The sequence below is a fragment of the Cytophagia bacterium CHB2 genome, from assembly GCA_030263535.1.
In the GTDB taxonomy this organism is placed as follows: domain Bacteria; phylum Zhuqueibacterota; class Zhuqueibacteria; order Zhuqueibacterales; family Zhuqueibacteraceae; genus Coneutiohabitans.
Map to the genome: position 1 here is coordinate 1 of SZPB01000004.1, position 57,671 is coordinate 57,671.

The 57,671-nt window shown below is 51.5% G+C and carries 45 protein-coding genes and 1 pseudogene (1 of these 46 running past the window's edge); 38 read left to right on the plus strand and 8 right to left on the minus strand.

The annotated features are described in order from the left end of the window. Window positions 1-1,160 (plus strand): hypothetical protein (locus FBQ85_01005; GenBank protein ID MDL1873743.1); only part of this gene is annotated, 1,160 nt, incomplete at its 5' end. A 9-nt stretch (window positions 1,161-1,169) separates the two neighbouring features. Here the strand turns inward: FBQ85_01005 and FBQ85_01010 are convergent. Both FBQ85_01010 and FBQ85_01015 read right to left on the minus strand, forming a co-directional pair. Further along, the gene (locus tag FBQ85_01010; protein MDL1873744.1) at window positions 1,170-1,598 is read right to left on the minus strand and encodes an HNH endonuclease; all 429 of its coding nucleotides are present in this window, start codon (window positions 1,596-1,598) and stop codon (window positions 1,170-1,172) included. A 3-nt stretch (window positions 1,599-1,601) separates the two neighbouring features. Further along, window positions 1,602-2,003: a hypothetical protein gene (locus FBQ85_01015; GenBank protein ID MDL1873745.1), complete on the minus strand. Its 402-nt coding sequence runs from the start codon at window positions 2,001-2,003 to the stop codon at window positions 1,602-1,604. 208 nt (window positions 2,004-2,211) lie between these two features. Here FBQ85_01015 and FBQ85_01020 point away from each other — a divergent pair, with 208 nt between their 5' ends. The 15 genes from FBQ85_01020 to FBQ85_01090 all read left to right on the plus strand — a co-directional run bounded on the left by FBQ85_01020 (window position 2,212) and on the right by FBQ85_01090 (window position 27,881). After that, complete coding sequence (locus FBQ85_01020) at window positions 2,212-6,927, plus strand: response regulator (protein ID MDL1873746.1); 4,716 nt, start codon at window positions 2,212-2,214, stop codon at window positions 6,925-6,927. A 318-nt stretch (window positions 6,928-7,245) separates the two neighbouring features. Then, complete coding sequence (locus FBQ85_01025) at window positions 7,246-8,751, plus strand: GAF domain-containing protein (GenBank protein MDL1873747.1); 1,506 nt, start codon at window positions 7,246-7,248, stop codon at window positions 8,749-8,751. Window positions 8,752-9,032: 281 nt separating this feature from the next. Further along, window positions 9,033-9,422: a hypothetical protein gene (locus FBQ85_01030; protein MDL1873748.1), complete on the plus strand. Its 390-nt coding sequence runs from the start codon at window positions 9,033-9,035 to the stop codon at window positions 9,420-9,422. 26 nt (window positions 9,423-9,448) lie between these two features. Continuing rightward, window positions 9,449-11,278 carry a T9SS type A sorting domain-containing protein gene (locus tag FBQ85_01035; GenBank protein MDL1873749.1) on the plus strand — a complete coding sequence of 610 codons (1,830 nt, stop codon included), beginning with the start codon at window positions 9,449-9,451 and terminating at the stop codon, window positions 11,276-11,278. A 47-nt stretch (window positions 11,279-11,325) separates the two neighbouring features. Then, window positions 11,326-12,741 carry a T9SS type A sorting domain-containing protein gene (locus FBQ85_01040; GenBank protein MDL1873750.1) on the plus strand — a complete coding sequence of 472 codons (1,416 nt, stop codon included), beginning with the start codon at window positions 11,326-11,328 and terminating at the stop codon, window positions 12,739-12,741. Between the two features lie 270 nt (window positions 12,742-13,011). Beyond that, window positions 13,012-14,019: a sigma-54-dependent Fis family transcriptional regulator gene (locus FBQ85_01045; protein ID MDL1873751.1), complete on the plus strand. Its 1,008-nt coding sequence runs from the start codon at window positions 13,012-13,014 to the stop codon at window positions 14,017-14,019. A gap of 468 nt (window positions 14,020-14,487) precedes the next feature. Then, entirely contained in the window at window positions 14,488-16,854 is a 2,367-nt protein-coding gene (locus FBQ85_01050) for a hypothetical protein (GenBank protein MDL1873752.1), read from the plus strand. Continuing rightward, the gene (locus FBQ85_01055; GenBank protein ID MDL1873753.1) at window positions 16,847-18,109 is read left to right on the plus strand and encodes a hypothetical protein; all 1,263 of its coding nucleotides are present in this window, start codon (window positions 16,847-16,849) and stop codon (window positions 18,107-18,109) included. The genes FBQ85_01050 and FBQ85_01055 overlap by 8 nt, the downstream gene beginning before the upstream one ends. Window positions 18,110-18,430: 321 nt before the next feature. Further along, window positions 18,431-19,570, plus strand: a complete 1,140-nt coding sequence (locus tag FBQ85_01060; protein ID MDL1873754.1) for a hypothetical protein — start codon at window positions 18,431-18,433, stop codon at window positions 19,568-19,570. Window positions 19,571-19,587: 17 nt separating this feature from the next. After that, window positions 19,588-22,647 carry a hypothetical protein gene (locus FBQ85_01065; GenBank protein ID MDL1873755.1) on the plus strand — a complete coding sequence of 1,020 codons (3,060 nt, stop codon included), beginning with the start codon at window positions 19,588-19,590 and terminating at the stop codon, window positions 22,645-22,647. A 62-nt stretch (window positions 22,648-22,709) separates the two neighbouring features. After that, complete coding sequence (locus FBQ85_01070; GenBank protein MDL1873756.1) at window positions 22,710-25,679, plus strand: hypothetical protein; 2,970 nt, start codon at window positions 22,710-22,712, stop codon at window positions 25,677-25,679. A 38-nt stretch (window positions 25,680-25,717) separates the two neighbouring features. After that, entirely contained in the window at window positions 25,718-26,218 is a 501-nt protein-coding gene (locus tag FBQ85_01075) for an endonuclease V (GenBank protein MDL1873757.1), read from the plus strand. Between the two features lie 56 nt (window positions 26,219-26,274). After that, window positions 26,275-26,703: a hypothetical protein gene (locus FBQ85_01080; protein ID MDL1873758.1), complete on the plus strand. Its 429-nt coding sequence runs from the start codon at window positions 26,275-26,277 to the stop codon at window positions 26,701-26,703. 35 nt (window positions 26,704-26,738) lie between these two features. Next, on the plus strand, window positions 26,739-27,281 hold the full coding sequence (locus FBQ85_01085; GenBank protein ID MDL1873759.1) for a hypothetical protein: 543 nt from the start codon (window positions 26,739-26,741) through the stop codon (window positions 27,279-27,281). Between the two features lie 27 nt (window positions 27,282-27,308). Continuing rightward, window positions 27,309-27,881, plus strand: a complete 573-nt coding sequence (locus FBQ85_01090) for a hypothetical protein (protein MDL1873760.1) — start codon at window positions 27,309-27,311, stop codon at window positions 27,879-27,881. Between the two features lie 3 nt (window positions 27,882-27,884). Here the strand turns inward: FBQ85_01090 and FBQ85_01095 are convergent, their stop codons facing one another. The 5 genes from FBQ85_01095 to FBQ85_01115 form a co-directional block, all read right to left on the minus strand. Further along, window positions 27,885-28,274 carry an STAS domain-containing protein gene (locus FBQ85_01095; GenBank protein ID MDL1873761.1) on the minus strand — a complete coding sequence of 130 codons (390 nt, stop codon included), beginning with the start codon at window positions 28,272-28,274 and terminating at the stop codon, window positions 27,885-27,887. Between the two features lie 272 nt (window positions 28,275-28,546). Further along, entirely contained in the window at window positions 28,547-29,317 is a 771-nt protein-coding gene (locus FBQ85_01100) for a hypothetical protein (GenBank protein MDL1873762.1), read from the minus strand. Window positions 29,318-29,331: 14 nt separating this feature from the next. After that, window positions 29,332-30,024, minus strand: coding sequence for a ribose-5-phosphate isomerase RpiA (rpiA, locus tag FBQ85_01105; GenBank protein ID MDL1873763.1), 693 nt, complete (start codon window positions 30,022-30,024; stop codon window positions 29,332-29,334). A gap of 123 nt (window positions 30,025-30,147) precedes the next feature. After that, window positions 30,148-30,903, minus strand: coding sequence for a hypothetical protein (locus FBQ85_01110; protein MDL1873764.1), 756 nt, complete (start codon window positions 30,901-30,903; stop codon window positions 30,148-30,150). Window positions 30,904-30,919: 16 nt separating this feature from the next. Beyond that, window positions 30,920-32,146, minus strand: coding sequence for an AI-2E family transporter (locus tag FBQ85_01115; protein ID MDL1873765.1), 1,227 nt, complete (start codon window positions 32,144-32,146; stop codon window positions 30,920-30,922). 226 nt (window positions 32,147-32,372) lie between these two features. On the opposite strand from FBQ85_01115, the gene FBQ85_01120 reads away from it, so the two are divergent. Continuing rightward, window positions 32,373-33,320, plus strand: a complete 948-nt coding sequence (locus FBQ85_01120) for a glycosyltransferase family 2 protein (protein MDL1873766.1) — start codon at window positions 32,373-32,375, stop codon at window positions 33,318-33,320. Window positions 33,321-33,336: 16 nt separating this feature from the next. On the opposite strand, the gene FBQ85_01125 is transcribed toward FBQ85_01120, so the two are convergent. Next, window positions 33,337-35,793 carry a hypothetical protein gene (locus FBQ85_01125; GenBank protein ID MDL1873767.1) on the minus strand — a complete coding sequence of 819 codons (2,457 nt, stop codon included), beginning with the start codon at window positions 35,791-35,793 and terminating at the stop codon, window positions 33,337-33,339. Between the two features lie 624 nt (window positions 35,794-36,417). Between FBQ85_01125 and FBQ85_01130 the strand changes: the two genes are divergently transcribed. The 21 genes and pseudogenes from FBQ85_01130 to FBQ85_01230 all read left to right on the plus strand — a co-directional run. Further along, window positions 36,418-38,106, plus strand: coding sequence for a serine hydrolase (locus tag FBQ85_01130; GenBank protein MDL1873768.1), 1,689 nt, complete (start codon window positions 36,418-36,420; stop codon window positions 38,104-38,106). A gap of 554 nt (window positions 38,107-38,660) precedes the next feature. After that, window positions 38,661-38,879: a hypothetical protein gene (locus tag FBQ85_01135; GenBank protein ID MDL1873769.1), complete on the plus strand. Its 219-nt coding sequence runs from the start codon at window positions 38,661-38,663 to the stop codon at window positions 38,877-38,879. A 257-nt stretch (window positions 38,880-39,136) separates the two neighbouring features. Further along, window positions 39,137-39,601, plus strand: coding sequence for a DUF4062 domain-containing protein (locus FBQ85_01140; GenBank protein MDL1873770.1), 465 nt, complete (start codon window positions 39,137-39,139; stop codon window positions 39,599-39,601). Continuing rightward, window positions 39,574-41,916 carry an NACHT domain-containing protein gene (locus FBQ85_01145; protein MDL1873771.1) on the plus strand — a complete coding sequence of 781 codons (2,343 nt, stop codon included), beginning with the start codon at window positions 39,574-39,576 and terminating at the stop codon, window positions 41,914-41,916. The genes FBQ85_01140 and FBQ85_01145 overlap by 28 nt, the downstream gene beginning before the upstream one ends. A 27-nt stretch (window positions 41,917-41,943) precedes the next feature. After that, window positions 41,944-42,204 carry a GIY-YIG nuclease family protein gene (locus FBQ85_01150; protein ID MDL1873772.1) on the plus strand — a complete coding sequence of 87 codons (261 nt, stop codon included), beginning with the start codon at window positions 41,944-41,946 and terminating at the stop codon, window positions 42,202-42,204. A gap of 210 nt (window positions 42,205-42,414) precedes the next feature. Then, on the plus strand, window positions 42,415-42,678 hold the full coding sequence (locus FBQ85_01155; protein MDL1873773.1) for a hypothetical protein: 264 nt from the start codon (window positions 42,415-42,417) through the stop codon (window positions 42,676-42,678). Window positions 42,679-42,818: 140 nt separating this feature from the next. Next, window positions 42,819-43,271 carry an IS200/IS605 family transposase gene (gene tnpA / locus FBQ85_01160; protein ID MDL1873774.1) on the plus strand — a complete coding sequence of 151 codons (453 nt, stop codon included), beginning with the start codon at window positions 42,819-42,821 and terminating at the stop codon, window positions 43,269-43,271. 183 nt (window positions 43,272-43,454) lie between these two features. Then, window positions 43,455-43,733 carry a hypothetical protein gene (locus FBQ85_01165; protein MDL1873775.1) on the plus strand — a complete coding sequence of 93 codons (279 nt, stop codon included), beginning with the start codon at window positions 43,455-43,457 and terminating at the stop codon, window positions 43,731-43,733. Window positions 43,734-43,940: 207 nt separating this feature from the next. After that, the gene (locus FBQ85_01170) at window positions 43,941-44,138 is read left to right on the plus strand and encodes a DNA-binding protein (GenBank protein MDL1873776.1); all 198 of its coding nucleotides are present in this window, start codon (window positions 43,941-43,943) and stop codon (window positions 44,136-44,138) included. Beyond that, window positions 44,138-44,526, plus strand: a pseudogene (locus FBQ85_01175) (type II toxin-antitoxin system death-on-curing family toxin). Before FBQ85_01170 ends, FBQ85_01175 begins: the two are co-directional and overlap by 1 nt. 453 nt (window positions 44,527-44,979) lie before the next feature. Beyond that, the gene (lexA, locus tag FBQ85_01180) at window positions 44,980-45,603 is read left to right on the plus strand and encodes a transcriptional repressor LexA (GenBank protein MDL1873777.1); all 624 of its coding nucleotides are present in this window, start codon (window positions 44,980-44,982) and stop codon (window positions 45,601-45,603) included. A gap of 671 nt (window positions 45,604-46,274) precedes the next feature. Further along, window positions 46,275-47,421 (plus strand): peptide chain release factor 2 gene (locus tag FBQ85_01185; GenBank protein ID MDL1873778.1). Its coding sequence is split into 2 segments (ribosomal slippage): window positions 46,275-46,343 and window positions 46,345-47,421, totalling 1,146 coding nucleotides; the frame shifts between segments, so codons are not numbered across the junction. Then, window positions 47,422-48,681, plus strand: a complete 1,260-nt coding sequence (locus FBQ85_01190; GenBank protein ID MDL1873779.1) for an alanine racemase — start codon at window positions 47,422-47,424, stop codon at window positions 48,679-48,681. A gap of 64 nt (window positions 48,682-48,745) precedes the next feature. Then, a complete protein-coding gene (locus tag FBQ85_01195; protein ID MDL1873780.1) occupies window positions 48,746-49,027 on the plus strand; it encodes a DUF2442 domain-containing protein in 282 nt (93 codons plus the stop codon). Between the two features lie 13 nt (window positions 49,028-49,040). Continuing rightward, window positions 49,041-50,582, plus strand: coding sequence for a lysine--tRNA ligase (gene lysS, locus FBQ85_01200; GenBank protein MDL1873781.1), 1,542 nt, complete (start codon window positions 49,041-49,043; stop codon window positions 50,580-50,582). 68 nt (window positions 50,583-50,650) lie between these two features. Further along, window positions 50,651-51,898: a lipoprotein-releasing ABC transporter permease subunit gene (locus FBQ85_01205; protein ID MDL1873782.1), complete on the plus strand. Its 1,248-nt coding sequence runs from the start codon at window positions 50,651-50,653 to the stop codon at window positions 51,896-51,898. 5 nt (window positions 51,899-51,903) lie between these two features. Beyond that, window positions 51,904-52,602 (plus strand): ABC transporter ATP-binding protein, encoded by a 699-nt coding sequence (locus tag FBQ85_01210; GenBank protein ID MDL1873783.1) that lies wholly within the window; start codon window positions 51,904-51,906, stop codon window positions 52,600-52,602. Window positions 52,603-52,617: 15 nt separating this feature from the next. Next, the gene (locus tag FBQ85_01215; protein MDL1873784.1) at window positions 52,618-53,154 is read left to right on the plus strand and encodes a hypothetical protein; all 537 of its coding nucleotides are present in this window, start codon (window positions 52,618-52,620) and stop codon (window positions 53,152-53,154) included. Continuing rightward, entirely contained in the window at window positions 53,151-54,272 is a 1,122-nt protein-coding gene (locus FBQ85_01220) for an ATP--guanido phosphotransferase (GenBank protein MDL1873785.1), read from the plus strand. The genes FBQ85_01215 and FBQ85_01220 overlap by 4 nt, the downstream gene beginning before the upstream one ends. Window positions 54,273-54,370: 98 nt before the next feature. Further along, window positions 54,371-56,878, plus strand: coding sequence for an ATP-dependent Clp protease ATP-binding subunit (locus FBQ85_01225; GenBank protein MDL1873786.1), 2,508 nt, complete (start codon window positions 54,371-54,373; stop codon window positions 56,876-56,878). A 95-nt stretch (window positions 56,879-56,973) separates the two neighbouring features. Beyond that, window positions 56,974-57,671, plus strand: the 5' portion of a protein-coding gene (locus FBQ85_01230; GenBank protein ID MDL1873787.1) for a hypothetical protein. 445 nt of this gene lie beyond the right edge of the window; 698 of the gene's 1,143 nt are visible here — the first part of the coding sequence; it begins with the start codon at window positions 56,974-56,976; the stop codon falls past the right edge of the window.

Sequence of the window (57,671 nt, forward strand, 5' to 3'; positions counted from 1 at the left end):
GCAAAGCGGGCAACCGGCTGCGTCTCTCCGCGCAGCTCACGAACGTCGAAGATGGCTTTCAGCTCTGGTCGGGGAAATATGATCGCGATCTGGGCGACGTGTTTGCAATTCAAGATGACATTGCCGCTGCGATTGTGGACAAGCTGAAAATGAAACTGGCCGGCGATCAACAAGCTCACCTCATCAAGCGCTATACGGAAAATCTCGCGGCGTATAATTTGTATTTGCAGGCGCGCTTTTATTTAAACAAGCGCACCGAGCCGGGTTTGCGCAAGAGCATCACGTTTTGCGAGCAGGCGATTGCGCTGGAGCCGGGCTATGCGCTGGCTTATGCCGGTTTGGCCGATAGTTATATCTTGCTCAGTTTTCAAGGCTTTTTGCCGCCGCAAGAAGCGATGTCAAAAGCCAAAGCCGCGGTGGAGCAGGCTCTGGCGATTGATGAAACCCTGGTCGAAGCGCACACTTCGCTCGGCTGCATTCACGCGATTTACGAGCACGACTGGCCGGGGTCCGCGCAAGAATTCCAGCGGGCGTTGGCGCTGAATCCGAATCATTCCATGACGCGCTATTGGCACGCGCTATGGTATTTGCTGCTCACCGGGCAATTCGAGCGCGCGTTGGCCGAAACCCAAAGGGCGCTGGAGTTCGATCCGCTCTCGCTGGTGATCAACACCGGGCTGAGTTGGCAATTCTATTTGGCGGGACAGAATGATCGAGCGTTGCAGAGGCTGGAGCAAACGCTGGAGATGGACAAGGATTATATTTTTGCGCGCGATCTTTTGGGCCAGGTTTACGCGCAGAAAGGCATGTTTGATGAAGCGATTGCCGAGCTGGAAAAAGTCGTCGCGCTTTCGAACCGCCGCACGCTGAGCCTTGCCGCATTGGGCCATGTCTATGCAGTCGCCGGCAGGAGGGATGAAGCGCAGCAGATACTCGCAGAATTGCTGGTGCTGGCACAACAAAAATATGTTTCGTCGTATGACGTCGCGCTCATCTATGCCGGCCTGGCGGAGAATGAGCAGGTATTGGAATGGCTGGAAAAAGCGTATGAGGAGCACAATTGCTGGCTGGGATTTCTCAATATCGAGCCGCGTTTTCAAACGCTGCGGGAAGACGCAAGGTTTGCTGCCCTGCTGAAGAAGGTGGGGTTGCAGAAGTAATAAAGAATCTCATTCTCGCGGCGGATGCCAACCGACACGAACCCAATGCTTGCGTGCTGGAACGATATAATCATTATTCAATTGCAGCGTGGCAACGGTTGCTCGTCCGCACGGCGTTTGGCCGATAATCAGCGAACCATCCTCACTCCAGGCAAAATGGTCAAACCAATTTTGCGTGCGGGGATTAAAAAGAGGAACAACTTCAGTGGTGATTGGATCGAGGCCATGGGTGCGTGCGCCTTTATAGCCGTTGCAGAGCGCACAAGCCAACCATAGATTTGACTCAGTTGTAAGGCCGCCTGCCGCGAGAGCAATGATGTGCTCAATGTGCAATTGCACGCCGCTATAGGTTTGCGCGGTCTGGCAATATCCACAACGATATCCGGCTTGCTCGGCAACGGCGCGGCGTAAAGAATCTGGAATGTGTGATCGGCTCATGGCTCATGGTTGAGGAACGGGATAGCCGCGTTGATGCAACAAGGCATACGCCTGCGATTTTAAAAGTGTAAGCCGGCCAGCTTGACGGTGCAATTCTTCCAAGTGGCGAACTTCATCCGGCATCAGTTGCCGTTCGGCTTGTGCGTCGAGCAAGTCGTGCAACAAACGCTCACGTTCCGCTTCCATTTGACGGCGCGCCACTTGCCATAAATCAGCATCAGGTAATGCCGATAATTTGGCCATTTCCGCCGCCAGATCTGCCGGCGCCTCATCCAATGCCGGCAGGGCGGTGTTGAGTGTGGCTTCCAAGACTTCCTCAATCGAGCGATTTAAGAGTGTGGCAGCGCGCCGCGCCCGTTGATAGGTGGTGTCGGGCAACGTGAGGGTAATGGAATTGGCTGACATGGAAGAAACCTCTATCTCAAATTGAAATGAAGTGGATTCGTATATCTTGTCTCATCTTGCTAAACAAAATTTAGCTGATTCAGATTCCAATCGCAAAGGAAATTTCGAGGAGGTACGATCATGGCAAGAACCTCCACGCCATTTCTACAAAGGTTCTCAAGTTTGCGACAAGGTTTGTTGCGCTGCTGAAGAAAGTGAGGTTATATCAATGAGAATTCAAATGACAGCGGTTTTTAATTGGATGGGCAGGTTTGCCGCCCCCGCTTGTAGGCGGCTGTCGAAGCCAATAAATACGAGATTGCAACGATGCCCCACAAGAAGTTTAAGGAGAATTTTCGCTATTGTTTTTTTCTTCGGCATTTTGCCATCTGCAGCTTCCTCGCAAAATGAAACTATCACCACGAAGTCGCCACGCGACATAAAGTTTGAACACCTCTCCATGGAAGAAGGGCTTTCTAATCCTAATGTTGTAAAGGTATTGCAAGATAGCAGGGGATTTTTATGGGTCGCCACGAGGCATGGCCTCAACAGATATGATGGATTTCGTTTTACCATTTATGAACATGATCCCGACACACCCAATAGTCTAAGCCACAATGACCTCACGACTCTCTATGAAGTTCGTCAGGGCACATTGTGGGTCGGCACTTGGCTGGGTGGACTGAACCGTTTAAACCGGGAAAGCGAAACCTTCGATCATTTCCGACACGACCCTAACGATTCTACGACCATCAGTCATAATGACATAAGGTGTATTTATGAAGACAGTGAAGGAATGCTCTGGGTTAGCACGCGAGGCGGTGGGCTAAATCTTTTTGATCGAGCGAATGAAACATTTCAACGCTTTCAGCACGAGCCCGATAATCCGCAAAGCATAAGCAGCAACTTTGTTGTAAATATTTATGAAGATAATCAAGGAGTGCTTTGGCTTGGAACGGGTAGCGGCCTAAACAGCTTTGACCGGAAGAGTAGAACATTTCGCCATTTCAAGCATGATCCTCAAAATCCTCAAAGTTTAAGCCACAGTGCAATTACGGCCATCCATGAAGATCGCCAAGGAATTTTTTGGATTGGAACGGTGAATGGATTGAACAGCTTTGATCGACAAAGCCAAACCTTTCTTCATTTCATGCATGATTCCCTAAATCATAACAGTCTGATCGATAACGCGGTTCGGGTTATCGAGGAAGATCACGAGGGAATGCTCTGGATCGGAACGAGTGATGGCGTAAGTCGCTATGACCCTAAAAGAGAAGTCTTTTGGCATTTCAGGTTTGATCCCCAAGATCCGACAAGCCTGCGCAGCAATGCCATTCGTGATATCTATTCAGATCGTTCTGGAATTTTGTGGGTGAGTTGCGAGAAAGGAGGCGGCCTTAATAAATACGATCGCAGCAATGAATTTTTCCAAAATTACGAACAGATTCCTCGCGATCACATGAGTTCGAAGGAAAATACTGTTTGGGCTATCCTCGAAGCTCGTTCAGGAGTCGTGTGGTTGGGTGGTCAGGGGGGGGTAAATAGATTTGACAGAACAACCAAAGCCTTTCGATATTATAAAACTGGTCCTAAGAATCCTTTAAATTCAAGCTTCAGTAATGTTTATGTCGAATCGATCTGTGAAGACCAACAGGGGAAATTATGGATTGGCATGCTTAACGGTGGTTTGAGTTACTTTGACGAAAAGAGAGACGCTTTTCAACTTTATGAAACCGCATTTCAAACTGGGGTAAATTTGAATCGTGCTTCGGTTATGACTCTTTACAAAGATCGTTCGGGCATTATATGGCTGGGCGTGTACAGCAGAGGCCTTTATCGTTTTGAGCCAGAAAATGGCAATCTTCTTCAATACAAACACGATCCTCGTGATTCAACCACGTTGAGTAATAATGACGTTAGGTGCATTTATGAGGATAATAAAGGAGCGCTTTGGGTGGGCACCAACGGCGGCGGATTAAACATACTTGATCGCAATACCAAAACTTTCCGTCATTACAAACATGATCCGCGGAATCGGGCAAGCATCAGCGGCAATTCTGTTATGATCATTCATGAAGATCAGAAGGGCAATTTTTGGTTAGGCACCTACGGCACGGGGTTGAATCGTTTTGACCGAGCCACTGAAACGTTTATCCGCTATGGAAAAAAAGATGGGCTATCTCATGAAACCATAAGCGGAATTTTAGAGGATGACCGGGGAAACCTTTGGCTTAGTACGTTTAGTGGTATTTCAAAATTTAGCCTGAAAGGCAACTCTTTTAAGAACTACGAGATTCGCGATGGGCTGAAGATCGCTGGATTTTTGCCGCGTGCTTATTGTAAAACCCGTAATGGAGAGATGCTCTTCGGGAGTGAAAATGGTTTTTATGTATTTCACCCTGACAGCGTAAAAGACAATCCTTATATACCATCGGTCGTCATTACGCAATTCAAACGATACAACACGGATGATGAAGAAGGAATAGCCATTGAAGCAGTGGGTATTTCTGAAAAAGAGCAAATCGAACTAACGTATAAAGACAATATTCTGACCTTCGAGTTTGCCGCATTGAATTTTATTCGTCCCGAAAAGAATCAATACGCCTACAAAATCGAAGGCTTCAACGACAATTGGATTCACCTCGGCACCAAGCGCGATGTCACTTTCACCAACCTCGATCCGGGCGAATACACCCTGCGCGTGAAAGGCTCCAACAACGACGGCGTTTGGAACGAGGAGGGTGCGTCACTGAAAATCACCATCACCCCGCCGTGGTGGAAGAGCTGGTGGGCGTACACGCTTTATGGGCTGATGTTTGCCGGTGCAATTGCCGGATACATTCGCTTCAGAACGCAGGCACAGGCCAAAGAGCTCGCGCGCGAGCGGCAGGTGTCCGATCGCTTGCGGCGGGTTGACAAGCTCAAAGACGAATTTCTTGCCAACACGTCGCATGAATTGCGCACGCCGCTCAATGGCATCATCGGCATCACCGAGTCGCTGCTCGACGGAGTGACAGGAAAATTGCCGGAAAAGACGCAAATCAATCTTTCCTTGGTGATCGCCAGCGGTAAACGTCTCGCGAGTCTGGTTGATGATCTGCTCGATTTCTCGCGACTGAAGCGACAGGATCTGCAACTGCAACGCCAGCCCATTGACCTGCGCGTGCTCGCCGAGGTGGTGTTGAAATTCAGCGAACCTTTGCTCGCCGGGAAAAAATTGGCGCTGCAAAACGACATTCCTGCAGACTTGCCTCCGATCGAAGGCGATGAAAACCGTTTGCAGCAAATTCTGCATAATCTCATCGGCAATGCCATCAAGTTTACCGAGTCCGGCAGCGTGCGGGTTTTTGCCGAACAACAGAACGGCATGGTCGCGGTTTCGATTCGCGATACCGGCATCGGCATTCCAGCGGATAAATTCGAGTCCATCTTTGAATCCTTTGAGCAGGTGGATGCCTCAATTGCGCGCGAATACGGCGGTACGGGCTTGGGCTTGACCATCACCAAACAACTGGTGGAGCTGCATGGCGGCAAAATCTGGGTGGAGTCCGAGATCGGCAAAGGTTCCATTTTCACTTTCACGCTGCCAGTTTCAGAGGAACGACTTGCCCCTGCTACTGCCACTGATCTGTCAAAAGTGCGTGAGATCTCTACCGGTGATTTCGGGGAGCAGGTGGAAGTGATGCCCTTCAACGGTAACAGCACGGAAGGTGAATTTCATGTTCTCATCGTTGACGACGAGCCGGTCAATCACCAAGTGCTTGCGAACCATCTCGCGAGCATGCCGTACGAAATCATGCAAGCCTTCAACGGCGAGCAGGCGTTGCACGCCTTGAGCAACGGCAGGAAATTCGATCTCGTGCTGCTCGATATCATGATGCCGCGCATGTCCGGCTATGAAGTTTGCCAGAAAATCCGCGAGACGCATCTGCCCACGCAATTGCCGGTGATCATGGTGACCGCGAAGAATCAAGTTTCCGATCTCGTGGAAGGATTTCTCGCCGGCGCCAATGATTATCTCGCCAAGCCGTTCTCCAAAAACGAGCTATTGGCGCGTATCAAAACGCATTTGAATCTGTTGAAGATCAACTCCGCCTATGGCCGCTTCGTGCCGCATGACATTCTGCGCTTTCTCAACAAGGAAAGCATCATCGAGGTGAAGCTGGGCGACGGCGTGCAGATGGAAATGGCCTTGTTTGTTTCCGACATGCGCGCGTTCGCCACCATCTCGGAAAAAATGACGCCGCAGGAGAATTTTGCGTTCATCAATTCCTATTTTGAGAAGGTCAGCCCGATCATCCGCGAGCACCACGGTTTTATTGATCGCTACTCCGGCGACAACATCATTGCCGTTTTCCCACAGCAAACCGAGGAGGCAATCAAAGCCGCCATTGCCACGCAGCGCACACTCACGGCAGAGAACACGAAGCGCATGGTGCAGGGTGCATGGCCGATACACATTGGCATCGGTATTCACACCGGCAGCTTGATGCTCGGCATTGTCGGCGAAAGTGAGCGCGCGCAGAGCGATATTTTCTCCGATGCCGTGAATTTGGCGTATCGTCTCGAAGGCTTGAACAAACTTTACGGCGCCGCGATCATTGTCAGTGAACAAAGCTTGATGTGCTTGCCGGCGGAGCATGAGTATCACCAACGTTCTCTTGGCAAAGTGCAGGTCAAAGGCAAAAAACAATCGGTGCCGATCTTCGAGATTTACGACGGCGATCCTGAGCCGATCATCGCGCTAAAGCGCGCGACGCAGGAGGATTTTGAGCAAGGCTTGCAAAGGTATTTTGCCAAGGATTTTGCGGCCGCGGTGAAATGTTTCGAGCGCGTGCTGGCGGTGAATGCCGCGGATACGACGGCCAAGCTTTTCTTCACCCGCGCGGCGCAATTCATGGCGCAAGGTGTTCCGGAAGGGTGGGATGGGGTGGAGGTGATGTAAAGCAAGGCAAGTGCCTCGTCCGCGTCACGCCGGGGCGTAATTTCCAAAAGTTGATTGGATTCGTGAAGCAATATTTTTTCAGCTAACTCCCCGACGAGTGGCATGTTTATAGTTGGATAATTTGGTTTTAGTCTTTGAACTCCGTTAGGAGTGACATGTAGTGGTGCAAGCAAATCGCCAATTGGAGCCAAAACCAAACATGTCACCCCGATGGGGTTTCTATTCTCAGGCGAACTTTGGGCTATAAACATTTCACTCCTAGCGGAGTTTTTAAATCCAGTGATCCAATACAATAATCCATCAATCTAATTTTTGATTATGAACACAGAAAAACTGGAACACCTCCTTGATCTGGCTGCCATCCTCAGCCAGCAGACCGACTTTCAGGAAATCCTCCGCGTAACGGCGCAGAAGGCGGCGAGCTTGTTGAATGCGGAAACCGCGACGATCATGATGATCAATCCGCAGACGCGGAACACGATAAGGACAATCATGCGTGAAGGGCGCGAAGATGATTCGCAGCAGTTTCATGTCGCGCAAACCCATGTGAGCGGTTGGATCATCAAGCATCAGCGGCCGTTTGCCAGCTCCGACCTCAAAACCGATCCCAGCTTTGCCAAAAATCTCTTCGCCGGCATCCCGATCAAAACCGCGCTGGGCGTTCCTCTTCGTGTTGAAGGCAGCGTGATTGGCGCTATCATTCTCATAAATATCGACCAGCAACCAGCAACGAGCATCCAGTATTTAGAACAACTCGCCACCATCGCCGCGCCTTATCTGCGCAACGCACAAAAACTGCAACAGTATTTTGCCGCGCCGGTGCCGGAGGCTACGCTGCTGGTCAAATACGAGGGGCTCGGCCTGATCGGCAAGAGTAAAAAGTTCATCGAGCTTTTGCAAGCCATCGAAGCTGCGGCGCGTTGCGAAGTGCGCGTGTTGTTGGAAGGCGCCAGCGGCACCGGCAAGGAGTTGATTGCCCGCGCCATTCATCGCTTGAGCAGTCGCAGCGAGCGGTCGTTTTTGGCGATTGACTGCGGCGCGATTGCTGCGAACTTGATTGAGAGTGAGTTGTTCGGTCATGTGAAAGGCGCATTCACCGGTGCCACGACGGATCGCAAAGGCTTGCTCGAAGAGGCGAATGGCGGCACGCTGTTCATGGATGAGATTGCCAACCTGCCCATCGACATGCAAGCCAAATTCATGCGCGTGCTGCAGGAAGGCGAGGTGCGTCCGGTGGGCAGCAATAAAACCCGCCACGTTGAGGTTCGCCTCATCGTTGCCAGCAGTTCTTCTCTGCGCAAGCTGGTGGATCAACAAAAATTCCGCGAAGATTTGTTTTTCCGGCTGCACGTTTATCCCATTCGCGTTCCATCTTTGGATGAACGCCAGGAAGATGTTCCTCTGCTCGCCAATCATTTTCTCAAGAAATTTGCATCTCAACAGGAAAAGCCCGCTGAGTCATTTCATGAATCGATTTTGGATTTCATACAACAGCGCCATTGGGCGGGCAACATCCGCGAGCTGGAGAACCTCGTCGAGCGTCTCGTCACGCTGGCCGGCCCGAAGATGGTGATTTTGGAACGCGACCTCCTGCCACAAGAGCTACACAAAGAGATGAAAAAAATCGAGGCCGGACAGCAAGATGCGGGTATCATCAAACCGTTATATGAAAGTCTTTCCGAATACGAAGAGCAGCTCCTTCGGCAGGCTTTGGCTGCGAATAACTGGAACATCGCCAAAACCGCGCGCGAATTGCGCATTGCCGAGCAGACGCTGCGGTATAAAATGGGGAATTTGGGGATTGTGCGAGGGCAGAGGGCATAGCGCTTGGCGTTAAGCGCTTTGCTCTATGCGCTCTGCGCTTTCCCCCCCAATTCTTCGCGGCTCCTACTACCGTAAAAACAACCCCGATGTCACCCTCTAATTTCCTGCGGATTTTTCCCACCTGATTTTCTCCGTTCAGCCTTTATAACTCTTTCCCTAACCCCAAGTTTTATATTGACCACTCATTCACAAAACTCTTCATCGCTTCGTGGCATGGTATTCGTTTGCGGCAACGTATAACCTCTTACAAAATTCATGGGCCGCTTACGAAGGGAGTCGCTATGAACAGAATGCTCCGGGCCACATGTTGTGTCGCCATCGTATCGTATACCGTCTTGATCGGGTGTCAGAGTGACAGTGGGATCGGGAGCAACAATGAAATCCAAGTCCGCCCGGTACAATTCTCGGCAGAGTGTGCAATTCCGCCGATCGAGCATGCGTTCACGATGGCAAAGGCAGGAGAGGTCACCGCTTCGTTCACAAGCTTGCAGCCGGCCTCGGGCAGGGCGGCTACGATTATTTTGATTGCGAGCAATAACGCGATTACTGTTGGCGCGCCCGGCGAGAAGGTGACCGCCGTTTTGCCGTCGGGAAGCCATAAGCTCCGGGTGGGCCACAACCATATCGAACCTTTGTGCAGCTACACCGTGCAAATCGACTTTTCAAATTAATGGTAGAAAACTCTTTGAACTAGAAAATGAGGAGGCTCGACATGAGCTGCAAAAGTTACAAGATCAGTGCGCTGCTTTCATTGGCGCTGCTGTTGTGCGTAGTGTTGGAAAATGCTTCTGCGCAACCCTTCACCTGGTCCAAAGCCGGTTCGCGCCCGCAGGATTATGACATGGGCGGGGATCCGACCGTGAGTCATGGTTCTGCGAATGGCGGCTTCATCAAATCGAAAGTGGCGACCATCAACGGCTTTGGCACATACTTGACGAGCATTGCACCCGGCCAGTATCGCAATCAAGCCATAAAGCTTTCCGCATACGTGAAAACCGTAAACGTCGCAAGTTTCGCGGGCTTGTGGATGCGCGTCGATGCCGGCAATCAAACGTTAAGCTTTGACAACATGGGAACGCGGCCGCTGGTGGGCACCATGGATTGGGAGCAATACGAAATCATATTAGACGTTCCCGAAAACAGCACGGCCATTTTTTTCGGCTTGACAATCGACGGTACCGGCGAAGCCTATGTGGATGGTTTGCAAATAGAACCGGCAGCGCGCACGTGGAGCGTTATCAGCACCGGCACGACCCAAACGATTTTAGCGCTTAAAGCCGTGGACGAAAACACGGTTTGGGCCGGCGCTTCGGGCGGTACCTATTTGCGCTCCACGGACGGCGGCGCGACTTGGAAAACGGGCGTCGTGCCTGGAGCGCAGACGCTCCTCTTTAACTCCATCGCCGTTATCAATCAAGACACGGCTTATTACACTGGACAGGATTGGAACACATTGCAAGACGCTCGCATCTACAAAACCACGGACGGCGGCGCGACCTGGACGCAGCAATATCGCAACACCGGCGCCGGCGCTTTTTTCAACAGCATTGCCTTTTGGGATGCAAACAATGGTTTGGCAACGAGTGATCCCGTTGACGGAAGTTTTTTGATCGTTACCACCACGGATGGCGGTGCGACGTGGAACCAGGTGCCGGCGGCAAATCTTCCCGCGCCGAAGCCAAACGAATGGGCGGGTTTTGGCGATGCGGGCGGTACCACGTTGTTCGTTGAAGGAACAAAAAATGCCTGGTTCGGCACCGGCAACGGAACTCCGATTCGCGTGATCAAATCCACGGATCAAGGGAAAGCCTGGACCTCCGTAAGCACACCGTTACCGAGCAGTGGAGATTTTTTCGGGATCAGTACAGTAGCATTCGCAGATTCGCTTACGGGCTTTGCCGGAGGTTATAAGTCTTCCTATAGCAAAACCGAGACGATGTTAGTGAAAACCACGGATGGCGGCCAGAGTTGGAATTTGGTTCCGGCTCTCAACCTTCATCCTTCGACTCTGCAGTTTGTCCCGAATACCAATAACAACATGTTGGTGGCCAGTTCGGCCCAAGGCACGGCCTATTCCAATGACGGCGGCGACACTTGGCAAATTCTTCCAAGCACACAACCAACCTTTGCGCTCAGCTTTGTCAGTCCCACGGTTGGTTGGGCCGCCAGCTATTCACCCTCGGGAAAGATATTTAAGTTCGCCGGTGAGTTGAGCACCGCGGTTGCCGAGCGGCCATCCGCGCAACCTTCTGGCTTTCACCTCGCGCAAAATTATCCCAATCCCTTCAATCCTTCGACGATGATTCAATACCAACTGCCGCGCGCCGCGCAAGTGCAACTCGCCATTTACAATCTGCTCGGCGAGAAAGTGCGCACGCTGGTTGATGCAAAGGAGTCCGCGGGCTTGAAGCAAATCACGTGGGACGGCCGCAACGACCGCGGCGAGCGCGTGAGCAGCGGCGTGTATCTCTATCGCCTCGAAGCCGGTGAGTTCAGCACGGCAAAGCGGCTTTTGTTGATGAAATGAATGATTGTAGGGGCAGTTGCGAGCACACGCGAGGAAGAGAAAGATAAATGAGCGGGAAGCAATTCCTATTCATTCTTATCAGCGCGTGGCATGCCGTGTTCGCAAGCTGGGCGCAATCGTACTGGCAATTGCAAGCCGAGTTGAGCCCGCTTGCGCCGCCGGTGAATCTTGCCGTAGTAAATGATCAAAGCGCATGGCTATGCGACTTCAATGGGCAAGTGTGGCGCACCAATGATGCCGGCAAAACCTGGCGGCTGATTGCAACCGTGACGCGTGAGGAAAAAATCTCTTGCCTCGCGGCCGTCGATTCAAATATTGCCATTGCCGGCGGTGCGGGCGCGGAACGTGAGAACGGCAGTGCGAATTTGTATCGCACGATTGACGGCGGTCAAAGCTGGCAAGTGGCTTACACAGCCAAAGGACCCACGCCATATTGGTATGCGGTGCATTGGTTTGACACCGGGAATGGCATTGCGTTGAGCAATCCCCCCAGTGCGCATGAAAATTTTTTGATTGCAAAAACCAATGATGCTGGCGCAACCTGGCGGCGTATTGCGCAAATGCCGCAGCCGCAAGAACAGGAGTCTGGGCTATCCCATGCTTGCTTTTTTTATGATCATCTTCACGGTTGGTTCGGCACTGTAGTGGATATACATCGAAATCAGGGCAACCGTATGTTTCGCACCAGCGACGGCGGTGAAAGTTGGATTCTCCTTCCCAACGCGTTGAGCGTAGAGTTGCAAGCTTTGCATTTCATTTCGCCCAGCATCGGCTTGCGAGCCTCGGCACAACCTCCTTTCCTGGCACGCACCACGGACAGCGGTCAGACGTGGCAGCCGATCAATGATCTTCCAGTAGCAGAAGTGCAATATCTCACATTGTTCACCGGCGTCAACGCGGCTTCGCATCAGCAATTGTGGCTTTATGGCGAAGCCGGGCCGGATTTTCGACCTTTTATTTTAACCAGCGTTGATGGCGGATTGGCGTGGGAAGAGCAGATACTCGCCGACGTGGGTGTGAGCAAAGTGCTGACCTTTGCGGCTATTGCCTTTGGTGCGAGCAATGACAGTGTGCAAGCTTGGGGCGTGGTTTATGACTTTCATACAAAGCGCGGCGGCATCATCAGTTATCGGGCTGCTTGCGGTGCGACTACAGTCGTACAAGAGAAGATGAATGAGCTTCCGCACCACCACGTGTTGGCGCAGAATTATCCCAACCCGTTCAATTCCTCGACTGTGATTCAATATGTACTGCAACGCACCGGGCACGCGCAACTTGTGATTTGCAACCTCCGCGGCGAGAGAGTACGCACATTGGTCGATACGAAAGAATCCGCGGGAGTGAAGCAAGCCACGTGGGATGGCCGAGATGAACACGGCCAATGCGTAAGCAGTGGCGTGTACCTCTATCGCTTCCAGGCCGGCGAGTTCAGCGTTGCAAAGCGGCTTTTGTTGATGAAATAAAACACCCCGGCCGAGGCGCATGGCGGTCATGTGGGGACGTCATGCGCGAAGCCGGGGTTTAATTGTGTGAGATTTTTGCTTCAATTTTTTGTCTTTCACCATCAAGCGCGACGGCGAAGACTTTGACACGATCTGGCTTTATCCGAACAGACTTCTTCGTACCGGCTTTTATCGGCTTCACCTTCGACGCACTGCATCCCTTTGCCCCCTTACTTGCCTTGTAAAACTTTTCATCACAGAGATACACAGGATTCACCAACTATCTTGGAGATGGGGATGTTCGTGGAATGCGGCGTTTTAAAAACGAACACCGCGCGGGAGCTCTGGAACGAAGCTGATTTTTCCGGCATACTCGGCCATAGCGCGATCATGCAGAGTGTGTTTGCACTCTTGCGGCAGGTGATGCCCACGGACGTGCGCGTGCTCATTTCGGGAGAAAGCGGCACCGGCAAGGAGTGCATCGCGCGCGCCATTCATGACGGCAGCCCGCGCCAGCAAGGCCCTTTTGTGGCGGTGGATTGCGGCGCCCTGCCGGCGAATTTGCTGGAAAGCGAGTTGTTCGGCTATGTCAAAGGCGCCTTCACCGGCGCGGATCGAGATCGCAAGGGACTGTTTGAAGAAGCCCACGGCGGCACGCTGTTCCTCGACGAGATCGTCAACATGCCGATGGAGCTGCAAGCCAAGCTGCTACGCGCCATCCAAGAAAGTGAAATCCGCCCGCTGGGCAGCTCGCAGGTTAGAAAAGTGAACGCGCGCATTATCGCCGCGGCCAGCGAGAGCGTGCGGGATGAGATGATCGCCGGCAAATTTCGCCGCGATCTCTTTTATCGCCTTAACGTCGTCAATATCAACCTGCCCGCGCTGCGCGAGAGAAAAGAAGACATCCCTATTCTTGCCGAGCATTTTCTCAGCGCGATGAACAAAAAGTACGGCAAGCACCTCAAAGGCTTTCACGCCGATACCATGCCGCATTTGGAGGCCTACGCCTGGCCCGGTAACATCCGCGAGCTGGAGCACGCCATGGAGCGCGCCGTGGTGCTCTGCCAATCCGAGCAACTGCGCCAAACCGATTTCCCCTTTTTTGAAACACCTTCTGCCGCCGGCAACACGCTGTTTCAACCGCGCCCCTGGGATGAAGCCATCTTCGAGCTGAAAAGGCAGTATCTCGCCAATGTTTTAAAATATACTGGCGGTGCTAAAAAGCAAGCTGCGGAGATTTTACAAATTCAACCGACTTATTTGAGCCGGCTGCTGAAGAATTTGCGGGTTGAGGAGTGAGCAAGGCTCTTAGGCGCAGAAAAATACTCTTAACGTTGCCGTGTCTTTTTTGAACGCGGATGACACGGATTGAGCGGATTGGCGCGGATAAAGCCCAAAAAATAAAAATCCGTGGGAATCCGTGTCATCCGCGTAACCCGTGTTTAAAAGCTTTCTTCTTCGATGCTGTCCGCTGGTCGTTTTTTAATGCTTGGGAATTTTTTAAAGCCTTCAACCTTCTTCGTTTATCCTTTTATACCATTCTGCAGATCTGAAAGGATAAGTTTTCCTTTTCGCCCGGTGAAATGACTTTGCGATCTAAGTTTACAAGATAATTGAGTTGTCAAGCCATATCCGTGCCTGGCATATTATTTGTCATTGTCGAATTCGAAAATGCAGGCGTGTAACATCTCGAGGTCATCTGGAAATTTTACAGCGTTCAACTTCTCTGTGAAAGAAATCGCGAGAGAACCAAAGGAGGTATCATATATGAAGAATCAAGCGCCATTCCTGGATGTCAGCAGTTTCATTGCGGAAGAAGTCAGCCGACTGCCCCTTGAGACTTCAGCTCCTCCCAGCAGTCCTTTCTTGTCGCTTTACGAATCTGAGGAAGGCGGCGGCCTGGTCGATCCGGAAACCGAAGAGTACGTCGCATTTTTGAATGAATTTTACGACGAAGAATTCCATCAAGCTCTGTCCACATTGGTGAATGAGGCTGCGGCCATTTACGAAACAAGCTTTCCGCACGAACAGGAAGATCCCCAAACCATCGCTTACCAAGCCGAAAGGCTCCTCAATCAACATTTCGCTCCTCTCGTTGCAGAGGCCGAGACCAAGCTGGAGGCGCTTGCCCGGGAGCTTAGCCAGCGCGATCCGAACACGCTTACAGAGGACGAGATCGAAACCATTGTTGACCGGTATCAACCTGCGGTTGAGCTCACACCGAACTTTGAAGAATTCCTGGGAAAACTCTGGAAAGGCGTCAAGAAAGTAGCAAGCAAGGCTGTTGACCTCGCCAAAAAGGGTGTGAGCTTTGCGGCCAAGTTGGGTCTCGGGCCGATTCTCAACAAACTCAAAGCGTTTATTAAACCGCTATTGAAACGCGTCGTGCAGACCGCCATAGACAAGCTCCCCAGCCAGCTTCAGCCCATCGCCCAGAAGTTAGCCGAGAAGGTGCCCTTCTTGAATGAATTCGAGGAAAGTCATAACCACGCGTCAAGTAACGCTGCAACCTGTAATGCTTGTCGCATTCAACATGAGTTTAATCAGCAGGTCGCCAACGTCCTGTTCGCGCGTTCGGAGGTGGAGCAAGATCTAGAGGTCGCGAGGGTTTTGACCGAGCATGATGGTGACAACACTTATCCTTTAGCCGAACTGGATCGCGCCAGAGGACAATTTGTTGAGAATTTGCGGCGGCTGAAAGAGGGCGAGGATCCAACTCCTCATGTCGAAAACTTCCTTCCGGCTATTTTGCCAGCATTACGAATCGGTCTAAAACTTATTGGCCGTAAAAGGGTCGTGGGGTTTTTGGCCAATTTGCTTGGCAAGCTCATCGGCAAATTTGTTGACCCTCAACATGCCGGCCCACTCTCGCAGGCGATCGTGGATGCAGGGCTGAAGCTCTTGCAATTAGAGACCACACCCGAAGATGCTGCGCAAGCGGCCGCAGAGGCAGTCGCAGCCACCGTCGAGGAAACCATGCGTCGTGTGGCGGCTGCCCCGGATTACGTGCTGGACAATCAGGAACTGCTGGAGGGCTTTGCGCTTGAAGCCTTTGAGCATGCTGCAGCCGCCAATCTTCCACCGGTCTTGCCGGCAGGAACTTATGTCAAGAGACCCGATCTCGTGGAAGCGAAAAAGCATGGAGGAACCTGGGTCATGATGCCGCGCGGCCGCCGAAAGCGATATAAGAAGTTTAGCCGAAGAATTCCCACCAGGCTCACGCCGCATAAAGTGTTGAATCTCGACACCTCGGAGGGAAATTCTTTAGGGGAAGTTTTAGAGGAGCAGCTTGGGGTTGAACCCGGCGAAGAAGTTGAAGCCTTTGTGCATCTTTACGAAGCAATTCCCGGCACCAGCTTGTCAGATATCAGCCGATTGGAAAATAACACGGTCGGCTTGGATAATGAGCATGGCCAACTTCATCCATTGACCATCGAGGCGGCCGAACTGTTATTGGGAGAACCGGGATTAGGCCGCGAGACCAACGGTGGCAACGCCTCGGATCAGCACACTGCCACTGCCGGCCAGCGCTTCTACCACGTGCAGATTCCGGGGAAACGCGCGCTTACGGTTCCAGGACGAGCCGGACGGACGAAAAAACGCGGCCCGACTCGAGTTCGGCTGATTCTCGATTTTCCCAAAAACGAAATCCGGATTTATCTTTTTTTGAGTGAAATTCGCGCGCAAGAGGTCGCCGTGAAACTTCGCCAGCACACTCACCTCGGCATGGTTGTGGCTCGTTTGGGGCACCTCGCGGAGCGCGGGCTGCGCAAAGCCCTGACCCGCGGCTTTGGCCGATTGAAAATCATTCACGATGCTGTGACGCCGGACCAATGGACGACTGCGTTTAGCCGCGTGCCCTCCGTGGTTCCTGAAACTTTCTTGGGACGCTTGCAAGAGTGGGTTCTGAAAGGACTCACGGCTCATTTGAAGCAACACGGGGAGGAATTTATCAAAGCTGCTGAAGATACCGCTGATGGCGTGACGATCATGATCACCCTTGGCAATCCCCCGGGATTTCCTCAGCTTCGCCAGGCGCTCAAAGGCAAGGGATTTTCGCTGACGAGCTTAAAGATGACCGGCAGCGAACCTGCGGTAAATTTCAAGATCACCCCAGGCTACAGCCATGAATGATTCCAGCAGCGGAATTCGAAATCAGCTCTCTCGCCAAGCGGCACATTGGATCGACGCAGCAGCCCGGCTGCAGAAACTGGACGACCTGGCTTCACCCGCGGCGTGGAACAGTCTCGAACGCTATCTCGGATTGTCCATTCGGCAGCACCTCGCGGAAGTTGCCGCGCGCCTAAACCGCGAAGGCGCACTTTTGCAAGCGACGTTCGACGCCGCGCACTCTTCCGCCAATATCGCAACGATGCGACGTCAGTTACTCGGGTTCCGTAGCTTCTATCTGCGGGTTGAGACAACGCTGGATTTCTATGCTGACGCGATCAACACCCGAACGAGCCCGGCGATGGCGGGAATGATGAAGGCTTGCGATACCCTGGCGCATCGCAGCATGGCCCAGTTTCTCGATCAACTGGGCAAGCCGGGGCCGGTGGTGTTGAGCTATATCGACAAAGGCCTCGGCGCTTCCATCCTCAAGGCCGGTCTGCGGCTCTGGGATGGCACCAGTATGAATCCTGTTGCGGCCATCAAAATCACCCGGCACAACTTGCACCGGTCGACGGCGCTCATTCATGAGGCCGGCCATCAAGTGGCGCACATTGTGGGCTGGAATGAAGAGCTTGCCGCTGCGCTTGGCGCCGGTTTGCGTGAGGCGCCGGCCGGCGCCGCGGAAGCATGGGCAAGCTGGGCTTCCGAGATTGCGGCAGATGCCTTTGCTTTTGTTCATACCGGGTATGCCAGCGTTGCCGCGCTGTACGGTGTGTTGGATGGAGGAGCGGCCACGGTTTTTCGCCACATTCCCGGCGACCCTCACCCCATCAGCTTTATCCGGCTCCTGCTTGGCGTGGAGATGTGCCGGCAATTTTTTGGCGCCGGCCCCTGGGACCAGCTCGCCGAGGCGTGGATGCAGTTGTATCCACTTGAAAAGGCTCCTGAAGCAACCGAGCCGTTACTGCGCGCCTCGCTGCCGTTGCTTCCCAATATTGTCGATATCACGTTACGACAGCCCTTGCGAGCGTTTGGCAGCCGTCCCCTCATCGCCTTGATCGATCCTGAGCGTGTCAAGCCGCAAACACTTCTCGCATTGGAGCAACAACTTGGAGCTGCGCTGTACACCTCCATGCATTGGATTTGGACGGAGGCATTGCGGCTGCTGGCGCTAACCGGCCTGCGCATGGCCACGATGCTGGAGAGAAAGACGAATATGTTCAAACAGCAAGAAGAGTGGATGTTAAGACTCGGCGGCGCGGTGCAAGCCGCTTAAACCCAAATAGTAAGGAGAATACAATCATGCCAGAACAAACACCACAACAGCAACCTATCCCGGCCCTGAAAGAATTCCAGGATATCCGGAACGTACTGCGGGTGCCATTCCCTGAAGATCTCACAGATGCGGAACCTCCTGGTGAACTACCCCCAAATAGACGGTGGCGAGGGCCGTGTCTTGGCTACCCGCCAATTACAGTTGGGGCAACTACTGCAGCGCCAACCGACAAGCCTAAAACAGAAAAGAAAACGTAAGGGAGATGGCAATACAGTCTTGTCGAGAATTTAATTTACATTTAGATATTAAGGAGGCATAGATATGTTTAGACGATTCGCAGGCATAATCCCCGGGGGCGCATTAAAGATGTTTGAATGTCCCCCTGTTGAGTTAACAACATTACTGGAGGTTGCTTGGCAGTCCAGAGCTTACGATGACAGACAATCAACAGATTTACGATTGCCATTGGGACATCCGGGCAATCGGAGCGACCTTGCTCCCCAGCATGATGATAAGTTGCTCAATTTGCTTAAAAGTACCATGGGCATTGCGGCTCCTGACGGTTTGGTAACAATATGGGCACCTGCTGGTGTGCCTGCCACAGGTCGTACGGTCTTATGGGACCACTTGATCTATGCCTACATGATCGAGAATACCCGGATCTACGAGATCTTTCGGCAGGTGCTTTTTGAGTTCCTGCATGGTGAGAAGCTAGGTGCTCCGACGGCCGGCGCAGAGCATTGGCTTCGTAATACCGAGGAACTTTTCTATCATGATCCACCTCCACTTTCCATAACCAATATCGCCAGTCACATCCGCCCGGACCTACGCGCCACACGGCGGAATGCCTACTGGCGTATGTTCGGCATGGACCTCAACCATGGCTCCAATGAAGGCCAGCCCTATTCTTATATCAAGGCGGATGCCTACAACAACGAATTCGTGACTGTATTCGAGGAGCTACTGCGGGAGGTTTGGATTGCAATAACCAACATCAAAAATGAGACAGGGCCCAATCCGACGGATAGCGGAAAGATGGAGAATCTGGTCGAAAATCTCCACGATATGTTGATATCGCGCCGGCAAAGCGGCAACCTTTCACGCGAGGAGTTTTTTGCAGTGGCGGCGATGTCGTGGTTCCACCTGACCGTGTCATTCAATGAGTCACCGATCATTGTGGCCTTAAGGGCGGAGGCGGCCAGTCCGGAACAACGACTCTTCAAGGTCGCCCAGCGCGTCGGCCTGCCGGCGCACGGCCTTTCCAAAAGCTATTTTGATATCGCGGACGCCATATCGCGAATTCTTATCCAGATTGAGGCTTCCAATACGGCGATAGTGTCGAGCTTTGTGGGTGAGGGCACGGAAATAAATGCAGTGCAGAAAACGATGAACACTATCATCACCCACTGGTCTCTCATCACCGGGCGCGATATGAAGGCCGGGAAAGTGGCGGTGAGATAATTTTGAGGCGATCCATCATGAACTCGCAAGAAGAAAAAAATCATAAGGTCCGCATTCTGCCGCCGGAAGGCCTTGTGTCTCCGTTTCTTGAAGGAGAGCTCTTCACCCGAGAGACTGGAGCAGAGTGGGAGGCGCGCTTGGCAGCTTTGGAGGTGGAGAGCCCGTTTCGGCAGGCTTTTGAAGAAAATGCAGAATATGCCATTGAGCCGGAATTCCACGAAGAACGGAAAGAGAGTTATAGTGCTGAATTTGAAGATATATTAGATAATGAGAATGTCCAAGAAAATGAAAATTGGGGAATGTCTTATGATGACGAAATTGTAGAAGAATATAAAGACTCCATAGAAGGTTTTGTTGATGATGAGTCGAAATATAGGAGGGGCTTAGCAGAACGTGGTGTTAAATATCCATCAAGTGCTATGAACCAAGAAGAGATGGGAGATCGTCAATTATTTGAGGAATTATTATTTGACACTGAACGAGATCCTACCTATTCAAGCCGCCCTTCGCCCAGTGAACTACTGAGGGTATGGATAAAAAATTTTGATAAAAAGCGAGAGTGGGACTGTGCAGAGATAACGTATTTTATGCGCGATGTGCTTCTCAAAAATAGAAATTGTGGCAAGGGCACGATGCTGTACAAAAAGGGAGATGGTAAAAAGTTTATACCCGATTCTAATTTAATGAAAGAGGCTTATAGCAGAGGTTGGGGCAAACCTTATCAGAACCCAATGCGGAAAGGTCTAAATCCCCGTTTAGACCATATCACGAAGGTCGGAGATAAATTTTACATGAAAATCTATGAAGGAGAATATATTGATGGAGATGAATCACTTCAGCCTTACGTATTAGTCGAATTAAGACCAGGTATGCTAATTTACTCGGCTCAGAATGCTGGGTATGTTAGTGAAGATGACAAAACACTGCGATGGTATCTACGCCATATGGTAACCTATTTAAAAGACGGATTCGTCTTGGAAAGCCTCCGCAAGCCCGACGGGGAAGATGAATATAATCACAAAAATTATTATAATTTGAGAAACATGAGGTTGGAATTTTCATTTGATGAAAAAGAAAAGATAAAGAGCGTAAGAAACGGTAAATATCCCCATCTTCGACTAGGAGAAAAAGAGGACAAGGGCCAATATGAGCTTACAGCCTTTTCAGATATGAATCGTCATGAAGTAAAACCTTGGGAAAAGCATCCTAATATGCCTGCACGTGAAGATGTTAGTGAGAAAAAAGGTCAATTCCATGTAGTGATGTCGATATTTGACCCTTACAGCAATTGCGATAGTACTGAACCGGAAGTTATCTATTTCCGATCTGGCCAAATAGTTGATAGGCCTCTTCCTTCTTCACCTTCGTCAAGCACCGATACAGTTACGAGATATTTTCCTCATCTTGTTATTGCAAATGCTATCGAGAAAAATCGCAGATACGCGCAAAGCCTGGGTTGGGATCACCAGCGGTATGAGATTTATACGTTGTTAGGGTTCACCGATATCAGCCCGAGCGAAGAATTATTTGCTGAAGCCGTTGCCAGCTGGCAAAAAGAAAACGGTTTTACCGGAAAAGACGTGGACGGCGTGATCGGGCCTAACACTTGGCAAAAGATGAAAAGCCAACTTACACTCAACGGAAAAAATGGCTTCACGCCAACATCACCTCTACCAAGCACCAAAACAGTTGCGGGGTATTTCCCCCATCTTGTCATTGCAAATGCCATCGAGAAAAATCGCAGATATGCACAGAGCCTGGGTTGGGACAACCATCGGTATGCGATTTATACTTTGTTGGGGTTCACCGATATCAGTCCGATCGAAGAATTATTTGTTGAAGCCGTCGCCGGCTGGCAAAAAGAAAACGGTTTTACCGGAAAAGACGTGGACGGCGTCATTGGGCCAAACACCTGGCAAAAGATGAAAGGCCAACTTGCCCTCAGCGGAAAAAATGGGCAAAGTTCTTCAACAACTGCCCAGTCAACTCCGCAAGCCTCTCAAAGAACTGCCTCGGGTGGAAGTGGTCAGGCCTCATTGAAAACGATATACAATCCTGTCTTAGTGCAATGGATACAAAACTCTTTAAACAGACTACTATTACCCAATCCCCCACTATACACAGATGGAAAGTTTGGGAAAAAAACCAATCCAGTTTTAGAAAATTTTCAGAGAAGTTATGGTATATCTCCGATTGGTGAAATCAATGAACGAACATTGACCGAGCTTGAAAACAGAAACGGAGGAAGCCTAACAGTTCCATCAGACCCCACCAGTGATTTACGTTTCATACAATGGGTGCAGATGGCTCTCAACTTAATTTATTACCGACCAAGCAAAAGGAAGTGTGGCTTTGCTCACCCCGGAGGATTAGAGGTCGACGGAAAATTCGGTGACGGGACAAAATCTGCTATTCGAGAATTCCAAGCACATTATCCTTCGGAACTGTCAGCCACCGGCAGTCTCGATGATAAAACTATCGTTAAATTGTTCGAGGTTACTGCAGAAAGACCGACTAAAATTGATGGTTCGCCTTTGGATATTAAAGTTCAGGTATATGAAGGCATGAATTGGATAGACCGTAAGTATACAGGAAATGATATTCTTCTGCCTTTCCTCAAAGGCTGGGTTGAGCAAGAATCTGGTGGACAAATCACATCTTGGACTCGCCTTGATGAACGAGGGTATATGCAGCTATTTCCGGAAGAAAGTGAGAATCTCTGTATTGATCACCTGCGACTCAGCTGGGATTGGAATTACTCTTTTACTCAGGGATTAGTATATATCCGAAACTACATGAAAATCGTTGATCGATTGAGTTTTAGCCGAAATACGGATTTATACTGGCGTTTAACCAAACTCTGCCATTGGACTTCTGGCGGTGTCCAACGTGTTGTTGCATACATGAAAACCAAAAATTTCATACCGCAAAACCGAACCTGGATAGAATTTGAACAATTCATTGAAACTAATTACAATCAAGTAAGAAAGGTGGCAGGTATCGATCCTAATAAAGGACTGACGAATGTTAACGCTACTATAGATAAAGCGAGGAATTATGGGTACAATTTGCAATAATTCATAACGAGCATTTGTTCAATGGTAGCACAATAACCACAAGCTATCAAAACGATCGCACCATGCCTCCCTCCATTACTGCACAAGACAGCCTCATCGCCTTTGCCAACGATGACGCTATTTTCAAAGTTGCACAAACGGGCCACAGCGTAGGCCTCAAAGTGCTTGGAAATGGCCAGGAATTGTATCCTTGCGACGGTTCTGGCAGCAATTCTTTCGCACTTGTTTATTTCAGCACTCCCAGTGGCAACAAGTCATCCGATTCAAACAAAATCTTTTATACGCCTCTGAGTGATGACGAAGGGATTTCGGAAGTGCGATTTCCCGATCCCATAAAAATATTTATTCGTTGCAAGGCGGAACCGGATCATTTTGTGTTCACGCTGAAGCAAGTGCAGAATTTCGGTACCGTGAATTCCTCCGTCATCGCCGTCGCCATGGTGCAGATGATTTTCCTATGCGACGCTTATGGCGGACTCATGCCGGCGTTGCTCAAAGGCGATTATCTTATTTCGCAAATCCCGCTCGACGCCGATTCGCATGTGCATAGCACTTCAATGTCCAATGATGCCAGCAAGTATGCCATGCTTACTGCCGGCTTCGCAGCCGTTAAGCTGGAAAGCATCAAAACGGCTTTGGTGGTTTGCCACAAAAATCAATGGCTGAACCGGATGCAGGCTTTAGCCGCAAAATACGGCCTGCCGCATCCCACGATACAAGGCATTTGGGATAAAAAACATCCCGACGTCAAAGGCTCTTATTTCTTTGTGGATATTGATTTGCAAAATCGCAACGACGTCATCCAATATGCCAAGCTCGGGCGGTTCCGGCACGTTATGCCTTATGTCTCGACCTGGGCGGAAAATATCGGAAGTTATTGCATTAGCAACGATCATTACGATGGAAAACCAGGCAAGCTGAAAGAAGTTGCCGATGCGTTGCATGTAAAGGGCATGAAATTCGGGTTACATATGATGGCCTTTATGGTTGTCAAAACGGATCCAATCATTACGAATCCAATCATTAAATCAAACTGGGTGAAGAAATTGGCCTCAAATCCCGAATCGTTGTTGCTTGGCGAAGATATTGTAGAAAAGGAATTTGTGCTTCCGGTAAACAATCCATTCGAGTTTCAAAAGTTCATCACTGCGGGCGAGAAATACCTCCTCCTCGGCACAGAAATACTTCTGTTGGAATCAATACAAAATGATCCTCCCGGGCTTGTGGTTATGTCTGAAATGGTCGATGGCGAGCAGATCAGAAAAAGCCCGGTCGGCACAACGCCCATGAAACATTCCGCCGGCGCCGTTATATATCATCTGCCTGAATTTTTTGACGCCTTTTTAGCCGACCCCAATACGGATCTGCCCGATTACATCGCTCAGAATTTTGCCAACGTGTACAAGCACATCGGCGCCGATTTCGCCTATTTGGATGGGGCCGAGGGCACGCGCGTGCTTTTGCCGCCGAATATGCCGTGGGCTGATGGCTGGTATTGGCATGCTTCAGCGCAGGTGGCGAATAAATACCGCGCTGCTCTGGGCGAAACGGATGCCTTGCTGCAATCTTCTGCCGTGCACGAAAATGTTGGTTATTCCTGGTTTGCCTATTCGCGCGGCAATTCCGGCGATTACGCGGCCAATGCCGTGGAAGCCTGGATGGATCATTACCGGATCGGGCGTTATCGCAACAAAGTGTATGCACACGCCGCCTTTCCTCAAGAGCTGGGCTGGATAGCTCTTCTATCCAGGGTTGATGGCAAGCGTGCAAGAAATGCTTCGTTCTCCACGACGACACCCGATGAGATCGAATATCAAATGAATCGCGCCTTGGGGTTCGATCTGCCGATCAGCTTGGAGAGCACCGCAGAAGAAATACTGAAGAATAAGCTTGCCGACGAAATCTTTGCCATGATCGGCAAGTATGAACGTCTGCGGCTGCATTTTCAAATCACCGACGAGTTAAAACAAAAATTGCAAGGCGCCAATCCACCTTTGGTACCGCAAGAGGGGTTCTTAAAAGAGCAATATCATTTGGTTAGATTCTGGCCAACCGGCCAATGCACCTTTCGCAGGCAAATATATCTGGAGCGGGTGATGTCTTTCGGACAAGAATGGAGTTTCAATAATCCATTCCATGCACAGTCACTAAAGATGAAAATCACGGCTTTGCCCGGTCACCAGGCGTTTGCAGAAAGTGGAAACGAATTGATTTTCGACGTCATGGATGAAGAAACCTTCGGGCAAATTGGCCGGGGCGCTGGCATAGCGCCTAAAAAGCCTGATGAAATAGACAATGTGCGGATCAAAGATGCGCGGGTGATCGTTGAAGACATTGTCGCTAATTCATTGGCATCAACCAAGTGGTGCAGCTTTCGGAAAGAGTTTGATTCTCACGTGGATTTGTCGAAGCACAAAGGCATCGAGCTGACAGCAGACGGTGATTCAAAAGGGGAAGTGGTCTGCCTGCAATTGTTTGACGACCAGGGCATGCAGCGCTTGTTCCAATTTGCAGTGGATTTTAGTGGTGTCAGGCAGATCGCTTTTGAACTCCCTACTGCCGCGGCTTTTTATGATTATCAACCGCCAATTAGCATAGGCGGGCTGTTTCGCTACTTCAACTGGTCGTGCGTGAAAGGCGTGGAAATTCACATAAAAAATATTCTTTGTCCTATTTCCATCAAAATCAGCTCGGTAAAAGCCCTGAAGCAGGATTGTTCCAAACTCAAAAACCCTGAGATTGAATTATCCGGGAAAAAAATCACTTTCCCCGCCGTACTGAATCCTCGCGATGAAGCACTGAAGGCAGAACCTTGGGATTATTTGGTATCTAACGGAAAATTATTCAGCCGCTACAATGGAAACCACCAAAGGTATTCAACTGGTGTGGGCATTCCGATACTGAGCCCTTCGCCTAAATTGAAGTCAGGAAGCAATACCCTCGTTTACCGCCATGAAGGCTCAAATAAAGCATTGGTGCGAATAATTTTGGAGGGCAACGATGAGTCTTGGTTGTGTCAGAAAAAGCAATAGCGTGAGGAACAAAATTTTATGTAAAACCATCTAAAAGTATGATCCTTGCCGTTGATGTCGATTACCGAGAGGGCAAAGCGATTGCCGCCGGGTTATTGTTTCAAAACTGGGAAGATAGTGAACCCGCCCGGGAATTGATCGCTGAAATCCTCACGGTTGCAGAGTATGAAGCGGGCCAGTTTTACAAACGTGAGCTGCCATGCGTCATGGCGCTTTTGCAGCAACTCGAGCAAATACCGGAATTCATCGTCATTGACGGGTACGTCTATCTTGACGGCGATCAAAAGCCCGGCCTCGGCAAGCATTTGTATGAGGCGCTTGAGGGAAAGTCCATCATCATCGGCGTGGCCAAGAGCCGGTTCAAAGACACGCCGGCTGAGGCAGAAATTTTTCGAGGAGGAAGCAAGCGCGCCTTGTATGTGACGGCGGCTGGGATCAGTGAAGCAGAAGCAAAAGGCTTCATCATGCGCATGCATGGCGAGCACAGAATCCCGGCCCTCTTAAAAAGAGTGGACCAACTCAGCAAACAGCTTTTCTGAAGCCTCACTCAGCTCTTATTTTAGTATAGCGTGTACGATGAAAAGGACGAAATCAAATGGATGAAGAAGTCAAATTGCTAAAAATACTTGAAATTGAGACCAACCGAGTCAATCATCTCGATACTATTCTCTTCAACATAAAAGTATGGACGACAACATTGGTTCTCGTGCTGATTGGTTTTGTTTTTGAGAAGGCATCCAAGGAAGGAGCCACTTTGTTATTGCTGGCAATCGGCGCAACCATCATCTTTTTCCTGATTGACCTCCATTTCCGCAAAATCCAACTTCGCCATAATAAAAATTCCAAAGAAATAAGAAACCACCTAAAAGCAATCGGGGATGCTGAAGTCTGGGACAAACTGTGGGCAAACGAGATTCCTGTCAGAGGTAAATTCCGGCAACGCCTGATAGACTATGGTTACATGCTCGGAGTTTACGCCTTTCTGCTGTTAACGCTGATTATTATATGGTTGGTTAATTCATAATCTGCGGCACATTGTTGGAGTTAACCTCACACATCATGACAAACAAACCGGACAGCATTTACTTCCAAACCCTTCTGGAAGAATACAAAACGTTGCGCAACGACATCCAGCAGCGCATCCAATTTCGGTTTCAAATCTTTGGTTTGTTACTCGTCGCCATGAGTGTTTTGTTCCCACTTGGGTTGCAAGGAGTAGCGCCTTCACCCATGCCGCTGTTTATTTACCCGATTATCGCCATGTTCCTCACGTTGAGCTGGGTGCACCAGGGCGTCATCATGATCAAACTGGCGCGTTATATCCGCGACGAAATCGAGACAAAGCTGCCCGGTTTGACATGGGAGCAGAAACTCAACCAGGAGTCGAAGCGATTTTCCGGATTTAGTCTGCTCGGTTCACTTGCCACTAGCGGTCTTATTGTCGTTTCGCAAATACTTGCGATCACGTTGGGGTGGAAGATACAGGTGCAGATCAAGAATCTAGAGTCAGATTCGTTAGCTGGCCTGCTGCAAATTATTGCCATTACCGCTACGACCATCACGATAGCATTGCTGGTTGTGCATGGCCGAATGAAGCGCTGAAATTCCTTTAACCGGTGTCAACCTTCCATGGAAGACCTTTTCACCCATCGCCGCCAGCACCGCTGGGAACTGCTCCTAAAAGAAATCGACTTGATTCACAGCACCATCAAGAACCTGGACGACATAATCTTCAAGACTAAGAATTTTGGCTTTTTATTCTGGGGCGGCAGCTTATTTCTGATTGTTAAAGACATGAGCGACATGAACCCCAGAACAAAGATGGCTCTTATTTTCCTGACGGGACTTATTCCCCTGCTGTTTTGGGCAATGGATTATAACTGGCGTAAACATCTATTGCGTTGCAGTCGGCGGGAACGGCTCATCTTGCACTTCTTTAACAGCGACGACTTCGAGCGTCTGGTGTTGCTGGGCGAAAAAGACCTCGAAGGCAAGCGCTTTCCGTTTTTCGATGTCGTGGGCTGGACTTACACCAAAACGGCGGAGGGAAAAGCCAGCGAACCTTTCCTGGAAGAATATCTGATCAATCCCAACGAATTTCGAGGCAGGATGGTAATCTTTTACAAAGATGCCAAATGGTTTTACGGAACGATGTTTTTGACTTCTCTTGTGTTGGGAGCAATTCACCTGTTCGATTTTTGATTTCTAAAATACCTCTCTGCAATTATAAAAAGCCGCCAATGCCTCCTGTCTGTTCTCATACGCCTCAAACACGCGATTGAGATTCGTCAATTGCAGCAACCGCCGGACATTCCTGCCCAAACCGGCAAGTTTGAACTCGCCTTGTGCCGCATTCATTTTTTTCGCTGATCCCACCAATACACCCAAGAACGTGCTGTCAATGAATTCGCAGCGTGATAAATCGACGAGCATGCGGCGCTCGCCGTTGTCAATGTGTTGAAATACTGTCGTTCGCAGTTCATGCGCAAGCGCAAAATGGGTTTCGTGACTCGCGATGCTCACGATCAATACTTTGTTTTCATGCCTGGTTTCGCAATACATCATCTGCTCCGCAGAATAAAAATGAAAAAGCATTTTGCCCTGTTGCTTTTTGGCAAAATGCCCGGGCCAACGAGAAATTTTTTTGTCAAAAGATAACTGTGCAGGGAAAGCTCGAGGTCACACGGTCCAGCCCGTGGCCACACCCAAAAGACTGAGCCACGGATAGACACGGATTAGCACGGATCAACCTGGCTGGAAGTGCACAGTGTTGCGGCATCATTGTACATGGTGGAATGAAGGACCCACCCTGATCAGAATGGCAGTATGAGTACCAGCGTTGCAAGCCGATGCAGAAAACGGTGTGATTATTTTGGGGCCAGCGAGTCTTGCCACTGGCGTTGCGCCTGCGTTGCGCTGATTCCCAGCGCCGGCAAACAGGCGGCCTCCCATGTTTTTTTCTCGCGCAATTGTTGCAGCAATGCACTGATTTTTTCGGAACCGTAACTATCTTCAAAAAAACGCCCGACGCGATAAAGCTGAAAATAAATTGCCTCCAGCTCGCCCTGGCTGCGGACTTGATGCAAAGCTTCGTCGAATTCTGCAAAAGTTAAGATCGGGTCGCGGCGGTGCTGCGGCTTGAGATGCACTATTTCTCCGGAGTGATAGATCGCCAGCGCCTCACTCAGCCAGCGCGGGCAATTCCCGGCGGTTGCCAGATCGAGCAAACGATGCGCGACTTCGTGTCGAATGACATCGGTTAGAGTGCCCCGCTCGTGTAACACCCGCGCCGGTTGCAGATAAATCACGCCATTTTGATAAACTGAACTGAGCCACCAGGGCGAGCGCGTGTGCTGGCAAAAATCATAGGTTGTGCTGAAAAGGGTGAACTCAATCGCGACCGGGGAAAGGTTGTATCTCCTGGTCAACTCCTCCCGCGCTGCTTGCGCGATTTGTATAACCATGACAGCCTCGGATTCCGGACGGCTTGCCTCAAATTTGATGGTGATGTTATTTTCGCTGAGAACGCGTTGCGGTTGGGCAAGCAGGGGGAGGGCGAGGGCTTGCAGCAGAAGATGAAGCTCAATTTGACGGCGCAAATTTTTCAACATGAATTGCGCCAATCTGCGCAAACGCATATTGACCAGCCTCATCAGACGCCCCATTTTTCTTCGGTGCCGCCGTCGTGTTTGCCGGCGATCACGAGATCCGCTATCCCAACAAATAACCCAACTTCGACAACGCCGACAATGCTCTTGATCTGTTGGAGCAACTCCAACGGCTCGGTAATTTTTCCGAACGCACAATCGACGATGAAATTGCCGTTATCGGTGTGAAACGGTTTGCCGGCTTGTGCGCGCAGCGCAACGCGGCTGCCGAGACTGCGCAAAACCTCAGCGGTTGAACGCCAGCCAAAAGGCAATACTTCCACCGGCACACGAAATTTTCCAAGCTGGGGAACGAGCTTCTTTTCATTGACCATAATAATGACGCGATCGCTGCGCGTCGCAATGATTTTTTCACGGGTGAGCGCGCCGCCGCCGCCTTTGATGAGATTGAGCTGCGGATCGACTTCATCGGCGCCGTCAATGGTAAGATCGAGTTTCTTGAATTCGCCCCAATCGCGCACCAAGGGGATGCCACAACGTTTTGCCGCTCGCGCCGTTGCTGTCGAGCTGGGCACTCCGGTGATTTTTAATCCAGATTTGATGCGTTTGCCGAGCAGACGCAGCGCAAATTCCACCGTGCTGCCCGTGCCCAGGCCGACCATCATTTTGTTTTCAACGAAAGCGACCGCGGCTGCGGCAGCGTTGTGTTTTTGTTCATCAGTGGAAAGTTTTTTCATGCAAGTTGACTCAGGTGGATATACTGATTTCGGATTGATGATTGGGGATTGCGGAAATTGCGATCTTCAAATAATTTTTGCCATTCCGTTCGACACATACGGCTGTACCACCTGCCAGAAATCTCAATACGATGAGGCGCTGCACAACCGGGCGAAGGCAATCCATTGCTGCTCACCATTGCCGAACGCCGGAAAGGTCGGGCGCGAGGGCTGCCGCCAATGATAATTGGTAATGGCTGCCGGCTTGCCGGGCGAGCGGCCTTGAAACATTTTGTACGAAACTACGCGGCCTTCCGTATCGTGTTCGACCGAGACGACAATACCGACATGATAAATGGCTTGGAAAGCTTGCTTCGCGGTGAGATTACGATACACCCGCTGCTCTTGTCCAAAAAATAAAACCGCGCCGGGCTTGATCAAATCCGATTGCGCCAGCGCGTCATGAATCAGGATTAATTCGCGGCGCTCGGCATACCAGCGCGCGATGCCTTCTGCGCTGCGCGCTGCAGCAAGCGACGGCGTTTCCACGGATTCACAGCGCGCTTTCAACGCTTGCAACACGCGGTGCACAATTCCCGAGCAATCGGCCTGTTCGCGGGAATTGTACATGAGATTGAGCGCTTCCAGTGAATCGGCAATTTCACGCACCGGTCCGGCGAGATCGAGCAATTTGTGATTGCAATCGACAACGTAATTGCTAAGCGCCGCCCGTGGCGCGCTTGCCGTTGGCGCATCACCCGGTTCCGCGGGCGGCTGCGGCTTTGACGCGGAGGAGGGCTGCGGCGGTTCTTGGTACAGCTTCGACTTCAAACACGCGACGTTCGTGAACGCGCTGAGCAGGCATAAACCTGAAATGAAGGCAAGGCGCAGTTTGGGCATGCTCGTCATTAAAAAATTATTTTGAAATCACCGTGATTGGAGTTGCCGCCTTGACGGCTTCGCCCGCCGCCGCGGCGGCGGTTTGAGGTTGGCCGTCACGCGCGGTTGTTGGTTGTTCGGCCTTTTCCGCTTTCCCCGAGGTTGCAAACGCAAACTCCGGCAGGCGAAAGATGTAGTATTTGGTAAAACTCCAGTGCAAAATATCCAGGCTGCCTTTGATGATGGCGACCAGCGGCACGGCCACAATCATTCCCAAAATACCGCCGAGATTGCCGCCTACGTAAATGGCGATGATCACGATAACCGGATGCAGCGACACACTTTTGGAAACGACAAAAGGTTGAATGAAGAAATCATCGATAAACTTGACGACAACAAAGGCCAGCAGCACGGCCGGCACGCCGGAGAAGTTGCCGCGGTCGATCACGGAAACCGCAATCGCCGGAATGCCGGCAACGACCGGGCCGAGGTAAGGAATCAGATTCGCCATGCCCGCCAGAATGCCGATGAAAACGGCGTAGCGCAGATCGAGCAATGACAACGCGATCATCACCATCACTCCGACCAACGCGCCATCCAGCAACACGCCGCGAATGTAGCGGCCGAGCTGCTGGCTCGCCTTGTGAAACAGGCTGAGTGACATCTCGAAATAGCGGTTGGGAATTTGTTGCACGATGGCCTTTTGCAGCGCGCGCGAATCTTTGAGAATGAAAAAGGTGAGAAACGGCACAATGATCAACGCGCCCACCGTGGAAAACAATTCCACCGCGCCTTCGACGCCGGGTTTGAAGAACGAGTAAAAAAAATGCAAAGTGACTTTGCCCAGCATGTCGATAATGCGCGCTTCAGTGGCGCCCGGGAACGAGAGCCGGAGTTTTTCTTTGATTTGTTCGATGAGCAGCTCGGGCCGCTCCAGTTCCACGTTGGTGAGAATGGTTTGCACTTCATGCGCGACTTCATCGCGCAACAAGAGGAACGTGATTGCGGCCAGCGTGGTGAACACAATAAAAACCAAAATAATCGCCCAGATGCGATTCAAACCGCGCGTTTCGAGCGTCGTGACCAGCGGCTCCAATAAATACGCCAGAAAAATCGAGATCACCAGCGGCGCCAACAGCGTGTGCATGAAAAATATTGCCAATAACGCGACGGCGATCAAAAAAATCGCGAGTAAACCTCTGCCGATGATATAAAACTGGCGGTCGGAGAACTGCAAATGATAGTGGGAGGACGATTGCTGCATTGCTGCTCGTTGGCTTTCCTAGTCAAACTCAAGTTTGGGGAAGAAGCAAGCACGCGCAATATAGCGGCGCAACTGCCGAGAAGCAAGTAGTTTGTCGGATTGCCGGCAGGCTGGCGAAAAATGATCTGCACGGCAATTGGGGGTAAGGGTTGCTGTGCGCAAAAACTGCTTGGGAAAGCTGGCGTGTTTCTGTATTTTGTTTTTCAACGTTCAACTTGGATTGTGAATGGCGCCTGATCTCAGCATCATCATTGTGACCTATAACTCGCGGCGGGATATCGAGAAATGCCTGGCCTCTCTCCGGGATAATTCCCGCGGCGCGCGCGTTGAAATCATTGTTTGTGATAACGCTTCATCCGACGGCACCGCGGACTTCATCGCGCAGCATTTCCCGGCCGTCAATCTCATCCGTTCGGCGCATAATCTCGGCTTTGGCCGCGCGAACAATTTGGCCGCACAACACGCGCACGGGCGATTTTTTCTGCTGCTGAATCCCGATACCTGGGTGGAGGAGGATTTAGCCGCGGCGATCGTGAATTTTCTCGATACTCATCCGGAGGCAGGCGGCTGCACGCCACAGCATTTGAATCCGGACGGCACAATACAAGTTGGCGCAATACGGGAATTGCCCACGGTGGAATCCCTGTTTTATCAGAAAACGGGCCTGGCATACGTGTTCCCGCGCAGCCGGCGCTTTGGACGGTATTGCATGACCTGGTGGGATCACGACGAGGTGCGCGAGGTGGAGCAAGCCGGCGCATGTCTCGCCCTGCGCCGCGAGGTTTTTCAGCAGGTGGGAGGCTTTGACGAGAGTTACTTCATGTATTTTGAAGACGTGGAGTTGTGTCATGCCGTGCGGGCGGCAGGTTACAAGATTTTTTTTCTGTCGTATGCGCGCGTCTATCACATCGGCGGTCAAAGCGCAAAACAGGCTGTGTCAAAAAATTTTATCGAATTTTATCGCAGCATGTGCCATTATTTCCGCAAGCATCACGGCGCCGCCGGGGTGTGGCCGGTTAAGATCATTATCGCTGTTTCGGAGTTGCTCATGCTGCTGGTGTTGACGCTGGCATTGCCCTTCAGCAAGCTGCTGCCTCCGCCGCAAGCCTGGAGCAGCCGCTGGACACAGTGGCGCGGACACGCGCGGTTGTTGCGGGAGGTGTGGACTTTTTGATAAAGAACAGTGTTGCTTATTCCTTCACCCTCACCACCACCATGGTGAAATCATCGTGTTGTTTGGCTTCCCCGGTGAAATTCATGACGTCCTGCGTAATGGCCTCCAAAATTGCTTGTGCGGAAACGCCGCTCACCCCGCTGATGGCGTCGCGCAAGCGTTCTTCGCCGAACTCCTCGCCGTTTTTGTTCATCGCTTCCGAGATGCCGTCGGTGTAAAAAATAAAAACATCGCCGGCCTGAATCGGAACCTTCTGCTCTTCGATCGTTGCGGAAAAAACTTTGCCAGGTTCCATGCCGATCGCCAGGCCGCGCGGATGCAGCAATTGCGCCTCGCCGCCCACGCTTTTGTGCACGATCAAGGGATTGTGCCCGGCGCGCGCGAACGTGAGCGTTCTATTCTCCATATCGAACAAGCCGTAAATCAAGCTGATGAACACTTCCTTGGGCGTGTTTTCATAAAACACCGTGTTCATGTCCGACAAGAGCGACTTGGGTGACAGCTTCAGGCGCGAAAGCGCGCGGATGATGCCCTTTGCCAGCGTCATATAAAATGCGGCAGACACGCCCTTGCCGGACACGTCGCCGATCACGACCGTGAGGCGCTGCTCGCCGTCGCGCACAAAATCAAAATAATCGCCGCCCACTTCCATGGCCGGGCGGCAGATGCTGGCAATGTCGAGGTGGGGAAAATTCGGCGCGGTGTGCGGCAGAAAACGCATTTGAATATTGCGCGCGATTTCCAATTCTTTCAAGAAGCGTTCGCGTTCGGCAATGCGGCTGACATACGCCGGCACGTAGCCGCCAAACTCGCGCGCGGATTTGGGCTGAAACACCAGCAACACGCCCGCGCCTAAAAACGCCAGCGCCGAGACCAGCGCGGTTGCGTTTATCGTGCCGCCCCAGCCCTCCGGCGAGATGCCGGCCAAGCCGAGATCCAACAAAAAACTGAACAAGAGTAGCGCGAGCCAAATCGTCAAGAAATCATGTTTGTGAGTAAAATAGGCCCACAGCGCTGCGGCAGGCAGCATGAGGAAAACACTCACATACATCGGCCCGAAATTATCCAGATAAAAGCTGGTGAAATTGATCGCCAGAATGAGCAGCACGAAGGCAAGCGCGTTTTTCTTGAGGCGCGATTTGAGATAAGCCGCCCAAAACAGCAATATCAGCGTCGCGCTGTAGGTGGCGGTCGTCACGTTTTTGCCCAGCATTGTGATGATGTTGATCGGCTCGCCCAGAAACCACAGGCGATTATCGTCGAAGCGCAGAAAGTCGAGGCGCAGGGCGTTGGCGAGCATCACCACCAAGCCGAGAGCCAGCGCGGTCACCCCCGCAATGAAAAACGCGTGCAAGATGGCCTCGCCGATTTCGCGGACGCGCAAATGCCCGGTAAAGAACAAATCCGTGGTGGCGAGTTTTTCCGGCCAGGCCTCGCGGGCAACGCTGTCGCCCACCGCATAGGTGATTACCACGCCCAACCCGGAAAACAAACCACCGAAGCCGCCGCCGAGAAATACGCCCAGCCAATCTGTCGACCAATTTTCCACGGCAATCAGCGTAAAGATTGCGAGCATCACCAACCCGCCGAACCACCAGGCGCGCTTGAACTCCAGCTCATCATGGCGCAGACGCTTGAAAAAGAGTACCACGAGAAAGCCGATGACGATGGTCCACGCCAGGCCGAGCATCACCGCCACCACAATGTCTCCGACCTTTTCCGCTTTCGACTCGGAGAGCGCGCTGTCTTCCATTGTGATTGTTACGTTGCCCTCTGCGACCTGCTGGGTTTGGGCCGTGTTCGATTTTTTTCCCTCCTGAACCTTGATATCGCTGCGAAAGTAGGTGACGTTATCGCTTGCGACGTGCACATCAACTTTCTCTTGCAGCGCTGCTGCAGCAGCCAGCGACCGTGTGAATGAAAATTGATGAAGCTGCCCGTCGTCGTTTTCCACGATTTTTTTCTCGGACAACGTGAAGGCCGAGGTGTCAATTGCAAGCTCGGCAAGAAACATATTGGCGCGCGTGAGCGCCTGTTCCTGGCTCGTGGTGGAGGTATTTTTCTTGCGCGGATCATCCAACTCAACGCCAACCAGCTTGCCGCTGAAATCGTAGCGCGTTCTAAAGTTCGCGCGTTGCTTTTGATCGTTCTCGGCCGGAATGTTGCCGCGCCAGCCGATTTCCCAATAACCCAAAGACAAAGAAGCCATGGCGCTGTCTGCAAGCGCGGCTCGTTGTACAAACTTCGTCAAATTGTCGTTCACCCGGACGTCGACATTGCGCCGCAAGTCGAAGCCTGCCAGGGGCGATTGCTGAAACGCTTGTTCAGCAATCGCAATGATTTCCTCTTGAGAAAAGCGGGGCCGCAAAAATCCGGCAATGCGGGAGGTGGCGAACAGCCAAAAATACGCCAGCATGCAGGCAACGCCGAGCAGGGCCAGTGCCAGGGATTTCAGTCTTGGATCGAATTTCATAATTGTGTAGAATAAAAGAATCGTGCTCGTGTATAATTTAAGAACCGCCCGGGCAGTGATTGAAAAATGACAATGCCGCAATATATACCGGCATCTTCGAAAAGTCAACTCAATGAATCCATTTAAACTAAGGAGGAAGATGTGAATCCCAAAATCAAATCACACGCATTGCTGTGGCCCCTGCTGTTAATCTTGGGTTGCTCTGCGGCGCTGGCGTTCGCGCAAGATCAAGCTGACTTCGACAGGCTCAACCTTAACGGCAACTGGGAAGGCGTGATCAACCTGCCCGGAACCACGCTGAACATCAGCATTGATTTCGACAAGAATACGGACGGCAGTTGGCGGGGCGATATCGATATTCCGCTGCAAGGCGCAAAAGATTTGCCGCTCACGAATATCAAACTTGCCGAGTCAACTGTTTCGTTCGATTTGCCCAATGTGCCGGGCAATCCTTCGTTCAAAGGCGCGCTTGCCGCGGACGGGAACAACATCGCCGGAGATTTTACCCAGGCCGGGCAGACCTTTCCGTTCAATCTTAAACGCAATACCGCCGCGGAGCTCGAAGCGAAAAAGCAGCAAAACGAAGCTATTTTCCAACACCTGCGCGCGTTCATCGATTCGACGATGAAATCCTGGAACGTGCCGGGGCTGGCGATGGCAATCGTGAAAGGCGGCGATGTGATTTTCTCCGAAGGCTTCGGCTATCGCAATGTCGAAAGCAAGCTGCCGGTCACGCCCAACACGCTGTTTGCGATTGGCTCGAGCAGCAAAGCATTCACCGCCGCGAGTCTTGGCATTTTGGTTGATGACGGCAAGATAGATTGGGACAAGCCGGTGCGGGATTATCTCCCCACGTTCAAGCTGCATGACAATTTCGCTTCGGAGCGCATGACGCCGCGCGATCTCGTCACGCATCGTTCGGGCTTGCCGCGCCATGATTTGATGTGGTACGGCTCGGCCTTCACGCGCAAAGAGATGGTGGATCGCCTGCAATATCTCGAACCCAGCAAGGATTTCCGCACGACGTATCAATATCAAAATTTGATGTATCTCACCGCCGGCTATCTCGTCGAACAAGTTTCCGGCATGTCGTGGGAAGATTTTGTGCGTACACGCATCTTCGCGCCGCTGGGCATGAGCGCGAGCAATTTTTCGGTAATCGCATCACAGCAAGCGGATGATTTCGCCCTGCCTTACGCCGAAGAAAAAGAGAGCATCAAGCTCATTCCATTTCGCAACATCGACGCCATCGGCCCGGCCGGCTCGATCAATTCGAATCTCACGGACATGGTCAAGTGGGTGAAGCTCAATCTCAACAACGGCAAGGCTCCGGCGGCTGAGCGTGTCGAAGCCGGCGAGACGCAGGTGATCTCTGAAGCCATGCTCACACAGCAGCACACGCCTTACATGATGATTTCCGAGCCGATCAAATACACTGAAGTTTCACACACCAACTACGGTTTGGGCTGGTTTATCTCGCAATATCGCGGGCACAAGCGCGTATCGCACGGCGGCAACATCGACGGCTTTTCCGCGCTGGTGTCGTTAATGCCGCAGGATAATTTCGGCATTGTCGTGCTGACGAATCGCAACGGCAATCCCATGCCCAACATTGCCGCGGCGCGCGCCACGGATTTGTTGTTGCAGCTCGAGCCGGTGGATTGGCACGCCCGCATAAAAGCCGACGTCGCGAAAGCCAAAGAAGCTGAGAAACAAAAAAGCGAGGCCGAGGCTGCCGAGCGCAAACCCAACACCAAGCCCTCGCATGCGTTGGCGGACTTTGCCGGCGAATTCGAGCATCCCGGTTATGGCGTGGTCACGGTGAAATTGGAGGGCAAGGCGCTCAAGAGCCGCTTCAACAGTTTCAACATGGCGATGGAGCATTGGCATTACGACGTGTTTCGCGCCGTCGTAGAAGACGATCCGGATCAAAAATTCCTGTTCACGTTTTATTCAAACGACAAGGGCGATATCGACCGCCTCGAAGTGCCGATGGATTTGAACGTGAAGCCGATTGTGTTCACGCGCAAAGCGGGCGCGGAGATGTCGGATCCAAAATTTCTCGCGCAGTTTGTGGGCGAGTATGATCTCAACGGGCAAAACGTTGCAGTTGCGGTCAAGGGCGCGAATGTGTTGACCGTCACGGTTCCCGGCCAGCCGACGTATGAACTTGAGCCTTACAAAGGCACGGAATTCAAACTGAAAGGCCTGACCGGTTTTAGTTTGAGGTTCACGCTCGACGCCAAAAAACGCGCGACGGAAGCGGTGTTCTTGCAGCCGAACGGGGTGTTTACCGCCAAGCGGAAGGGATGACTTCGACAGGCGACTCGACCGAGACTTCTGCGTGAGCGCTCAGTCGAACGCTCGTCGAGGTCTCAGTCACCGCAGATGTTCAGCCACGGCTTGGCCGTGGCTTGACTACAGCAGATGCTACGGCCAAGCCGTGGCAGAGCAAACAGGTATTTTCGATTTTGACTATCAAATTTGATCAGCAAAACCCAAGCATCTGTCATCCAGAAAGGAATTTGTGAAGCATTCCGTGCAGCGCTCAGTGCTTGACAAGTTGACCCCAACGGGGTCCGATGCGGCAGCCCACGGGCAACGCCCTGGGAACTAATGGGGACTGTCACACAAAGCCCTGAAGGGGCTGGCAAATTTTGATAAATCGATTCCCAGGGCGTTGCCCGTGGCTTTCACATTATGCCCCGTTGGGGCAGTTATTGAGGCGTTGATCCCGCTTTCGGTATTCGTTCGAAAAGTCGCCATACTTGCGCTTTGCCGCTGATTTGCTATTTTGCGGGTAACACACAATGCTTTGGAAGTAAAAGTATCCAAAATGCTACTGCCCGGGCGCTCAGCCATGAAGCGTGTGCAAGACTAATAACCAACAGAATCGTTCATTGCAAACCGCCCGGGCAGTTATCCGTTACTACTCAAAAAGGGCAGCAATCGTGGGTTCGAACCGGGTGTTGCGCGGCGGGTCCTGGAACAACAATGCGCAGAACTGCCGTTCCGCGAATCGTAACTGGAACAGCCCCGACAACCGCAACAACAATATTGGCTTCCGCCTGGTTTTCCTCCCGTAGCTCATAGGGTAAAGTCGGAGGACTGCCTCTGAACAGATTGCTGTCCCGTTCGTCCGGCACGGGAGCGCGGACATTCCTGTCCGCGATAAACGTTGCGCGGACGACAAACAGCGGTGCAAATGCCCGGTGCTGGTAGGGCAAATGGATTTTTGCTTCGAAAGCTCCGGGCATTGGTTTTGTTGGTATAAAAAAACGAAATTTTTATATTGAACATTCTCGGGTGTGTAAAATAGACAGATCATCGTACTGGGACAACCATGAAAACCGAATCTCAGAAACCATTATTTCGCGTCTTTGTCAGTTCGACTTATATTGATTTAGTCGAGTACCGCAAGGCGGCGGAAAAAGCCATTAACGACCAGCGCCAAAAATATGAAGGCATGGAGTATCTGGGCGCGATGGATAAAGAGCCAACCAAAGCCTGCCTGGATTTGGTCGAAGACTGCAATCTTTTTATCGGCATTTATGCCTGGCGTTACGGCCATGTTTCGGACGGCGCTGAGATTTCCATCACCGAACTGGAATATCAACATGCGAAAAAACTGGACATTCCCTGCCTGTGCTATTTTGTGGACGAAGATTTTCCCTGGCTGAAGAAATTCATTGAGACCGGTGTTGCCGAAGAAAAGTTGAGCGGTTCAAAAGCCAAATTTCCAAAGAGCATGTGCGCACCAGTTTTAAAGAACCGCTGCATTTGGAAAGAAATATCATCAGTGACCTGAGTAATTGGCTGGCAGATAACCGGCCCGGTCTGAAGCGAGAAGCGCTGAAACCGGGGCAGGATCCGGTCGCGATGTACAAAAAAGCCCTCGCAGAAAAATATGCCAGCTTGAACATGATTGGCTTCAAGCGCAGTTTTGCGATGGACAGCATCTATATTCCCTTGACCGTACACGTCGATCCCGAATTGCGTATTGTCGACCAGGCTGGGGAACGGCTCGAAAAACTCGCAACGCGTTCACTTACAGCCGAAGATCTGCTGGAGCTTCCCAATAAAGCCGCGGTGGTTTTGGGCGAGCCGGGCATGGGCAAAACCACCATGCTGCATTATCTGGCGCGCCGGGAAAGCCAAAAGGCCGCGGCGCTTTTTCCCATTTTCGTGAAGCTGTCGGATTTTGGCAAAACCCGCGAGCCGCTGGAAAACTTTTTGCTCGCGGCGGTGGAAAATCATATCCCCGGCGCTACCATGCACGACGCCGCCCAAAATGCCATCGACACCCAACATGCACTCATCTTGCTGGATGGCCTGGATGAAGTGAGCCGTGAGAAATATACTTCTGTGACCGAGCGGATTCGCGCTTTTGTGGCCGGCCATCAATATTGCCGGGTGATCATCACCTCGCGCAAGGCCGGGTTTCAAAGCGATCAGACGCCGTATCGTCTTTTTGAAATCGACAAATTGCCCCTAGCGGAAATTGCCAACTTCGTACACAAATGGTTTGAACAAAAAAACGACCTTGCCGGGCGCATTGCCGCCAATCGCCGGATTTACGAGCTGGCGCAGAATCCATTCTTGCTCTCCATTATCTGCTTCATCTTTGAAAAGTATCGTGACCTGCCGCAGCGCCGGTTGGAGCTTTATGAAAAATGCGCCGTCACCCTGCTGACGTTGTATGATGAGAAGCAGGTCGACAGAGTGAACGGCTTCACGCGGCTTCTGAAAGAGCGGGTGCTGGAAGATTTGGCGCATCACTTTTTCTGCAAGGAAGCGGAGGAGTTTGCTTATGCGCCGTTGATCGAGCAGGTGGCGCAGACCCTGGCCACAATGAAACGGAACGACAACGAGGAAGAGGTGCTGCGGGAAATCCGCGAAAACAGCGGGCTGCTGCAAAAAAGCGATGATCGCCATCTGTTTGTGCATCGCACCTTTTATGAATATTACGTCTCCTGCAAAATGCGCGGCGAGACGCCGGAAGCGGTGTTAGGCCGATCGACGCAATCGCGTTGGGAGGAACCCATTCGCCTGTACGCCGCGCAAATTCAAGCAGTAACCGAAGGCACCCACTTTATCAAGCAACTTTGGGAAAAAGATCGGGCCCTGGCTCTGCGTTGTTATCCGGACATGGATCGCGTGGTGGAACCTGATCTGATCAGAAATTTATTGAATGAAGCAAAGGTGGAAGAGCGCGTCGAGCTCGTGAAAGGCCTACCCGAAAAAATATCCGAGCCTGACAAGATCGTTGAAACTCTGCGTGAATTGTTTCGTTGGGAAACTAACGGCGAGGTAATTTATTGGGGCGCGCAGATTCTCGAAGCCAAAAAAGACACGCCCGGCGCATTGGAGATTGTCCGGCAAAAATTGGATGAGGGCGCGCGACAACGTTATGAAGAATATCTGGCCAAAGACATGGCGCCTATTGCCGCGGGTCAATTCAAAATGGGAAGTCCTAAAAATGAAGCGGAGAGATTCGAAGATGAAATCCAGCATCAAGTTAAAGTGGGAGATTTTTTGATCAGCCGTTATCAGATCACCAACCGGTTGTACGAGTTGTTTGACCCGAACCATCGCTCGCGGCGCGATGAATATTCCGACCGAGACGAGCAGCCGGTGATTTATGTTAACTGGTATGAAGCCGTTATGTTCTGCCGCTGGCTGGGCTGCCGGTTGCCGACCGAAGCCCAGTGGGAATATGCCTGCCGCGCCGGAACGACGACACCGTTCAATACCGGCGAAAACCTGGCGACCGAGCAGGCAAATTACAACGGAAACTATCCGTATAAGAATTTTCCCAAAGGTAAATATTTGCAGAAAACCAAGCCGGTGGGCAGCTATCCGCCCAACGCGTGGGGGCTTCACGATATGCACGGCAATGTTTTTGAATGGTGCCAGGATTGGTATGGCGAAAAATACTATGATGAATGCAAAAAGAAAGGCACTGTAGAAAATCCTACTGGGCCGGAAACTGGTTCTCGCCGGGTGATGCGCGGCGGGTCCTGGTACGACTATGCGCAGAACTGCCGTTCCGCGGATCGTGACTGGGGCAGCCCCGACGGCCGCGACTACTCTGTTGGCTTCCGCCTGGTTTTCCTCCCGTAGTTCACCCTGTGAAATAGTGAATTTCTTATGTCTTATTTTTATGTTTATGTCCTTCAAAGCGAAACGGATAATCAGTTTTATACAGGGTATACGTCTGATATACGTAAGCGCTTAGAAGAACATAATGCCGGGCTTGTTCATTCAACAAAGAATCGAAAGCCTTTGAAATTGGTATATTTTGAAGGTTGTCTCAATCAACAAGATGCGACACATCGGGAAAAATACTTGAAAACAACTTACGGCAAAAGATACCTCAAGGAAAGGTTGAAGAATTATTTCACAGGGTAAAGTTGGCAGTTCCTTCCGGCTTTACCCTGTGAGCAGGCGAGTTGTTTGAGCGGAATGAACGAGGCGCGAGGGACGAGCGCCGAGTGAAATGGAGCGAGAACAACGAGTCCGTTTGTAAAGATCGTTTGTAGTAACGCCTTCAGGCGCTTAACTTGCGCCGAAGGCCCGACGCCTAAAGGCGAAACTACGAACTATTTTCAAAAAATAACCATGCAAATCAAACTCTTCACCATCCCGGTCGGCGACAGCGGCGCGGCGCAGGAAGAAATGAACCGTTTCTTGCGGGGCAATAAGATTTTGGAAGTGCAAAACCAGTTGATCAGCAACGAGAACGGCACGTATTGGTGCTTTTGCGTTCGTTACATTGAAAAGGCCTTTGCTCCAACGAACGAGCACAAAGGCAAAGTGGATTACAAACAAATCCTCGACGAAGCCACGTTTAAGAAAATTTCGAAGAGTACGAGGCTATTTTAAAAACAGCCCCAAAGGGGCATCATGTAAAAGCGAAGGGCAACGCCCTGGAGGATAAATCAATCAAAACGTTCCCAAGCCCCAACGGGGCGATATAGAAACCTCTTCAATCCCGTTATCATCAATATTGGAAGGGAGTCGCCATGCCGCAAAGCCTTGCAAGCATTCCGGTGCACTGTATTTGGAGCACCAGGGACCGCCAGCCATTCATAAGCCAGGAAATTGAAAAAGAGCTATTCAGTTATATGGTCTCCATTTTTCGTGCCTATGAATCTCCGGCGCTGACAATCAATGGGACCGAAGATCATGTGCACAGTCTTACAATACCGTCGCGAAAAATTACAGTAGCCAAGCTCATAGAAGAAGTGAAAAAGAGTTCATCAAAATGGATCAAAACCAAAGGTGCGCTCTATAGGAGTTTCTATTGGCAAAGTGGTTACGCAGCATTGGGAATAGGACAATCGAACATTGAGGCATTAAAAAGATATATCGCCAATCAGAAAGAACACCATCGCCAGAAAACATTTCAGGAAGAGTACATCGAATTCCTGAAAAAATACAACATCGAATATGATGAGCGATATGTTTGGGACTAATGATATTCGCATAGATATTCTATTTCGCCCCGTTAGGGCTTTAGAAATCTGAGGTTGAATTCTTTCCAGGGCGTTGCCCTTCGCTATTACATGTTGCCCCGTTGGGGCAGAGGGGCGGGGGGCATTTCAGGCGGTTCACAAAAAACTGAAAACACGCTAAAATTAGCACTGAAGCCCGTCTGCTTGAATCGCAATGCGCACGGGCTTCCTTTTTTGGGGTACTTGCTGTATCCTGGTCGCACACGCCTGGCGCAGCGCAGCCGGATTCGATTTCTCAAAAAATTGCGCGGTTATGAAGAAAATTTGATATTGGGTATTTGGACACAAAGCGAGTATCAAGCTCATGTGTTGCCGCTGATCGCGTTTACCGAGCATGCTGAAGCAAAAGAGTTTCGGAAAAAAGTGAACATCGGTAAAAGTGTGTTTGGGCAAAGTCGAACTTTCGCGCGACGATGGTTTTAAATATTAAAGCTGTTCGGGCGAAAGTTCGGCTTTACTTCGCGTATCATCATCAAAAGGTACTTTGATGAGCATCCGCCGCCGCAAGCGCTTGGGGGGCATTGTTGTATTGCCCTTCACCTGGCGGAAGACAAAAGTTGCAACGCATATTCTAAATTCTTACCTTATCGAAATGCTTGACCCAAGCAATCACTATTTGCGAGATTGTCAATGGAACAACTGACTATTGTTTTGCCGCCAGAGGTGGCGACTCAATTGAAATCGGCTGCAAAGAATTCTGGCGTGAAACCGGAAGATTTTTTGCTTGTCAGTCTACAAGAGAAGCTCGCCCAGATTGACACTGAATTTGTTGGAGCTATGAAGTATGTACTCAAGAAGAACGCTGAATTATACAAACGTCTTGCGTAATGAAATTTCTCAACATTTTTCAAATCTTGGAATTGCACAGACGTCTTCTTGATGAATTTGGAGGCATTTCCGGAGTGCGAGATTTTGGGGCCCTCGAATCTGCGCTTGCTCAACCGGAAATGACATTTGGAGGGGAAGGCTTATACCCCCCACGCTCATAGACAAAGCAAGCGTGCTGGCATATTCACTCTGCATGAATCATCCGTTTATAGATGGCAACAAACGAGTCGCACACGGTGCAATGGAAATATTCCTTGTTCTCAATGGATTCGAGATCGACGCGGCTGTTCATGAACAGGAAGGACTTTTCCTCGATCTCGCCAGCGGCAAATTAAAGCGAGAAGATTTGGCAGACTGGCTTCAGAGAAGAATTGTACCATTATCATAAAACTAAAGTCGAATGGCTAACGATTCCGAGTTCAACTTTTGGTTTCACTGCGCGGCGTGAGCGCGCTGGCGAATTTATAAGCCGCGGCCAAGCCGTGTTTGTACATCAGCAAAATGAGATTTGGCAAAGCCTGACTTTCGCGTGACCGGTTTTTGAGCATCAAAGCGGCCTAGGCGAAAGTCAGGCTTTTATTTTTAACTGAAAAAACTCAAAAAATATCTTGACATTATGTTCACCAATGATTATAATGCCGGTGAACATTAAGGCACTCGCATGAGCCAGTGGATAAAGTCATATTATCATTATTGCTCCACTCGTTAAACATGGCTCAACTGCGGAGCGGTGGTTAAAACGCGGAAGCCGGCGGCTTTAGTCTCGGTGATCGGATTGACAACGGTCCCGCCCGGACGGGATTGACTTGCCGCCGATGATTCCCAAACTTTGGAGCATGCCATGAAAAAACTCACAGACAAGCAGAAACAGATTCTCGATCTGATCGCGCGTGACGTGAAGAAACGCGGCTTTCCGCCCACGATGCAAGAGCTGGCGGATAGTTTGGGCATTCGCTCGAAGAACGCCATCTTCAAGCATCTCGCCGCTCTGGAGGCAAAAGGCTACATTGCCAAACACGGCGGCGGCGCAGCGCGCAGCATCACGGTGTTGCACCCGATGGGCCTGCCCAATCAAACGCACGCGGATAACGTGCCGGTGTTGGGCCGCATTGCTGCCGGCTTGCCGATTCTGGCGCAGGAGAATGTCGAGCGCTATGTGCCGGTGCCGGATTATCTCACCAGCGACGGCTCGGAATATTTTGCGCTGCGCGTGCAGGGCGATAGTATGATCGACGCCGGCATTTACGAAGGCGATCTCGTGATCGTGCGCTCCACCAGCCAGGCGCGCAACGGCGACATCGTGGTGGCGCTTACCGGCGAAGAAGCTACAGTCAAGCGCTTCATCAACTCCGGTAATGAGATGTTCCTGAAACCGGAAAATAACGCCTACGCCAACATTCCGTTGAATCAAGCCTGGTCGATTCAAGGCAAAGTCGTGGCGCTGATTCGCGAAAGCGTGAATTGAAAAGAGTTTGTAGTAACGTTTGTAGTAGCGCCTTCAGGCGCTTGTCGTTATCGAGCATTGCGACCCTGAGGGTCGACAAACAGGCTGCCTTCGACAAGCTCAGGCAGCGTTGCATCACGCGGCCCTGAAGGGTCGACAACAAACACACTGCCTTCGACAAGCTCAGGCAGCGGTGCATTGCGGCCCTGAAGGGTCTACTACAAACAAACCACTTTCCCTCCCTCCAAGTCCGGTGGCAAAGTAGATGGTAACGCTGCAATTCGCCCTTGCCTAGGAATGGCTGCCCTACTCGAGTTGCAGTGTGCTTCATTGAACCACGGCCTACTTTTGCTACCGGACGTGTTTTCTTCGCTTCCCCGCCCTGCGCGCCTGAATCTGGTATACTGTTACCCCAAAAAAATTATCCTTCCTCAGGATGTCATCCTGCAGGGATATTGTGAAATCGCAGGCAAATTGCCGAGCATTTCACCAGATTTGCCGGATTGACACTTCGAAGGCGTTACTCCTGCAAATTGCGGTTTGAGATAGGGGAACGCTATTTAATTCTGATGCTCTGGCTATAAAATTGATCCTATGATCACGCGGATCGCCGCAAAAGCTTGCTTGCATCTCTAGGCGATTTCTGTTATATTCGCACAGTTTTGAAAATTTAAGTAAAGGAAACAAAATTCATGCGTGACGATTTGCACACCAAACTCAAGGAATTGTCCCAACGGGTGGTATACCTGCGGGACAGTCTTTGAAATTCCCAAAAAAGAAAAAGAGATTGACGAACTCGAGAGGAAAAGCGCGGCCCCGGATTTTTGGAACGACAACGAAAAAGCGCAATTGACGATGCGTGACATCGCGATGCGGCGCGAGTGGGTGGCCGCGTGGAAAAGCGTTGACCGCAACCGCCAGGATGCCGGCGTCATGTTGGATTTGGCGGAAGAAGCCAATGACGAAAGCGTGTATCGCGAAGCCGAAACCGAAATCAATGATTTTGAAAAGGCGGTCGAGGCGCTGGAATTTCGCAACATGTTGTCGGGCGAACACGATCAAAATAACGCGATCATCACCCTGCATCCCGGCGCGGGCGGCACCGAGAGCCAGGATTGGACGCAGATGCTGTATCGCATGTATCTGCGCTGGATTGAGCGCAGCGGTTTTAAATATGAAGTGATCGATCTGCAAGCAGGCGACGAAGCGGGCTTGAAAGATGCGGCGATCGAAGTGACGGGCCCGTATGCGTATGGCTATCTCAAGGCCGAAGCGGGCGTGCATCGCCTGGTGCGCATCTCGCCGTTTGACGCCAACAAGCGCCGGCATACCTCATTTGCCTCAGTGTTTGTGTTGCCGGAAATCGACAACAACGTCGACATCAAAGTCGAAGAGAAGGATTTGCGCGTCGACACCTACCGCGCGAGCGGCGCGGGCGGGCAGCATGTCAACAAAACCTCGTCCGCCGTGCGCATGACCCATATTCCGACGGGCATTGTGGTGCAATGCCAAAACGAGCGCAGCCAATTGCGCAACCGCGAAATGGCGATGAAGCTGTTGATGGCAAAGCTCTACCAGCTCAAGCTGGAACAGGATAAATCGAAGTTCAGTGATTTGGAAAAGAGCAAAAAAGATATCGCCTGGGGCAGTCAGATTCGCTCGTATGTGTTTCACCCATACAATTTGGTGAAAGATCATCGCACCGGCGTGAGCACGGGCAATGTGCAGGCCGTGATGGATGGTGATCTGGATGAATTCATTAAAGCGTATTTGATGGGGAAACGCTACAATAAGAAGGGCGGTGCTGACGTGATGGAAGAATTGGAAATCGAAGAATAGTTGTGCGCGTGGAGATTGTTGACAATAGATCATCTCTCAGACATCACCGCGGCATATGATTACCCGCAAAGCGAAAGGCTTGTGACGGGCGATCTGCCTCCTCAACCTGCCGGCCATGCCGCGGCTGCAACTTCCCCAAGCGAAACTCTTGCGATTCGACGGCCTACCGTTGCGGCTGTTGATCTCGCCGCGATTGCGGGCAATGTGCGGCGCATTTGCGACCGGGTCTTTCCCGCCGAAGTGATGGCGGTGGTGAAAGCCGACGGTTATGGACACGGCGCGGCACCGGCGGCGCATACGGCTCTCGCGGCAGGCGCATCGCAACTGGGCGTGGCTCTGCTCGAAGAAGGCGTCGCATTACGGCGCGAGGGTTTGCGCGCGCCGATTCTCGTGCTGGGAGGATTGTTTGAAGATCAAATCGAAGCCTTTCTCGCGCATGATTTGATGATGACGGTTTATGAGCCGAAGCTGGCGGAATTGATTGCAAGGCGGGCAACGGCGTTGGGCAGAGTTGCGCGGGTGCATGTGAAAATCGATACCGGCATGGGACGCGTGGGCGCGATCGGCGACCCGCTTGAATTCATTGCCCATCTCGCGCAACTTCACGGCCTGGAATTAGCCGGCATTTATACCCATTTTGCAACGAGTGACGAGTTCGATAAAACCTATGCCCGCCAGCAACTCGGGAATTTCCGCGCGCTGGTGCAGCGTTTGAGAGAACGCGGCGTTGCGTTTGCGTATGCACATGCCGCCAACAGTGGCGCGATTTTGGATATGCCTGAGTCGTATTTCAATCTCGTGCGCGCCGGCGTGATGATGTACGGCTATTATCCCAGCCGGGAAACAACGGAATCCATTGCGCTGCAACCGGCGATGACGCTGCGTTCGCGCATTCTGCACGTCAAGCGGGTGCCGGAAAATTTCTATGTGAGCTACGGCAGAACTTTTCGAACCGGCAAGCCGTCTTTGCTGGCAACGATTCCGCTGGGTTATGCCGATGGTTTTTCGCGGCGATTTTCGAATAACATGCACGTGTTGGTGCGCGGCCGAAAAAAGCCGGTGGTCGGGCGCGTGTGCATGGATCAAATCGTCGTTGATTTGGGAGATGATTCCGGCGCGGCGCGCGGCGAGGAGGTCGTTCTGCTCGGCAAACAAGGCCAGGAAGAGATCACGATCTATGATTGGTGCGAAAAATTGGAGACGATTCCGTATGAAGTGACATGCAGCATATCGAAGCGGGTGCCGAGAGTGTATGAATAGCCTTTGAAATTCATTGATTGACTATATTCGTATTTTTCCGATGCCAACCATAGGGAAAAATATCATGAGCACCACCGTCGTTGAAAATGATATTGCGATTGAACCCACGGCTATACGTGCGTGGGTGGAAGGCCGAATCATTTTTGTTGAATTGACTGATGGCCGCATCTTCGGCTTTCCGGCTGATCGCTTTCGGATTTTGAAGGAGGCTAGTGATGAGCAGTTAAAAGATGTCTCGCTTCGCCTTGACGGGTACGCTTTGCGATGGGAAGAATTGGACGAAGATATTACGGTTCCTGGCATAGTTGCCGGGCATTTCCAGTTGCCACTTGAGGTCAAAAACTGAGAAATCAATATCGATGAAAGATACCAAAGAAAAAGACAATCTTGAATCGGATAAACAGAACGCGGAAGATTTGAGTACGGTTCTACGCGCGCGGCGCGAAAAATTCGAGCACATCAAGGCGCTGGGCATTGACCCCTATCCGCATGAATTTCAGCGCAGCCATCTGGCGGAAGCAATCAAACAGAAATTCGATGCGCTCGCCGAAAAAGAGGTGACGATCGCGGGCCGCATCATGTCCATGCGCCCGATGGGCAAGGCCAGCTTCGGCCATATTGAAGATGCCAGCGGCCGCATTCAGTTCTATCTCAAGCAAGATCTCATCGGCGAAGAGAATTACCGGCTCGTGCCGCTGCTCGATCTCGGTGACTTTATCGGCGTCGCCGGCAAAGTCGTGAAAACCCGCACCGGCGAGATCACCGTGCAAGCCAGCTCGCTCAAGCTGCTCTCGAAAACCCTGCGCCCGCTGCCGATTGCCAAGGAAAAAGTGACCGACGGCGAGCGTGTGGTTTATGATGCGCTGGCCGACAAAGAATTCCGCTATCGCCAGCGTTATGCAGATTTGGCGGTGAATCCGCAAGTGCGCGAGGTGTTTATCAAGCGCAGCCGCATCATCGCGAGCATGCGCGAATATCTCACCGGCCGCGGTTATCTCGAGGTCGAGACGCCGATTTTGCAACCGCTGTACGGCGGCGCCTCCGCGCGCCCGTTCACAACGCATCACAACGCGCTTGATATCGAATTGTATTTGCGCATCGCCAATGAACTTTATTTGAAACGCCTTATTGTCGGCGGCTTCGATGGCGTGTTCGAATTCGCAAAGGATTTTCGCAACGAGGGCATGGATCGTTTTCATAATCCCGAATTCACCATGATGGAAGTGTATATCGCCTATCAGGATTATCATTTCATGGCGAATTTGGTGGAGGAGATGTTCTGTAAAGTTGTGCAGGATTTGACCGGCGGCTACAAGATCACTTATCAAGGCCAGGAAATTGATCTAACTCCGCCGTGGCCGCGCGTGCCGTTGTTGGAGGCAATTGAGCAAGAGACGGGTTTTAATCTCTTCGGCAAAAGTGTGAGTGAGCTGCGCCAAATCGCGCAAAAGCTGCATGTCGATATCGATCCCACAATGGGCGAAGGCAAAATCATTGACACGATTTTCGGTGAAAAAGTCGAGCCAAAGTTGATTCAGCCAGTTTTCATCACCGATTATCCCGTCTCGCTTTCGCCGTTGGCAAAACGCCATCGCAGCAAGCCCGGCCTGGTCGAACGTTTCGAGCCGTTCCTCGCCGGCAAAGAAGTCGGCAATGCTTTCACGGAATTGAATGATCCTCTCGATCAGCGCGAACGCTTTTTGGAGCAAAAGAAATTGCTCGAAGCCGGCGATGACGAGGCGCAGCAGCTTGATGAAGATTTCCTGCGCGCGCTGGAATACGGCATGCCGCCGACCACGGGCCTGGGCGTGGGCATCGATCGTTTGGTGATGATCTTGACGGATCAGCCTTCGATTCGAGATGTGCTGCTGTTTCCGCAGATGCGGCCGGAGAGTTCCTGAAAATAATAATCGAAAAGTCCAAGTTGAAATGAAGTTCGACGGCAATATTTATTTTTAACTCTGAAATTATGTTTTATGAACTTTTTATCGCGAAGCGCTATTTGCGCTCGAAGCGGCAGGTCAAATTCATTTCGTTGATTACATACATTTCGATTGCCGGCGTGGCCATTGGCACGGCGGCGCTGGTGATTGTTTTGTCCGTGATGAATGGCTTCGAGAGTGAAGTGCGCTCGCGCATCATTGGCTTTGATGCTCACATCAAAGTCAAAACATTTCATGACAAAGGCCTGGACGACTATCGCGCTGTCGCCGAAAAAATTCGGGGCGTGCCACACATTGTTGCTGCCTCGCCTTACATTTTCAACAAAGGGTTGATCCTTTCAAACGGCCAGGATCGGAAAGAAGGCGTGATTGTCAAGGGCATCGATCCGCAGCGTGAATCGCAAGTCACCGATCTCGTCAAGAATGTCAACTACGGCACGCTCAATCTCGGCATGATTGAAAAAGAAGGCGAACGGCCGTTGCCGGGGATTTTGCTCGGCTACTCGCTGGCCGATCGTCTGGTCGTCGGCTTGGGCGACAAAGTGACGTTGCTCTCGGCTGCGGGTTTGAACCTGAGCGGCATGGGCGCGATGCCGCGCGCCGTGCAGTTTCGGGTTGCCGGTTATTTTGAAACCGGTATTTTCGAATACGATTCGAATTGCGCTTTCATCGGCATTCCCGAGGCGCAAAAGCTGTTCGAAATGGGAAATAAGGTCACGGGCTTGCAGCTCAAGCTGAATGATATGAATCGGGCGGACGAGGTGGCGTCGTTAATCGAGGCCAGGCTCCAATATCCCTACAACACCGAAACCTGGTTTCAAGTCAATAAAAATTTGTTTTCATGGATGCAATTCGAAAAGTGGATTGCGTTCATCATTCTCTCGTTGATCATCATCGTTGCTGCATTCAACATCGTCAGCACCTTGATCATGGTCGTGCTGGAGAAAACCAAGGAAATCGGCATTCTCAAGAGCATGGGCGCGAGCAACCAAAGTGTGATGCGCATTTTTGTGTTGCAAGGGATCGTGGCCGGCGTGGTGGGCACGGCCATCGGCCTGGCGTTGGGATATCTATTGTGTTGGAGCCAGCTCAAATGGCAATTTTTTTCGCTGCCGGCTGACGTTTACATCATCAGCGCGTTGCCGATTTTGATGCGGCCATTTGATTTCATCGCGGTGGGTTTGGCGGCGATATTTTTGTCGTTCATCGCAACGGTTTATCCCGCGCTGCGCGCCGCCCAGCTTGATCCCGTGCAAGCCATACGCTATGAGTAAATGATATGCCCGTAAAACCGCCCATCATCATCACCAAGAATTTGTGCAAATCCTATCCTTCGGCAACCGGCACGTTGGAAGTACTCAAAGGCATCGACCTCAGCGTTTACGCCGGCGAGATCATTGCCGTGGTCGGCGCTTCCGGCGTGGGCAAGAGCACGTTTTTGCATTTATTGGGCGCGTTGGATCGCCCGACGCAGGGCGAAGTGATCATCGGCGATACGCCGCTGGCCAAATTGAACGATCGCCAGCTCGCGTATTTTCGCAATCAATTTATTGGTTTTGTCTTTCAATTTCATCATCTTCTGCCGGAGTTCACTGCGCTGGAGAATGTATTGATTCCAGCGATGATCGCCGGGCGCAATGGCCAGGCGTTGCGCCAGCGCGCTCAACAATTGTTGCAAGATGTCGGCGTCGCGCAGCGCATGAGTCATCGCCCCGGGCAGCTTTCGGGCGGCGAACAACAGCGCGTTGCCGTGGCGCGCGCATTGATGAACGAGCCGCAAGTGGTGCTCGCCGATGAGCCCTCCGGCAATTTGGATCGTCTCTCAAGTGAGAGCCTGCATCAATTGTTGTGGGATTTGAGCCGGCGCGATCAACGCACGTTTATCATTGTGACGCACAATCTCTCGCTCGCCGAACGCGCGGACCGGGTGGTTGAATTGTTTGACGGGCAGATTAAGAAAATACACGTGAACCGCTAGGAAAACATATTTCTCATGCTCTGCCAAATTTGCCAGAAAAACAAAGCCAGCGTGCGCATGAAGCAAGTCGTGAACGGCAAGAAGAGTGAGTTCTTCCTGTGCCAGGCATGCGCGCAACACAAGGGCATGCCGGATCCGCTGGCCGATCTTCCGGAAGTTTTCGGAAAGATCGTCGCCAACATTTTGGGTGAAGAACTTGCCAAGATTGGCGGCGGGAAAAAGAAATCGAAACGCACGCAACAAAAGCGTTGTGAGCGCTGCGGCATTTCACTGGCTGATTTCGAGCGCAAGGGATTGCTCGGCTGCGCCGACTGCTACCGCGCGTTTGAAAATGAAATCAAGCTGCTGTTGCGCCGCATTCACGGCAGCAATCATCACACGGGCCGGCGGCCGCTTGCCCATCGCCGCAAGCCGGCAAAAAACGTGGTGTCGCTGCGCAAAGAATTGGAGCGCGCGATCGGCCAGCAACAGTTCGAGCGCGCGGCAGAATTGCGCGACTTGATTCGCGCCGCCGAACAAACCGCCGGCTCGTCGGGGAAGCGAAAATCATGAAAGACGGGACAAACAATTCCTCTGCTGCCTGGCAACTGGCTGCAGCGGATTCCAAACGTTATTGTAATGAATTGGCGAAGTCCGTGCCGGCCTGGCTGCAACAAAACGGGCCGCATTCGAACATCGTTCTTTCCACCCGCATTCGTTTGGCGCGCAATCTCGCGAATTATCCGTTTCCCAGTATTGCTGATAACAAGGATTTGAACAGCGTCAACAACGAAGTTTGGGAAGTTCTCTCCGAATCCCAGTTGCTGCCGGCGCCGCATTTTATCGACATGGCCAGGCTGTTGCGTCTTGATCGCGAAATTTTAGTTGAACGCCGGCTTGCCAGCCCGCAATTCATCGAGCGCAAAGGCCCGAGCATGCTCGCGCTCACGCCCGACGAATCGCTGAGTATTATGATCAACGAAGAAGATCATCTGCGCTTGCAAGCGATTCAACCCGGGCTTGCGATTGCCGCGGCGTGGGATGCGATCAGTAAGCTCGATGATCGCCTCAGCGAAAATCTCGAATATGCGTTCAGCGAACGGTTTGGCTATTTGACCGCTTGCCCCACCAACACCGGAACCGGCATTCGTGTTTCGATTTTGATGCATTTGCCGGCAGTCGTGATGCTCGACGAAGTCGAGGAAATCATGAAAAGCCTGGCCAGCCGCGGCATGACGATGCGCGGGTTTTACGGCGAGGGCACCGATGCAAACGGCAATATGTTTCAAATTTCAAATCAGCTTACGCTCGGCAAAACCGAGGCGGAAGTCATGTCGGAAGTCGAAAAGATCGTGGAAGAAATCAAGGGTTTCGAACATTTGTGCCGCAGCCGCATCATCCTCGATAAAGGCAATTTCATGCTGGATCAAATTTGGCGCGCTTACGGCATGTTGCGCTACGCGCGCGTGCTCAATTCCAAGGAGTTTCTCAATTTGTTGTCGATGATGCGGCTGGCGCGTGATTGTAATGAGAAAGAGATGAAACAATGGCCGCTGGCGTTGTTGAATGAATTGATGGTGATGATGCAGCCCGCCCATTTGCGCAAAGCATTTAAGTCCGTTCGGCTGGCGCACGAGCGTGACACGCTGCGCGCGGAATTGGTGCGCGTCAAGCTGTCATTACAGTCTTGAAACGAGGGGAAAACCCTCTTTACTTTTTCAAAATTCCTTTGTAGATTGCGCCGCAAAATTTTGATCATGCTTGAGCCTACTACCGGGAGTCATTTCAAATGAAAAACAATTTTTCGAGCCGCGTGCAGATGGTGATTCAGTTCTCACGAGAAGAGGCTCTGCGCTTGGGGCACGATTATATTGGTACAGAGCATCTGCTGTTAGGATTGATACGCGAAGGCGAAGGCATCGCGGTGGAAATTCTGCGAAACCTCGGAACGGATCTGGATGAGATCAAACGCGCCGTCGAAGATGCCGTCAAATCGACGGGCGAAACCATGACGATCGGCAACATTCCGTTTACGAAACGCGCTGAAAAAATTCTGAAGATGGCTTATGTCGAAGCCGAAAAATACAAATCTGATATTATCGGAACGGAACACCTGCTCCTGGCTCTGGTCAAGGAGAAAGATGGCGTGGCCGCCCAAGTGTTGTTGAATTTCGATATAACGTATGAAGCCGTGCGTGAAGAGTTGGACAATATTCTGCGCGGCACACCTTCCAGCAAAGAAGCGAATCCGCAACGTTCTAAAACCCCGGCGCTCGATCACTTTGGCCGCGACCTGACGGAGCTCGCGCGCAAAAACGAGCTTGATCCGATTATCGGCCGGGAACGCGAGATCGAGCGCGTTGCGCAAATTCTGAGTCGCCGCAAAAAGAACAATCCGGTGTTGATCGGCGAGCCGGGCGTCGGCAAAACCGCCATTGCTGAAGGCTTGGCGCTGCGCATCGTCGAGCGCAAGGTGCCGCGCATTTTGCACAACAAACGCGTGGTGACCCTCGATCTGGGCGCCATCGTCGCCGGCACGAAGTATCGCGGCCAATTCGAAGAACGCATGAAGGCCATCATGAACGAATTGTACCGCGCGAAGGACGTGATTCTTTTTATTGATGAATTGCACACCATCGTCGGCGCCGGCGGCGCGAGTGGCTCGCTGGATGCCTCGAACATGTTCAAGCCGGCGTTGTCACGCGGTGAATTGCAATGTATTGGCGCGACGACGCTGGATGAGTATCGCCAGTACATTGAGAAAGACGGTGCGCTGGAACGCCGGTTCCAAAAAATCATGGTCGATCCGCCCAGCCCCGAGGAGACGGTTCAAATTCTCGAAGGCTTGAAAGATCGTTATGAACAGCATCACAAAGTCCGTTACACCCCCGAGGCCATCAACGCCTCCGTGAAACTGTCGGAACGTTACATCACCGATCGTTTTCTGCCGGATAAAGCCATTGACGTGCTCGATGAAACCGGTGCGCGCGTGCATTTGGCGAATATCGTGGTGCCGAAAGAAATCACGAAATTCGAAGACGAGATCAAAAAAGTTCGCCATGAAAAAGATCGCGTGATCAAGAATCAGGAATTCGAGCGCGCCGCGGTGTTGCGCGATCAGGAAAAACGTTTGAACCGCAAGCTGGATGCGGCCAAGCGCCGCTGGAAAGAAACCGAAGAGGAAGTCATTGCGACGGTTGGCGAAGACGACATTGCTGACGTGGTTGCAATGATGACCGGCATCCCGGTGCGCAAAGTGGCGCAGTCCGAGAATGAAAAAATTCTTGGCATGGAAGAGTCATTGAAGAAGCGTATTGTCGGCCAGGACGATGTCATTCATCTGCTGTGCAAGGCGATTCGCCGCACGCGTGCGGGCTTGAAGGACCCGAACCGGCCGATTGGCTCGTTCATCTTTCTGGGTCCGACCGGCGTCGGCAAAACGCAGCTCGCGAAGGAATTGGCAAAATATCTTTTCGAAAAAGAAGATGCGTTGATCCGCCTCGATATGTCGGAGTTTATGGAAAAGTTTGCGGTCTCGCGTCTCACCGGCGCGCCTCCGGGATACGTGGGTCATGAAGAAGGCGGGCAATTGACGGAAAAAGTGCGGCGCCATCCGTACTCCGTCGTGCTTTTTGATGAAATCGAAAAGGCGCATCCGGATGTTTTTAACATCCTGCTGCAAATTCTTGACGACGGCCATCTCACCGACGGCCTCGGCCGCAAAGTCGATTTCAAAAACACGATTCTTATCATGACCTCGAACGTCGGCGCGCGCGAAATCAAGAAAGTCGGCGGTTACGGTTTCTCGACTGATGAAGGCGAAGTTGATTATTCCAAAATGCAGAGCAAGATCATGGAAGAAGTCAAGCGCCTGTTCAATCCGGAGTTCATCAATCGCGTCGATGAAATCGTCGTCTTCCGCAGCTTGACGCGCGAACACATGAATCAAATCATTGACATCGTGATCAGCGAGATGTTGAAGAAAGTCTCGGATCGCCAGATTCGCGTCGATCTCACCGAAAGCGCCAAAGACTTCATCGCCGAGAAAGGCTTTGATCCGGTTTACGGCGCGCGGCCATTGAAGCGCGTAATTCAAAAGACCATCGAAGACCCGATTGCCGAGAACATTCTGCGCGGCAAGTTCAGCGACGGCAGCCAAATCAAAGTCGAAAGACAGGGCGATGATTTGGAGTTTGTCGAGGCGTCGCGCCATGTCGTTGAAAAGAGCGCATTCAAGCCCGAAGCCGTACCGCCTGCGGACGAAGAAAAGCCGGAATCCGAGGCCGTGGAAAATTGATTTCATATTCGTAAAAGGATTCAGCCCGATCTTTTGTTGTCATCTTTAGATCGGGCTTTGTCGTTTTTTAGAATACCTATTGGTAGAGGCCGCTCATGATTATTTCACGAGTTTTTGTTAGAGCATATAAATCAATTTTCGAGCTGGCATTTCCGCTCGACGCCAAAATTACTTCGCTGGTGGGCGCCAACGAGAGTGGCAAAACGAACATTCTCAAGGCGCTTCATTCGTTTAGCCCCGGTTCGCCGTTTGATAGCACCCTGACGTGTCAATACTCGGATTATTATTATCAAGGCAAGTGTCCGGAAGTCGCGCTGGAATTTTCCCAAATTTCAAAAGAAAACCGCCGCAACTTGTTGCGCTTTAATGAAGCTTTCAAGGACAGCGAAACGATCCTGGTCAAAAAAGAAGGCCCGAGCCTGGATGACTATCATGTGTTTGTCGGAGAGTCGGAAATCGCGCTGCGTGAAAAAGACATGTTCCTGGCCTCGCTCCCCAAGCTGCTCTATTTCGATGTGATACAATTACTCAAGAACCGGGCGACCCTCAGCGATTTGATGGACGGCGGCGATTATTATCGCACCGAACGCAATCTCCTGCGCATTGGCGGCATCAACAATCCGGAAATCATTTTTGAGGATTCGACGCGCGGCCGCCGCGCCAGCGAAGAAGCCGGACGCTTGATCACGCAACAAATTCGCCGCGCCTGGTCGCAGGAGCCGACCATCGAAATCAAGCTGAATGTAAACGGCAACATTCTTTATATTGACATTTCCGATGGCACAACGGTTTT

Bases quoted from the DNA above. Each gene is read 5' to 3' on its own strand.
- FBQ85_01045 (MDL1873751.1), top strand. From the start codon at position 13,012: ATGGGGATGTTCGTGGAATGCGGCGTTTTAAAAACGAACACCGCGCGG.
- FBQ85_01055 (MDL1873753.1), top strand. From the start codon at position 16,847: ATGAATGATTCCAGCAGCGGAATTCGAAATCAGCTCTCTCGCCAAGCG.
- FBQ85_01090 (MDL1873760.1), top strand. From the start codon at position 27,309: ATGGAAGACCTTTTCACCCATCGCCGCCAGCACCGCTGGGAACTGCTC.
- FBQ85_01125 (MDL1873767.1), bottom strand. From the start codon at position 35,793: ATGAAATTCGATCCAAGACTGAAATCCCTGGCACTGGCCCTGCTCGGC.
- FBQ85_01150 (MDL1873772.1), top strand. From the start codon at position 41,944: ATGTCTTATTTTTATGTTTATGTCCTTCAAAGCGAAACGGATAATCAG.
- FBQ85_01050 (MDL1873752.1), top strand. From the start codon at position 14,488: ATGAAGAATCAAGCGCCATTCCTGGATGTCAGCAGTTTCATTGCGGAA.
- FBQ85_01170 (MDL1873776.1), top strand. From the start codon at position 43,941: ATGGAACAACTGACTATTGTTTTGCCGCCAGAGGTGGCGACTCAATTG.
- FBQ85_01015 (MDL1873745.1), bottom strand. From the start codon at position 2,003: ATGTCAGCCAATTCCATTACCCTCACGTTGCCCGACACCACCTATCAA.
- FBQ85_01140 (MDL1873770.1), top strand. From the start codon at position 39,137: ATGAAAACCGAATCTCAGAAACCATTATTTCGCGTCTTTGTCAGTTCG.
- FBQ85_01195 (MDL1873780.1), top strand. From the start codon at position 48,746: ATGAGCACCACCGTCGTTGAAAATGATATTGCGATTGAACCCACGGCT.
- FBQ85_01115 (MDL1873765.1), bottom strand. From the start codon at position 32,146: ATGCAGCAATCGTCCTCCCACTATCATTTGCAGTTCTCCGACCGCCAG.
- FBQ85_01085 (MDL1873759.1), top strand. From the start codon at position 26,739: ATGACAAACAAACCGGACAGCATTTACTTCCAAACCCTTCTGGAAGAA.
- FBQ85_01225 (MDL1873786.1), top strand. From the start codon at position 54,371: ATGAAAAACAATTTTTCGAGCCGCGTGCAGATGGTGATTCAGTTCTCA.
- FBQ85_01070 (MDL1873756.1), top strand. From the start codon at position 22,710: ATGCCTCCCTCCATTACTGCACAAGACAGCCTCATCGCCTTTGCCAAC.
- FBQ85_01025 (MDL1873747.1), top strand. From the start codon at position 7,246: ATGAACACAGAAAAACTGGAACACCTCCTTGATCTGGCTGCCATCCTC.
- lysS (MDL1873781.1), top strand. From the start codon at position 49,041: ATGAAAGATACCAAAGAAAAAGACAATCTTGAATCGGATAAACAGAAC.
- FBQ85_01035 (MDL1873749.1), top strand. From the start codon at position 9,449: ATGAGGAGGCTCGACATGAGCTGCAAAAGTTACAAGATCAGTGCGCTG.
- FBQ85_01110 (MDL1873764.1), bottom strand. From the start codon at position 30,903: ATGCCCAAACTGCGCCTTGCCTTCATTTCAGGTTTATGCCTGCTCAGC.
- FBQ85_01040 (MDL1873750.1), top strand. From the start codon at position 11,326: ATGAGCGGGAAGCAATTCCTATTCATTCTTATCAGCGCGTGGCATGCC.
- FBQ85_01020 (MDL1873746.1), top strand. From the start codon at position 2,212: ATGAGAATTCAAATGACAGCGGTTTTTAATTGGATGGGCAGGTTTGCC.
- FBQ85_01075 (MDL1873757.1), top strand. From the start codon at position 25,718: ATGATCCTTGCCGTTGATGTCGATTACCGAGAGGGCAAAGCGATTGCC.
- rpiA (MDL1873763.1), bottom strand. From the start codon at position 30,024: ATGAAAAAACTTTCCACTGATGAACAAAAACACAACGCTGCCGCAGCC.
- FBQ85_01065 (MDL1873755.1), top strand. From the start codon at position 19,588: ATGAACTCGCAAGAAGAAAAAAATCATAAGGTCCGCATTCTGCCGCCG.
- FBQ85_01120 (MDL1873766.1), top strand. From the start codon at position 32,373: ATGGCGCCTGATCTCAGCATCATCATTGTGACCTATAACTCGCGGCGG.
- FBQ85_01095 (MDL1873761.1), bottom strand. From the start codon at position 28,274: ATGCTTTTTCATTTTTATTCTGCGGAGCAGATGATGTATTGCGAAACC.
- FBQ85_01130 (MDL1873768.1), top strand. From the start codon at position 36,418: ATGAAATCCTGGAACGTGCCGGGGCTGGCGATGGCAATCGTGAAAGGC.
- FBQ85_01080 (MDL1873758.1), top strand. From the start codon at position 26,275: ATGGATGAAGAAGTCAAATTGCTAAAAATACTTGAAATTGAGACCAAC.
- lexA (MDL1873777.1), top strand. From the start codon at position 44,980: ATGAAAAAACTCACAGACAAGCAGAAACAGATTCTCGATCTGATCGCG.
- FBQ85_01205 (MDL1873782.1), top strand. From the start codon at position 50,651: ATGTTTTATGAACTTTTTATCGCGAAGCGCTATTTGCGCTCGAAGCGG.
- FBQ85_01030 (MDL1873748.1), top strand. From the start codon at position 9,033: ATGAACAGAATGCTCCGGGCCACATGTTGTGTCGCCATCGTATCGTAT.
- FBQ85_01215 (MDL1873784.1), top strand. From the start codon at position 52,618: ATGCTCTGCCAAATTTGCCAGAAAAACAAAGCCAGCGTGCGCATGAAG.
- FBQ85_01155 (MDL1873773.1), top strand. From the start codon at position 42,415: ATGCAAATCAAACTCTTCACCATCCCGGTCGGCGACAGCGGCGCGGCG.
- FBQ85_01010 (MDL1873744.1), bottom strand. From the start codon at position 1,598: ATGAGCCGATCACACATTCCAGATTCTTTACGCCGCGCCGTTGCCGAG.
- FBQ85_01220 (MDL1873785.1), top strand. From the start codon at position 53,151: ATGAAAGACGGGACAAACAATTCCTCTGCTGCCTGGCAACTGGCTGCA.
- FBQ85_01210 (MDL1873783.1), top strand. From the start codon at position 51,904: ATGCCCGTAAAACCGCCCATCATCATCACCAAGAATTTGTGCAAATCC.
- tnpA (MDL1873774.1), top strand. From the start codon at position 42,819: ATGCCGCAAAGCCTTGCAAGCATTCCGGTGCACTGTATTTGGAGCACC.
- FBQ85_01060 (MDL1873754.1), top strand. From the start codon at position 18,431: ATGTTTAGACGATTCGCAGGCATAATCCCCGGGGGCGCATTAAAGATG.
- FBQ85_01100 (MDL1873762.1), bottom strand. From the start codon at position 29,317: ATGCGTTTGCGCAGATTGGCGCAATTCATGTTGAAAAATTTGCGCCGT.